40 protein-coding genes and 4 pseudogenes are annotated in these 46,838 nt (G+C 60.3%); 18 read left to right on the forward strand and 26 right to left on the reverse strand.

The window, feature by feature from the left end; translation table 11 throughout:
- Positions 1-80 precede the first annotated feature (80 nt).
- The 5 genes from ACODS0_RS26255 to ACODS0_RS26275 all read left to right on the forward strand — a co-directional run bounded on the left by ACODS0_RS26255 (position 81) and on the right by ACODS0_RS26275 (position 4,133).
- Positions 81-1,433 carry a TolC family protein gene (locus tag ACODS0_RS26255; RefSeq protein ID WP_488838146.1) on the forward strand — a complete coding sequence of 451 codons (1,353 nt, stop codon included), beginning with the start codon at positions 81-83 and terminating at the stop codon, positions 1,431-1,433.
- A gap of 18 nt (positions 1,434-1,451) precedes the next feature.
- A complete protein-coding gene (locus ACODS0_RS26260) occupies positions 1,452-2,864 on the forward strand; it encodes a multicopper oxidase family protein (RefSeq protein ID WP_063459328.1) in 1,413 nt (470 codons plus the stop codon).
- Between the two features lie 35 nt (positions 2,865-2,899).
- Entirely contained in the window at positions 2,900-3,385 is a 486-nt protein-coding gene (locus tag ACODS0_RS26265) for a cupredoxin domain-containing protein (RefSeq protein ID WP_063459327.1), read from the forward strand.
- 38 nt (positions 3,386-3,423) lie between these two features.
- Positions 3,424-3,765: a copper-binding protein gene (locus ACODS0_RS26270; RefSeq protein WP_063459326.1), complete on the forward strand. Its 342-nt coding sequence runs from the start codon at positions 3,424-3,426 to the stop codon at positions 3,763-3,765.
- Positions 3,766-3,839: 74 nt separating this feature from the next.
- Positions 3,840-4,133 (forward strand): hypothetical protein, encoded by a 294-nt coding sequence (locus tag ACODS0_RS26275; RefSeq protein WP_055396768.1) that lies wholly within the window; start codon positions 3,840-3,842, stop codon positions 4,131-4,133.
- Positions 4,134-4,728: 595 nt separating this feature from the next.
- Here the strand turns inward: ACODS0_RS26275 and arsH are convergent.
- From arsH to ACODS0_RS26315, 8 genes are all read right to left on the reverse strand, one after another.
- Complete coding sequence (arsH, locus tag ACODS0_RS26280) at positions 4,729-5,442, reverse strand: arsenical resistance protein ArsH (protein WP_055396770.1); 714 nt, start codon at positions 5,440-5,442, stop codon at positions 4,729-4,731.
- A complete protein-coding gene (gene arsB, locus ACODS0_RS26285) occupies positions 5,417-6,463 on the reverse strand; it encodes an ACR3 family arsenite efflux transporter (RefSeq protein WP_197506379.1) in 1,047 nt (348 codons plus the stop codon). The genes arsH and arsB overlap by 26 nt, the downstream gene beginning before the upstream one ends.
- Positions 6,464-6,471: 8 nt before the next feature.
- Positions 6,472-6,978 (reverse strand): arsenate reductase ArsC, encoded by a 507-nt coding sequence (locus ACODS0_RS26290; protein ID WP_063459417.1) that lies wholly within the window; start codon positions 6,976-6,978, stop codon positions 6,472-6,474.
- A gap of 89 nt (positions 6,979-7,067) precedes the next feature.
- Positions 7,068-7,391 (reverse strand): ArsR/SmtB family transcription factor, encoded by a 324-nt coding sequence (locus tag ACODS0_RS26295; protein WP_063459325.1) that lies wholly within the window; start codon positions 7,389-7,391, stop codon positions 7,068-7,070.
- Positions 7,392-7,615: 224 nt separating this feature from the next.
- A complete protein-coding gene (locus ACODS0_RS26300; protein WP_024815622.1) occupies positions 7,616-8,050 on the reverse strand; it encodes a MarR family winged helix-turn-helix transcriptional regulator in 435 nt (144 codons plus the stop codon).
- A gap of 142 nt (positions 8,051-8,192) precedes the next feature.
- The gene (locus ACODS0_RS26305; RefSeq protein WP_255424298.1) at positions 8,193-10,589 is read right to left on the reverse strand and encodes a heavy metal translocating P-type ATPase; all 2,397 of its coding nucleotides are present in this window, start codon (positions 10,587-10,589) and stop codon (positions 8,193-8,195) included.
- A 220-nt stretch (positions 10,590-10,809) separates the two neighbouring features.
- Positions 10,810-12,147 carry a heavy metal sensor histidine kinase gene (locus tag ACODS0_RS26310; protein WP_082836287.1) on the reverse strand — a complete coding sequence of 446 codons (1,338 nt, stop codon included), beginning with the start codon at positions 12,145-12,147 and terminating at the stop codon, positions 10,810-10,812.
- The gene (locus ACODS0_RS26315; protein ID WP_063459324.1) at positions 12,144-12,830 is read right to left on the reverse strand and encodes a heavy metal response regulator transcription factor; all 687 of its coding nucleotides are present in this window, start codon (positions 12,828-12,830) and stop codon (positions 12,144-12,146) included. Before ACODS0_RS26315 ends, ACODS0_RS26310 begins: the two co-directional genes overlap by 4 nt.
- 156 nt (positions 12,831-12,986) lie before the next feature.
- Here ACODS0_RS26315 and ACODS0_RS26320 point away from each other — a divergent pair, with 156 nt between their 5' ends.
- The 7 genes from ACODS0_RS26320 to ACODS0_RS26350 all read left to right on the forward strand — a co-directional run bounded on the left by ACODS0_RS26320 (position 12,987) and on the right by ACODS0_RS26350 (position 21,583).
- Entirely contained in the window at positions 12,987-13,325 is a 339-nt protein-coding gene (locus ACODS0_RS26320) for a DUF4148 domain-containing protein (protein ID WP_069103149.1), read from the forward strand.
- Between the two features lie 74 nt (positions 13,326-13,399).
- Complete coding sequence (gene czcI / locus ACODS0_RS26325) at positions 13,400-13,759, forward strand: cation efflux protein, CzcI family (RefSeq protein ID WP_082836286.1); 360 nt, start codon at positions 13,400-13,402, stop codon at positions 13,757-13,759.
- 157 nt (positions 13,760-13,916) lie between these two features.
- Positions 13,917-15,272 carry a TolC family protein gene (locus ACODS0_RS26330; protein WP_082836285.1) on the forward strand — a complete coding sequence of 452 codons (1,356 nt, stop codon included), beginning with the start codon at positions 13,917-13,919 and terminating at the stop codon, positions 15,270-15,272.
- Positions 15,273-15,274: 2 nt separating this feature from the next.
- Positions 15,275-16,891, forward strand: a complete 1,617-nt coding sequence (locus ACODS0_RS26335) for an efflux RND transporter periplasmic adaptor subunit (protein ID WP_082836284.1) — start codon at positions 15,275-15,277, stop codon at positions 16,889-16,891.
- A gap of 15 nt (positions 16,892-16,906) precedes the next feature.
- A complete protein-coding gene (locus tag ACODS0_RS26340) occupies positions 16,907-20,095 on the forward strand; it encodes a CusA/CzcA family heavy metal efflux RND transporter (protein WP_063459323.1) in 3,189 nt (1,062 codons plus the stop codon).
- A 63-nt stretch (positions 20,096-20,158) separates the two neighbouring features.
- Positions 20,159-20,539, forward strand: a complete 381-nt coding sequence (locus ACODS0_RS26345) for a hypothetical protein (RefSeq protein ID WP_063459322.1) — start codon at positions 20,159-20,161, stop codon at positions 20,537-20,539.
- 408 nt (positions 20,540-20,947) lie between these two features.
- Positions 20,948-21,583, forward strand: coding sequence for a hypothetical protein (locus ACODS0_RS26350; RefSeq protein ID WP_233559556.1), 636 nt, complete (start codon positions 20,948-20,950; stop codon positions 21,581-21,583).
- Positions 21,584-21,616: 33 nt separating this feature from the next.
- On the opposite strand, the pseudogene ACODS0_RS26355 reads toward ACODS0_RS26350, so the two are convergent.
- A pseudogene (locus ACODS0_RS26355) lies at positions 21,617-21,826 on the reverse strand (EamA/RhaT family transporter); the annotation flags it as partial.
- Between the two features lies 1 nt (position 21,827).
- Between ACODS0_RS26355 and ACODS0_RS26360 the strand changes: the two are divergent.
- From ACODS0_RS26360 to ACODS0_RS26380, 5 genes and pseudogenes are all read left to right on the forward strand, one after another.
- Positions 21,828-22,277: pseudogene (locus ACODS0_RS26360) on the forward strand (chromate transporter); the annotation flags it as partial.
- A gap of 19 nt (positions 22,278-22,296) precedes the next feature.
- A pseudogene (locus ACODS0_RS26365) lies at positions 22,297-22,665 on the forward strand (Fe-Mn family superoxide dismutase); the annotation flags it as partial.
- Between the two features lie 231 nt (positions 22,666-22,896).
- A complete protein-coding gene (locus ACODS0_RS26370; RefSeq protein ID WP_051022504.1) occupies positions 22,897-23,217 on the forward strand; it encodes a rhodanese-like domain-containing protein in 321 nt (106 codons plus the stop codon).
- Positions 23,214-23,633, forward strand: a pseudogene (locus ACODS0_RS26375) (chromate resistance protein ChrB domain-containing protein). The gene ACODS0_RS26370 and the pseudogene ACODS0_RS26375 overlap by 4 nt, the downstream one beginning before the upstream one ends.
- 101 nt (positions 23,634-23,734) lie before the next feature.
- Positions 23,735-24,067: a hypothetical protein gene (locus ACODS0_RS26380; protein ID WP_015013008.1), complete on the forward strand. Its 333-nt coding sequence runs from the start codon at positions 23,735-23,737 to the stop codon at positions 24,065-24,067.
- A 433-nt stretch (positions 24,068-24,500) separates the two neighbouring features.
- On the opposite strand, the gene ACODS0_RS26385 is transcribed toward ACODS0_RS26380, so the two are convergent.
- The 12 genes from ACODS0_RS26385 to ACODS0_RS26440 form a co-directional block, all read right to left on the reverse strand.
- Positions 24,501-25,556, reverse strand: a complete 1,056-nt coding sequence (locus ACODS0_RS26385; protein ID WP_015013010.1) for a DMT family transporter — start codon at positions 25,554-25,556, stop codon at positions 24,501-24,503.
- 5 nt (positions 25,557-25,561) lie between these two features.
- A complete protein-coding gene (locus ACODS0_RS26390) occupies positions 25,562-25,957 on the reverse strand; it encodes a hypothetical protein (protein WP_369801407.1) in 396 nt (131 codons plus the stop codon).
- Positions 25,958-26,057: 100 nt separating this feature from the next.
- A complete protein-coding gene (locus ACODS0_RS26395; protein WP_121508519.1) occupies positions 26,058-29,204 on the reverse strand; it encodes an efflux RND transporter permease subunit in 3,147 nt (1,048 codons plus the stop codon).
- Positions 29,205-29,218: 14 nt separating this feature from the next.
- A complete protein-coding gene (locus ACODS0_RS26400; RefSeq protein WP_121508963.1) occupies positions 29,219-30,349 on the reverse strand; it encodes an efflux RND transporter periplasmic adaptor subunit in 1,131 nt (376 codons plus the stop codon).
- A gap of 32 nt (positions 30,350-30,381) precedes the next feature.
- Positions 30,382-31,014, reverse strand: coding sequence for a hypothetical protein (locus tag ACODS0_RS26405; protein ID WP_063459316.1), 633 nt, complete (start codon positions 31,012-31,014; stop codon positions 30,382-30,384).
- A complete protein-coding gene (locus ACODS0_RS26410) occupies positions 31,011-32,252 on the reverse strand; it encodes a TolC family protein (RefSeq protein ID WP_487255487.1) in 1,242 nt (413 codons plus the stop codon). The genes ACODS0_RS26405 and ACODS0_RS26410 overlap by 4 nt, the downstream gene beginning before the upstream one ends.
- A gap of 173 nt (positions 32,253-32,425) precedes the next feature.
- Complete coding sequence (locus ACODS0_RS26415) at positions 32,426-32,755, reverse strand: hypothetical protein (protein ID WP_233559555.1); 330 nt, start codon at positions 32,753-32,755, stop codon at positions 32,426-32,428.
- Between the two features lie 902 nt (positions 32,756-33,657).
- The gene (locus ACODS0_RS26420; RefSeq protein WP_121508516.1) at positions 33,658-35,436 is read right to left on the reverse strand and encodes a UvrD-helicase domain-containing protein; all 1,779 of its coding nucleotides are present in this window, start codon (positions 35,434-35,436) and stop codon (positions 33,658-33,660) included.
- Positions 35,436-37,574 (reverse strand): ATP-dependent nuclease, encoded by a 2,139-nt coding sequence (locus ACODS0_RS26425; RefSeq protein WP_488838155.1) that lies wholly within the window; start codon positions 37,572-37,574, stop codon positions 35,436-35,438. Before ACODS0_RS26425 ends, ACODS0_RS26420 begins: the two co-directional genes overlap by 1 nt.
- A 624-nt stretch (positions 37,575-38,198) precedes the next feature.
- Complete coding sequence (locus ACODS0_RS26430) at positions 38,199-40,463, reverse strand: family 16 glycosylhydrolase (RefSeq protein ID WP_488838157.1); 2,265 nt, start codon at positions 40,461-40,463, stop codon at positions 38,199-38,201.
- Complete coding sequence (locus ACODS0_RS26435; RefSeq protein WP_488838159.1) at positions 40,460-41,302, reverse strand: glycosyltransferase family 32 protein; 843 nt, start codon at positions 41,300-41,302, stop codon at positions 40,460-40,462. Before ACODS0_RS26435 ends, ACODS0_RS26430 begins: the two co-directional genes overlap by 4 nt.
- 349 nt (positions 41,303-41,651) lie before the next feature.
- A complete protein-coding gene (locus ACODS0_RS26440; RefSeq protein WP_488838161.1) occupies positions 41,652-42,797 on the reverse strand; it encodes a hypothetical protein in 1,146 nt (381 codons plus the stop codon).
- Between the two features lie 129 nt (positions 42,798-42,926).
- Here ACODS0_RS26440 and ACODS0_RS26445 point away from each other — a divergent pair, with 129 nt between their 5' ends.
- On the forward strand, positions 42,927-43,163 hold the full coding sequence (locus ACODS0_RS26445) for an MbcA/ParS/Xre antitoxin family protein (protein WP_488838163.1): 237 nt from the start codon (positions 42,927-42,929) through the stop codon (positions 43,161-43,163).
- 44 nt (positions 43,164-43,207) lie between these two features.
- Here ACODS0_RS26445 and ACODS0_RS26450 read toward each other — a convergent pair whose 3' ends face one another.
- The 5 genes from ACODS0_RS26450 to ACODS0_RS26470 form a co-directional block, all read right to left on the reverse strand.
- Positions 43,208-43,669, reverse strand: coding sequence for a helix-turn-helix domain-containing protein (locus ACODS0_RS26450; RefSeq protein WP_488838165.1), 462 nt, complete (start codon positions 43,667-43,669; stop codon positions 43,208-43,210).
- Between the two features lie 150 nt (positions 43,670-43,819).
- Complete coding sequence (locus ACODS0_RS26455; RefSeq protein ID WP_056057356.1) at positions 43,820-44,131, reverse strand: HU family DNA-binding protein; 312 nt, start codon at positions 44,129-44,131, stop codon at positions 43,820-43,822.
- 70 nt (positions 44,132-44,201) lie between these two features.
- On the reverse strand, positions 44,202-44,915 hold the full coding sequence (locus tag ACODS0_RS26460; RefSeq protein WP_488838167.1) for a DNA/RNA non-specific endonuclease: 714 nt from the start codon (positions 44,913-44,915) through the stop codon (positions 44,202-44,204).
- A gap of 366 nt (positions 44,916-45,281) precedes the next feature.
- Positions 45,282-45,575, reverse strand: a complete 294-nt coding sequence (locus ACODS0_RS26465; protein WP_488838169.1) for a DUF4148 domain-containing protein — start codon at positions 45,573-45,575, stop codon at positions 45,282-45,284.
- A 238-nt stretch (positions 45,576-45,813) separates the two neighbouring features.
- Entirely contained in the window at positions 45,814-46,737 is a 924-nt protein-coding gene (locus ACODS0_RS26470) for a DUF72 domain-containing protein (protein ID WP_488838171.1), read from the reverse strand.
- Positions 46,738-46,838: the final 101 nt, after the last annotated feature.

Raw genomic sequence — 46,838 nt, forward strand, 5'->3', positions numbered from 1 at the left:
TGGTGGTGGTCTGACTTAAACCAACCGGCCTCCACGAAACCCGGGGCGGTTCAGTGGCGGTCTTGTCTGGCTGCGCCAGCGTGAATCTGGAGCAAAACCTCTCCAGCGCCAACGCGGCGACAAGCGGTTTCACGGACGGCGGACTTACTCTGGCCCGGGACCGGAATGAGCAAGATGCCTTGCGCCAACGCGCCTCGGACTTGTTGGCCAAACCGCTCAGTCAACAAGATGCCGTTCAACTCGCTCTGGTCAATAGCCCGTCCCTGCAAGCCATCGTGGCTCAAAACTGGGCGGACGCTTCCACGGCGGCCCAGTCCGGCCGCATCGCCAACCCTATTCTGAGCCTGGAGCGCGTTCGGCTAGGCAGCGAGACGGAGATCGGACGCCTCCTTTCCTTCGGTCTGCTTGACCTGCTGACCTTGCCCATGCGCAAAGGTATCGCCGAGCAGCGTGTCAAACAGACTCAGCTGCGCCTCAGCAGCGATGTAGTGGACCAGGTGACCCAAGTACGCCAAGCCTGGGTCCGCGCTGTTGCCGCGCAACAGACGTTGACTTACACCCAACAGGTTGTCGCAAGCGCCCAAGCCAGCGCCGAGTTGGCCAAGCGCATGCAGGCAGTCGGTAATTTCAACAAGCTTGACCGTGCACGCCAGCAAGCGTTCTATGCCGACACAGCGACCCAGCTGGCCACCGCCCAGCACGGGGTCACAGCGGCCCGTGAAGAGCTGGTGCGGATGCTGGGCCTTGATGACAACCAAGCCCAGCAGCTCAAGTTGCCTGAGCGCCTGCCGACGCTGCCCAAGGAGCCGCTGTCCCCAGCAGATGCTGGCCGTCAGGCATCCAAGGGGCGGCTGGATCTTCAGATCGCGAAGGCCGACTATGACGCAGCCGCACGCGCGCAAGGCTGGAACACGATCACGACCTTCACGGACATTGAACTGGGTGTACGGCGCGACTCTGTCTTCGATGCAGCCGAGAACACCCACTCGACGCGGCGCGGCTTCGAGATCAGTCTGCAGCTGCCGATCTTCGATTGGGGGGGCATGCGACGCGATTCCATGAACGCGCAAACCCTGGCCGCTGCCAACCGCCTGGAGGCCACAGCCCGCGCGGCGGGCTCGAACTTGCGCGAGAGCTATTCCGCGTACCGCACGGCATACGACATCGCGCGCCACCACCGCGACGAAGTGATCCCGCTGCGTAAGAGCATCTCTGAAGAAAACCAGCTTCGCTACAACGGGATGCTGATCAGCGTCTTTGAGTTGCTTGCCGACTCCCGCGACCAGGTGAACTCAGTGATGGCGGCTCTGAACGCCGAACAGCAGTTTTGGCTAGCGGACGCAGCCCTTCAAGCCTCCCTCATCGGCAAGCCCACCAGCGCAGGTGTCTCGGGCGGTGGCGCAGCCGCAGCCGAAGCTGGTGCAGGTCACTGATCCCTCAAGGAAACCAACATGAATTCAAGAAGAGATTTTTTCCGATTTGCTGGCATTGCTGGGGGGGCTGTGGCCGCAGCGAGTGTGAGCCGGGTGGCGATGGCCGCTCTGCCAGAGCCAGTGTTCCAGACGAGTGCGGACACCATGGCGCCGCTGGTGCCCAATTCGGGGCGCCCCTACAACCCCGTGGTCACGCTCAACGGCTGGACGCTGCCGTGGCGCATGAACCAGGGGGTCAAAGAGTTCCACTTGGTGGCAGAACCCGTGGTGCGCGAAATGGCTCCTGGCTTCAAGGCCCACCTGTGGGGATACAACGGCCAGAGTCCCGGTCCCACCATTGAAGTCGTGGAAGGCGACCGCGTCCGCATTTTTGTGACCAACAAACTGCCCGAGCACACCAGTATCCACTGGCACGGGCAGCGATTGCCTAATGGCATGGACGGCGTGGCGGGCTTGAATCAGCCAGCGATTCAGTCCGGCAAAACCTTCGTCTACGAGTTCGTTGCGCGCCGTCCGGGGACCTTCATGTACCACCCCCATGCCGACGAAATGGCTCAGATGGCCATGGGCATGATGGGTTTTTGGATCACGCATCCCAAGACCAAACATCCGCTGATCGACGAAGTGAACCGGGACTTCTGCTTCCTCCTGAGCGCCTACGACATCGAGCCCGGCGCCGCGACACCCAAGGTCGCGGAAATGCTGAACTTCAATTTGTGGACCTGGAACAGCCGCATCTTTCCTGGCATCGATTCCTTGAACGTCCGGCTCAACGACAAGGTGCGGATTCGCATCGGCAACCTCACCATGACCAATCACCCGATGCATTTGCACGGGCACGAGTTTCTGGTAACGGGCACGGACGGCGGTCCCACGCCCAAGAGCACCCGTCTCTATGAAGTGACAACCGACGTGGCAGTGGGCCAGATGCGCCAGATTGAGTTCCTCGCGGACGAAGAAGGCGACTGGGCGTTCCACTGCCACAAGAGCCACCACACCATGAATGCAATGGGTCACGACATTCCCACCATGATTGGAGTGGACCATCGCGGCGTCGCCAAGAAGATCAACAACCTGATCCCCGACTACATGGTCATGGGCGAACGGGGCATGGCAGACATGACCGAGATGGAGATGCCCATTCCGGACAACACCATTCCCATGATGACGGGGGAAGGCCCGTTCGGGTCGGTCGAAATGGGCGGGATGTTCAGCGTCGTCAAAGTACGCCGCGACCAGAAGCCGGGCGACTACAAAAACCCGGGTTGGTACAAAAACCCGGAGGGCACGGTGGCCTACGAGTACACCGGCCCGATGGTTGAGCCCGCCCGCTTCAAGGCTGAAGGTGGCCAATCCATGCCCCGCAAAGAAAAGTCAAGTTCGGACACTGTCGTCAAGGTCAAAAAGCCGTCTTCGCACAGCGGCCATTGATCGCCCCCTTTCCTCATTCACAACGTAAGGTAACTATGAAAAGCACTCTTTCCCTGATCGCTGCCTCAACCCTGGTGGCTCTGTCTTTCAATAGCCTGGCAGGTGGTACTCACAGCGGTGGTCACGGCCACGGAAGCGAGGAGTCAGCCATAGGACAGCCAGGTACAGCAAGCAAGGTAAGCCGCACGATCAATGTTGACATGGCTGACACCATGCGCTTCACGCCCGCGGCAATCTCCGTCAAGCAGGGCGAGACTATCAAGTTCGTAATTAAGAACGGTGGTCAGGTCAAACACGAATTCAGCCTGGGTACCGATGCCGAACTCAAGGAACACTACGAGACGATGAAGAAGTTCCCGGATATGGAGCATGACGAACCCAGCAAAGTGTCGCTGGCTCCAGGCAAGCAAGGGGAAATCATCTGGCAGTTCACAAAGGCTGGTGAAGTCAAGTTTGCCTGCCTTTACCCAGGTCATTACGACGCGGGCATGAAGGGCCAGGTCACGGTGGTGAAGAAGTAAGCTGAAAAGTCTTCTACGCGATTGAACAAGGAGTTCCTATGAAAAACGCAAACAGTCTTTTAATCGGCGCGATGTTGTCGCTGATCACCCTCATGCCGCTGTCGGCCACGGCACAGGCCACGGGCGACGCTGGCAAGCCAGCTGCCATGGCTGCGGCCTCTATGACTGATGGAGAGGTACGAAAGATCGACAAGGACGCGGGGAAAATCACCATCAAGCATGGCGACATCAAGCATCTAGACATGCCGGGGATGACCATGGTGTTCCCAGCCAAAGACAAGGCCCTGCTCGACAAGACGCAAGTTGGCGACAAGATCCGCTTCATGGTGATCAACGAGGGTGGAAAGATGGTCGTCACTGCCATCGAACCTGCCAAGTAGGGATAGAAGTGTTTCACGGCGCCCCCAAGAAGGGGTGCGCTTTCGCTCATACCTCAAACTACCAAGGAAAAATCATGAAAACGCTCCTTATTGCTCTGACTCTGACGGCCGCATCGTCCGCATTCGCCGCTGGCGACACCCAGGAAGCCACGCCCTATACCAACTCCAAGGCGCAAGCGCATGGCGAAGACCACAAGAAAGCCCGTCCTGCAACCGGTGTGAAGCGGACCAAGGATGGCGGTACAGCGCGGGGTGAAGGCTCTGGCCTTGCGGACACCAGCAAGGCCGAAGCCCGTGGTCAGGAAAAGGCCAATGCGCGTGAAGCCATGCCGCACAAGGAAGCCACTCCGGGCTCCACGCCTAAGTAATGCAAACAGGTGGGCCACAAGCGTGGCCCGCCCAAGTACGGGCTGGCCGCAATCGCGGTGCAAGGTGATGGCTCTGCAAGCTACCTCACGGCCTAGTTCAATGCCCGCTCTGATGCACGTGTACGCCACGCATCCATGTCATGAGATCCAAATGACTGGTTGTCGGCTTGTTGGTTACCCCAGAGTGAGCGGGGGCGGCCTTGGCACCGCGACGCTTCGGTTTGACAAAGCTAACACTGTGATTGGGGGCCGAGGGACTGTCTGCGGCGAGGTTTTCCAGAATCGCGCAATGGGCATGATCGTCACCTGCGCACACAGAAACCAACTGCTCTAACGCCGATTTCATCTCGACAATTTCCCGTAGCTTCCGCCAAATGGCGCTCGGCTATCGCTTTTAACTGCCGACGGCGTGTGTCACCCCATTGCATTGGCCGATCCACTCCTTGATCTGGGGCCTGGAGTGTTAAGGTTGTTCGATTTGCCGATACCGTCTGGGTCAGGAAAACGCTGCCCAGCAATATCAAGCAAATGACAAGGATTCTTCGCACGGAGGAGCTGTACTCCAGCTGCCTGCCGGCGCCCTGAGCACTGCCAGTCAAATGCTGCGCTGATTCACCCGCTTTGACAGCGCGTCTGCACTCTCGCGTCGCTCGCTATACCGATCCACCAGATAGTCTGCACTATCGCGGGTCAGCAGCGTGAACTTCACCAGCTCTTCCATTACATCCACCACACGCTCGTAGTAGCTTGATGGCTTCATGCGGCCACTTTCGTCGAACTCCAAAAAGGCTTTTGCGACCGACGACTGGTTGGGGATGGTGATCATGCGCATCCACCGACCCAGTACCCGCATCTGATTGACGGCATTGAACGACTGCGAGCCACCCGAGACTTCCATCACCGCCAGGGTCTTGCCCTGGGTCGGCCGCACGGCCCCCACGGACAGAGGTATCCAGTCGATCTGCATCTTCAGGATGCCGGTCATCGCGCCATGGCGCTCCGGTGAGGTCCAGACCATGCCCTCCGCCCATTGGGCCAGCTCTCGCAACTCCACCACCTTCGGATGGCTGTCGGGCTCTGCGTCCGGCAGTGGCAGCCCTCGCGGATCGTAGATGCGGGTTTCAGCACCGAGGGCGCGCAGCAGTCGCGCAGCCTCTTCGGTCAGCAATCGGCTATAGGAGCGCTCTCTCACAGAGCCGTAGAGCAGCAGGATGCGGGGTGCATGGGTAGAACGCTGTGCGGGCACCAGTCGCTCAAGATCGGCCTGCTCGAAGAGCGTGGCATCAACGTTGGGAAGATCCGGATTCATACCAGTCCTTTGAAGAGTTCACGACCTTGACCACCAGCAGCATGACCGGCACCTCGATGAGCACCCCCACCACCGTGGCCAGGGCCGCACCCGAATGAAAACCGAACAGGCTGATGGCTGTCGCCACGGCCAGCTCGAAGAAGTTGGAAGCACCGATCAATGCTGATGGGCAGGCAATGGCATGCTTTTCTCCCGCTGCGCGATTGAGCCAATACGCCAGTGCCGAGTTGAAGAACACCTGGATCAGGATGGGTACGGCCAGCAATGCGATGACCAGGGGCTGCTGCAGGATGGCCTCGCCCTGGAACGCGAACAGCAGCACCAGGGTGAGCAGTAGCGCAGCAATGGACCAGGGACCAATGCGATGCAGCGCAGCGTCGAACACGGCTTGACCTCGGGCCAGCAGTGCCCGGCGCAACCATTGGGCCAGCACAACGGGAATCAAGATGTACAGGACGACAGAGGTGAGCAACGTGTCCCACGGCACCGTGATTGCCGACAGGCCCAGCAGGAAAGCCACGAGCGGCGCGAACGCGACGATCATGATGCTGTCGTTCAGCGCGACCTGGGACAGCGTGAACAGCGGGTCGCCCCCCGTGAGACGGCTCCACACGAACACCATGGCGGTGCACGGGGCGGCGGCCAGCAGGATCAAGCCAGCGATGTAGCTGTCGATCTGGTCAGCTGGCAGGTATGGGGCAAACCACTGACGTATGAACAGCCAGCCCAGAAAAGCCATGGAGAATGGCTTGACCAGCCAGTTCACGAATAAGGTGACCCCGATGCCGCGCATGTGGTTGCGCACTTCGCCCAGGGCGGCGAAGTCCACCTTGAGCAGCATCGGAATGATCATCACCCAGATGAGCAGGCCCACCGGAATGTTCACGCGGGCGACTTCCCACGCACCAATCGCGCGTGCTGTTCCAGGAAACACCTGGCCCAACCCGATCCCCACCACGATGCACAGCACCACCCACACGGTGAGGTAGCGCTCGAACACGCTCATGCTGGATTTCTGCATCCCGTTTCTCAGTTTGTGACCAGTTGGCGAGCGGTGGTCTGAAGCACCGCCTTGGCCAGCTTGTCTTCGGGAAGGCTAACCAGCAGTTCGAGCCGACGCTTCATGGCGTGCAGCGTCTGGCGGAAGGCTTCAAGTTGCTGCTCGTCCGTGCCGTCGCCCTCGCTGGGGTCTGCATAGCCCCAGTGCGCTGTGGCGGGGTGGCCTAGCCAGATGGGGCAGACCTCGCCCGCCGCGTTGTCGCACACCGTGATGATCAGGTCCATCTGGGGCGCGTCGGGCGTGGCGAACTCATCCCAGCTCTTGCTGCGCAGGCCTTCGGTGGAAATGCCTGCTTTTTGCAGCACCTGCAGTCCGAGGGGGTTGGGCTGCTGGTTGTCGCGTGGGCTGCTCCCAGCGGAGTAGGCCTTGAACCGACCGGCACCCATGTCATTGAGCAGCGCTTCGGCCAGGATGCTGCGCGCCGAGTTGTGTGTGCAAAGAAAGAGAACTTTCAAGGGTTGTGGGGTTGCGCTCATGGTGAACTCCAGGGTCAATGGTGGTGAGATAGGTGAATCTGGGCTGAGCGCACAGGCGCTTGGGGCATGGATTGCCCTACAGGGAACCCTCAGCAGTTGCAGGAGGCGGCCTCTTCAGTGAGGCATAGCGCACCCTGGCAACAGTTTTCTGTCAGGTAGGCCAGCAGACCGTTCATGGTCTGGTACGAGGCGCGATACACCAGGTTGCGCCCGTGGCGCTCCTGGCTCACCAGGCCAGCATGGGCCAACTCTTTGAGGTGAAACGACAGGGTGTTGGAGGCTACTCCCAGCTGCTCGGAGATTGCGCCAGGGGTGAGACCATCCTTGCCTGCCACGACGAGTGCGCGGAAGACACGGAGGCGTACCTCTTGAGCAAGCGCTGCAAGCGAGCGGACAACTTCAGGCTCATTCATTTCTCAATAATACACCAATTATTGAAATATAAGCCGGCTAAATCCACTCCTATTTGCATGGCGAGTGGCGGCTCGGGAAATGCGATTCGCCCCAATGGCCGTGATGAGTGGCACGCTCCAAAATCACACACCCTGGCTCGACCATCGAGGTACGCAGTCCAAAAGGCGCCAGCATCGGTCAGGGGTGGCGGCTTGCATCCGAAATCCTTGATTGAAGGAATCAGTCAGTAGACTGATTGGTCTTCTCTCAGGGCCGTCAACAACAACAGAAGGGATTTCTCGACTGCGGCACGATCCCGCTCACTCAGGCAGGCAAGCAATTGCACTGCGTGGTCATCCAGGGCAGCATTCCAATGATTGACTGACTGAAACCCTTCGTCGGTGAGCGTGACCAACCATTTCCGGGAATCGGCGGGATTGGGCTCCTTGACGACCAGACCACGGGTCGCAAGTGCGTCAACAGAACGCGACACCCAACTTTTTTCGCGTCCAACCCGCCTGCCCAGTTCAGTCATCGCAAGCGTCCCGGAGCGCTCCAGTTCGGCGAGCAGATTGCATTGGCTGTTCATCTTGCTGTTGCGTTCCACTGACCTACTTTGCGATTGTGTGAACAAACGGGCGACCTCCCGCAACAGACTTCCCGAAATGGCCGTTGTCATTTTGGTGCGTATTTCAGTGGATAGTATGAAGTCTTGGTTTTTTTGTGTGGCCAACGCTTCCGCTCAAGAGCCAAGGCGGTCGGCTCATAGCGCCGAAACTAGCTCGTGGAAGTGAGCATGTTCAGCCAACTATGCGGTCTGGCTACCCTCGTACCCTTCGAAGAAGGCGCAGGCCATTGCCCACCACCAGCAAGCTGGCCCCCATGTCCGCGAAGACCGCCATCCACATAGTGGCCGTGCCAACGACAGCCATCACCAGGAAGACGCTTTTGATGCCCAGTGCCAGGGTGATGTTCTGCCAGAGAATGGCGTGGGTGCGCTTGGATAGACGCACTGTCTCGGCGACGCGCTGCAGGTCATCGTTCATGATGACTACATCGGCGGCTTCCATGGCCGTGTCAGTTCCCGCTGCACCCATGGCAAAACCGATGTCGGCCTGCGCCAGCGCCGGCGCATCGTTGATGCCGTCGCCGGTCATGCCGGTAGCGCCATAGCGCTTTTGCATTTCCTTGATGGCATCGAGCTTGGCTTCGGGCAGCAGATCTCCACGGGCGTCATCAATGCCGGCCTGCGCCGCGATGGCTTTTGCGGTGGCCGTGTTGTCGCCGGTCAGCATCACCGAGGTCACACCCAGTGCCTTGAGATCGACGATGGCCTGTTTCGATGTCTCACGGATGGTGTCCGCTACCGCGAACAGCGCCAGGACGCCCGAATCGTCAGCCAGGAGGGTTACCGTGCGGCCTTGCTTTTCGTGGATGACCAGCTCCGCCTCCAGCTCCGGACCACACAGTCCTTGCTCATGGATCAAACGGTGATTGCCCAGCATCAAGCGCATACCATTGACCATGCCTTCGACACCGCGCCCAGGCAAGGCCTTGAAGCTTTCTGCTTCTGGGTCCTTTACGTCCAAGCCCTGGACAATCGCCTTTGAAACCGGGTGATCGGAGCGAGCCGCCAGGCTGGCAGCCATTTGCTGGACTGCTACCTCGTTACCGGCACCCCACACCTGCCACTTCACCAGCTTGGGTTTGCCTTCGGTGATGGTGCCGGTCTTGTCCAGCGCCACCGCCTTCAGAAGCCGGGCATCTTCCAAGTAGGTTCCGCCCTTGATCAAGATCCCACGGCGCGCTCCTGCGGCCAATCCGCTGACCACCGTGACCGGCGTGGAAATGACCAGAGCGCATGGGCAGGCGATCACCAGCAGGACCAGGGCCTTGTAGAGCGCCTCCAGCCAGGTAAGGCCCATCAGGAAAGGAGTGAGGACCGCCACCGCCACGGCAATGGCGAAGACTGCGGGGGTGTAGATGGAGGCGAACCGATCCACAAAGCGCTGCGTCGGAGCGCGCGTGCCCTGCGCCTGCTCAACGGCCTGGATGATCCTGGCCAGGGTGGTGTTGCTCGACAGGGCTGTGACCTCGAACTCCAGCTCACCAGTCTCGTTGATCGTGCCGGCGAACACCTGGTCGCCAGGTGCCTTGTCCACGGGGATGCTCTCGCCAGTCACGGGGGCCTGGTTGATGGCGCCATTGCCCTTGGTCACCTTACCGTCCAGCGGCACGCGTTCGCCCGGCTTGATGCGCACGGTCGCTCCGATGGCGACCGAAGCCACCGGTGTAGCGGTCCATGCTCCGTTGGTGCCCAGTACCAAAGCCTCTTCGGGCGCCAGTTCCAGCAAGCCCTTGATAGCGTTTCGGGCCCGGTCCACTGCCTTGGCTTCGATGAGCTCCGCAATCGCGTACAAAGCCATCACCATCGCGGCTTCTGGCCACTGACCAATGAGGAATGCGCCGGTGACGGCCACCGACATCAGCGCATTGATGTTCAGCTTGCCGCGCAGCAGCGCCGCAATGCCTTTTTTGTAGGTGTCGATGCCGGCCAGCCAGATAGCCAGAGCGGCAATCGCCATGCCGGCCACTTTCCAGGCCATATGGTCGGGCGCGAAGAACGAAAGTACCTCAGCGCCTGTGGCGAACACCAGCGCGGCTACCAGCCGGGAGATGCCGCCTGCAAAACCATGTCCATGGTCGTCGCCTTCGGCTGGTTCGCCCGCCTGTCCGCCCTCGGAGCCATTGGCGCCTGGAACTGGCTGCGGATCGAAGCCCGCTTTGCGCATGGCGTCGAGTGCCAACGGGTAGGTGCCTTCGTTGGCATCGATCTTGAGCGTCCGCGCGCCGAGCTGAAAGCCCAGAGAGCGGATCCCATCCAGAGGCTCCAGCGCTCGGCGAATCTCCGCCTCCTCGGCGCTGCAGTCCATGGTCGCAATGCGAAACACCCGGCCTAGGCTACCCTGGGTGTTTGCCGCAGTGACCACGGGCTGTGGATCGAAACCCGCCTTGCGGATGGCATCGAGCGCAAGGGGCAAGGCGCGATCCTCCGCATCGATCTTCAGCGTGCGCGCGCCGAGCTGGAAACCCAACGAGCGGATTCCCTCAAGCGGTTCCAGAGCCCGCCGGATCTCCGACTCTTCGGCACTGCAGTCCATGGTGGCGATTCGGAACAGCTTGCCCTGGCCCGGGCTGCTTGTGGCTGCAGGGACCACTGCTGCGGTACTGGAACAGCCCGAGGAGCAGCAGGTGTCAACAGTGGTGGGAGGTGTGCTTGTTTCTGATTTCATAGCCCAATTGGAACCCTTCAAGTAGCTTTAAAGTCAAGCAGCAAAAAAGAATATGGCTGCTTTGTCCTGGGTAAATCGGATTTCTTAACGGTCCGTACTCAGTCGCAGGGGCACAGGATCGACCCCACCCCGTCGAAAAACAACATCAATTCGGGGGGATTTCGATTCCCACATTCGTTACCCCGTTTTCTGACGATGCAAAGGGCTTTCCCTGGTGCATGCGTGCAATAGCTCCTACTATGGCCAACCCAAGGCCATGGTTACTCTGCCCATGACTACGAGCCGGATCTGCACGGAAGAATCGGTCAAACAGCTGCGGGAGTAGCTCGGGATCGATAGTGCTGCCGTAGTTGGTGACACTGATCAACACACGGCCCTCATCGATAGTTCTGAGGTTGACTTGGACGATTGAGCCAGGGTTCGCGTATCGGGTGGCGTTGCCGAGCAAGTTCGACAGGGCCCGGCGCAACAACGGCACGTCGAAAGCGCCATGCGCATCGCCGACCACCTTAGCGGTGAGACCAGCCTCGGCCAGTGCCGCTTCGTGGTAATCCAGTACGTCAGCAGCCACTGATGCAAGAGTCGCAACGGGGGCCCGACGTGCTCCCACACCCCGATCCGCCTGGGACAGGAACAGCATGTCATTGACGATGCCCGTCAGGCGGTGCAGCTCCTCCAAATTGGACGCCAGCACCTCGCGAATATCCGCCTGCTCAGGGCGCAGCAAAGCCAGTTCATTGTTGGCAATGAGCGTGGCCAAAGGCGTGCACAACTCATGCGCCACGTCCGCATTGAAGCCTTCCATCTGGGAATAGGCCTTCTCAATGCGAGCAAGGAGCGCGTTGAACTGGTCGATCAAAGGCACGAGCTCAAGGGGCTGCTCGGCGCTGTCGAGACGTTGATGCAGATTGTCAGCCGACACTGCGCGCGTCTGACTGGCCAGTCTTCGGACGGGCGCCAGGCCCAAGTTGACCAGGGAGAATCCGCCTAGCGATACAACGACGGCCCCACCGATGGCTGCGACCAGCAAGGTAAGAGCAAGTCGGTGCAACAACTGGTTGTCGGTTTGGATATCCAGCGACAGCTGAACGCGCAAGTTCTTTGAGGGAGTCTGGTCCGTAGTCTGTGCTACTTCGAACTGCCGTTGGCGCCATACCGTCTTCGCATTCTGGTTGCGGGTGTGGGCGTAGAGAACAATCCCGTCCGCCCGCGCGACTTCGAGCGACAGATCTCCGTGCCCAACAAGGAAGTCATCGAGTTTGTGCGCAAGGTCTTCCGAATCCCCATGCTCCTTGCCATCCACTAGCAAGTGCCGAATGACGTTTTCCTTTTGCGCCAGCGTTTCCTCTTGCCGATCACGAAAGTTGAACTCGGTCACCAGATACACCGCCAGACAGACCACCCCGAGTCCGGCAAAGCTCTGCAGCGCCAGCCACCAAGACAACCGCTGGCGCAATGAGCGATGTTGGGCCAGCTCCTTCATCCGTTGCGGTCCTCCATCACGTATCCCATGCCGCGAATAGTATGGAGCAGCGTAGTGTCAAACGGCACATCGATCTTGGTACGGAGGCGCCGGATCGCGACCTCCACCACGCTGGTATCGCTGTCGAAGTTCATGTCCCACACCTGTTCAGCGATCTCAGTGCGAGAAAGCACTTCGCCTTTTCTTCTCAGAAACAGAGTCAGCAGCAGAAACTCCTTCGCAGTCAACTCCAAGCGCTGGCCACACCGGGACGCTTTGCGCCGTACCAGGTCTAATTCCAGGTCGCCCAACCGCAGTTGCGTGGGCTCTGCGGCATCCCGCGCGCCATGGGTCCGCCGCAGCAGCACCTGGATGCGGGCGCTCAGTTCGGAAAACGCAAAGGGCTTGACCAGATAGTCGTCGGCACCCGTCTTGAGTCCCAATACCCGATCCTCGACGCGGACCCTTGCTGTCAACATCAAGACCGGAGTCTGCTTGGTCTTGCGAAAGGCCGTTAAAAGGCTGAAGCCGTCGATCCCTGGGAGCATCGCGTCCAAGACCAGCAGATCGTGCACGCCTTCCAGAGCCATGTGAAGGCCATCTACCCCGTTGTGCGCAACGTCCACCACGTAGCCAGCCTCTCCCAGGCCCTTGCGCAGGTACTCGGCCAGCTTGACTTCGTCTTCGATGAGCAGAATTTTCATGCCGCCATTCTCGAAGAATGCGGCCAGTTGGTAGTTTACAAATTTGTAATCTGGCTGTTGGCGCCGTGTCGCGCGCGGATTTTTACAGTGTCTCCGTGTCGAAAGGCATAGTCCCGGCAGATCGCCGAGGGCTAACTGATATCAAGGGACAACACCATGACTGTTCGCAAACCCCTCGCCCTCACTCTGATCGCCTTCACAATTGCGGCTCCAGGATTTTCATCTGCCTCGTCGCTGTACCATCCTGCTGGTGGCGAAGTGGGCATGACCACACATCCCGACCACATGCAAAGCGCAATGTCCCGTGGCGATGTGCTTCAGGCTGTCGAAGTAGCGCGCAAGGATGGCACGCTGGCAGTCCTTTCGCGCGGGGGTGCGCTGCCAGTCAAAGCAACAGGCTCAACAAAGACGCGTGAGCAGGTCCAACAGGAATTTCTCAACATGTCGGCAGCTGAAAAGAAGGCGCTTCTGGACATGAACGGCGGCGCTCGCTGATTTCCCAACCCAGTGCCCTTCAGCGGCCATCCAAGCCTCAGTACGCCCTTCATGACGCATGCTAGACTTCAAAAATGCGCCGCTTGATCGCTGTTTTTATGCTTGCATTGCTTCCGTTCCAGTTCAGCTGGTCTGCGGTGGCTGCTTATTGCATGCATGAGAGCTCAACCGCGCAGTCGCAGCACCTTGGGCATCACGAACACAAGCATGAAGCCAAAGGCGGGACTGGTCAGGCCGAAAAGTCCAGCCAGGGAGCCGATGCATTTGATGTTGACTGCTCAGTCTGTCATGGCGCGGGTATCGGGGCCTTGAACTGGTCAGATGCAAAGCCAGTCTTCATCCATGAAAGCCGCGTGGAGCCTCCTTCAGGCAAGCGCCTGCTGGCTGTAACCCCCACGCCCCCAGACCGCCCTCAGTGGTCCGTCCTCGCCTGATCGGCGGGGGCATCTCACTTTTCTTTTTCAGTCTTGTCCGCCATCGCGGCCGAAGCAGTTGCGTGTGTTGCAGCTGGAGTGACTGACGAGTTGCCAGGCAGCTGCACGGTTGCCAGTCCGCCGATTCCCTCGTGTTTTGAAATCACTGGAGAATCGGATGTTCAAGGGTACTTACCTTCAAGAGATGCCGCACGCATGGCGCGGCGGTAGAAAGATCAAGCTCGCGGCAGGCGCCGCAGCTATATGGCTGAGCGCCTCGGGCGGTGCCTTTTCCCAGGGCCTGCCACCAGGGCCAGCCGTTGGCGAACGAGCACCTCAGTCTGCTGCAGCGGCCGCAGCTGAGCCTTTGTCGCTGGCCAAGGCCATCGAACTGGCCCTGGAGGGAAATCCGGAGGTGGCTGCGGCAAAGCGCCAATGGGAGGCAACCGAAGGACAGGTTCTTCAAGGACGCTCGCGCCCCAATCCAGAGCTCGCGTACTCGCTGGAAGACACACGCTCCAAAACACGTACGCAAAGCTGGCAACTCAATCTTCCCGTAGAACTGGGTGGAAAGCGTGCGGCACGCACTAAGGCGGCCGAAAAAACGCGCGAGCAAGCACAAGCCCAACTCGCCGAGCTGCAAGCCACCGTGCGGGCCAATGTCGCTGCCGCTTACTTTGATGTTCTGACTGCGCAGGAACGATTGGTACTGGCCAGAGACAGCGCAGCGCTGGCCAAATCCTCAACGGATACCGTCTCAAAGCGTGTAGCCGCTGGCAAAGTATCCCCTGTGGAAGAGTCCAAGGCCCGGGTTGCAGAAGCCGGCGTTCGCGTCGAACTCGCCCAGGCCGCGAGCGAACAACGCAATGCTCTGTCCCGCCTGTTCGCGCTGTTGGGACAGATCGATGCGCCTTACACCGTGCTGGAGGGCAAGGCCGAGAAACTGCCCTCGGTCCCGAGCCTCGCCGATCTCCAGCCCTTGATTTCTTCTGCGCCAGGCGTGGTACTTGCGCGAATCGAGGTGGATCGGCGCAAGGCATTGACCGCCCTGGAGCAAAGCAAGCGCGTGCCCGATGTCACCGTCAGCGTCGGCATGCAGCGCAGCAACGAAACGCAGCGCAACGTCCTTCTTTTCGGGGTCTCTGTGCCTCTTCCCGTCTTCGACCGCAACCAAGGCAACCTCCTGGAGGCGCTGAAACTTGAGGACAAGGCCCGCGATGAGCTGCAAGCAGCCACCGTGCGCCTGCACAGCGAAGTGGCGCAGGCACGAGAGCGCCTTTCCACGATCACCGCAGAGGTTCAGTCACTGCAGCAGGAAGTTCTGCCCGGTGCGAAGTCGGCCTATGACGCCGCCACCATTGGGTTCGAGAACGGTAAGTTCAATTTCCTGGAAGTGCTCGATGCCCAACGCACTTACTTCACAGCCAAATCCCAGTACCTCAAAGCCCTTGGCGAAGCACACCGTGCAGCGGCTGATATCGACCGCCTGCTCGGGGCCAGCATGGTTCCCGGCCTGATCGCAACGCAACACTGAGCATGACCATGAACACGAACTCCAGCAAATCCACCATCAGTAAAAAACACCTGATCGCCATTGCAGTAGTCCTCGCAATAGGGGGCGGCGCGGGAACCTTCATCTTGCAAGGTGGCGGCAAGCCCAAAGCCGCAGCCACCGAGGACGATGGCCACGGTCACGGCGGCCATACCGAGGCCAAGGGACACGGCGACGGCGAGCACCATGGCAAGGGTAGCGAAAAGGGCCACGACGATGACAAGGGGCATGCCGATGGTGAACACCATGAAAAGAGCGAAGCCAAGGGACCACATGGCGGTACCGTGTTCAAGGAAGGCGACTTCAGCTTGGAAGCATTGTTGTCTGAAGACGGTGGCGAGCCTCGACTGCGAATCTGGCTGTCCGACAAAGATAAACCGCTGCCCCTGAATGCTGCAACGGTCACGGCAACTGTGACCCGCCCGACAGATGAAAAGCAGAAACTGACGTTTGCCGCTGAAAAAGACAGTCTTGTCAGCCGAGAGATCGTTGCTGAACCCCATGCTTTCGACATCGAGATCATTGCGCAGACTGCCACAGAGCCTTTCATGTTCGTGATGAGCAAGGAAGAAGGAAAGATCGAACTGACCGATGCCCAGATAAAGGCTGCATCCATCAGCCTGGACGCTGCTGTGAAAGCCAACATCAAGACGGCGTTGCTCCTTCCCGGGGAGATACGCTTGAACGAAGATCGCACGTCTCACGTTGTTCCCCGGCTTGCGGGAGTCGTGGAAAGCGTCAATGCCAGCTTGGGCCAAGTGGTCAAGAAAGGGCAAGTTTTGGCGGTGATCGCGAGCCCGACTGCTTCCGAGCAACGCAGCGAGCTGCAGACGGCCCAAAAGCGCTTATCGCTGGCAAAGACCACCTACGAGCGAGAAAAAAAACTGTGGGAGCAGAAGGTGTCTGCCGAGCAGGACTACCTGCAGGCCAAGCAGGCCTTGAGCGAAGCAGAGGTCGCAGTAGCCAACGCCAATCAGAAACTGAGCGCGATGGGCCTGTCCGCCTCGTCGGTAGCAGGACTGAACCGTATCGAGTTGCGAGCGCCCTTTGATGGCATTGTCATCGAGAAGCACCTTAGTCTCGGCGAAGCCGTGAAGGAAGATGCTGCGGTTTTCACCATCTCGGACCTTTCCCAGGTGTGGGCTGAGATCAATGTTCCGGCGAAAGATCTGCCATCGGTTCGTGTGGGCGAAAAGGTCACGATCAAGGCCACCGCCTTTGACGCCTCCGCTACAGGCACTGTCGCTTTTGTAGGAGCGCTCATTGGCGAGCAAACCCGCACGGCAAAAGCCCGCGTGGTTCTTGACAACCCCAAGGGCGCTTGGCGCCCCGGCCTGTTTGTCAATGTTGAGGTGGTGTCCGAAGAAACGGCAGCGCCTGTAACCATCTCGGCCGACGCCGTCCAAAACGTCGGGGAAAAGCCGGTGGTCTTCCTCAAGGTTGATGGAGGCTTTATCGCTCAACCCGTGAAGCTGGGCCGAAGCGATGGCAAGCGGGTCGAAGTCCTCTCGGGTCTCAAAGCCGGTATGCCCTACGCCTCGACCGGCAGCTTCGTCGTGAAGTCTGAACTCGGCAAGGGATCTGCCGAACACACGCACTGATCGCGGAGCGCATACATGTTTGAAAAACTCATTCGATTCTCGATCGAGCAGCGATGGTTGGTGCTTCTAGCGGCCCTGGGCATGGCGGCGCTTGGCGTCATCAGCTACCAAAAGCTGCCTATCGATGCGGTCCCTGACATCACGAACGTCCAGGTTCAGATCAACACACAGGCCGCAGGCTACTCGCCTTTGGAGACTGAGCAGCGGGTTACATACCCCATTGAGACGGTCATGGCTGGCCTGCCAAACCTGGAGCAGACCAGGTCGCTTTCGCGGTACGGTCTGTCGCAGGTGACCGTCATTTTTAAAGACGGAACCGACATCTATTTTGCTCGGCAGCTCGTCAACGAGCGTATCCAGGAGGCGCGCGACAAGCTGCCTGCCGGCATCACGCCAGCGCTGGGGCCCATCTCGACCGGGCTGGGCGAAATCTATCTCTGGACTGTCGAAACCAAGGACGGGGCGAAGAAGCCCGATGGCTCACCCTATACCGCAACAGACCTGCGCGAGATTCAGGACTGGATCATCAAGCCACAGCTGCGAAATGTTCCTGGCGTGACCGAGATCAATTCCATTGGCGGCTTTGCCAAGGAATACCAGATCGCGCCCATCCCTGAACGCCTGGCTTCTCTGGGCGTGACACTGCAGGATGTGGTCACTGCGCTGGACCGCAACAACGGCAATGTGGGCGCGGGCTATATCGAAAAGCGTGGCGAGCAGTATCTGATTCGTGCACCTGGTCAGGTGAAGTCGCTGGAAGACATCGGTAACGTGATCCTCAGCAGCGCCAACGGTGTTCCTGTGCGCGTTCGCGACGTGGCAGAAGTTGGCATTGGCCGGGAACTGCGCACAGGTGCTGCAACAGACAACGGACGCGAAGTGGTCCTCGGCACGGTGTTCATGCTGATCGGCGAGAACAGCCGGACTGTCTCGCAGGCGGTGGACAAGAAGATGTTGGAAGTCAACAAGAGCCTCCCAGAGGGGGTGCACGCGGTGACTGTCTACGACCGTACCGTGCTTGTTGACAAAGCCATCAGTACGGTGAAGAAGAACCTGCTGGAAGGCGCGGTTCTGGTGATCGTGATCCTGTTCCTCTTTCTGGGCAACATCCGTGCCGCCATCATCACGGCAATGGTCATCCCCTTGTCGATGCTTTTTACCTTCACGGGTATGGTTCAGTACAAGGTGAGCGCCAACCTAATGAGCCTGGGAGCGTTGGACTTCGGCATCATCATCGACGGAGCGGTGGTGATCGTTGAGAACTGCGTACGGAGACTTGCCCATGCACAAGCGCACCACGGTCGGCCACTGACGCGGGCTGAGCGCTTCCATGAGGTGTTTTTGGCATCCCAGGAGTCAAGGCGTCCATTGCTGTTCGGACAGCTCATCATCATGGTGGTGTACCTGCCCATCTTCGCGCTGACAGGCGTTGAAGGGAAGATGTTCCACCCCATGGCATTCACGGTGGTCGCGGCACTGCTGGGCGCCATGGTTCTGTCGGTGACATTCATCCCCGCAGCGGTGGCCCTGTTCATCGGCAATCGGGTCAGCGAGAAGGAAAACTTCCTGCTGGGCCATGCCAAGCGCTTGTATGGTCCACTGCTCGACCGTGTCATGGCCGCCAAGGCGGTCGTACTGACCGCAGCTGCAGTTGCGGTGATCTTGTGCGGGTTGATCGCCACGCGTATGGGCAGCGAGTTTGTACCCAATCTCAATGAAGGCGACTTTGCGATCCAGGCGCTGCGCATCCCAGGCACCAGCCTTTCCCAGTCAGTCCAAATGCAGCAGCAAATTGAAAGGACCTTGAAAGAGAAATTCCCCGAGATCGAGCGCATCTTCGCCAGAACCGGTACTGCGGAGATTGCCTCGGACCCCATGCCGCCGAACATTTCGGACGGGTACATCATGCTCAAGCCAATGGCCGAATGGCCCGAACCTCGAAAAACCCGCGACGAATTACTCGCGGCGATTCAGGAAGTCATCGGGAAAATCCCGGGCAACAACTATGAGTTCTCCCAGCCCATTCAGCTGCGCTTTAACGAGCTGATCTCCGGGGTGCGCAGTGACGTAGCCGTGAAGATCTTCGGTGACGACATGGATGTCCTGAACAAGTCCGCAGAAGAAGTCTCCGCAATGCTGCAGAAGATTCAGGGCTCCTCTGAGGTGAAGGTTGAGCAGACGACGGGGCTTCCGATGCTCACCGTGAACATCGACCGCCAGAAGGCTGCTCGCTATGGTCTGAACGTTGCCGACATTCAAGACACCGTGGCCACCGCTATCGGTGGACGCGAGGCCGGCACTATGTTCGAGGGCGACCGCAGATTCGACATCCTGGTTCGTCTGCCTGAATCCCTGCGCAACGATCTCGAAGGGATGAAGCGCCTTCCTATCCCGCTGCCGCGTTCTGCCAATGGGACAGAGGCCAAAACGAACTTCATCCCGCTGGGCGAGGTAGCAACATTCGAGCTTGCTCCTGGCCCCAACCAGGTGAGCCGAGAAAACGGCAAGCGCCGCATCGTCGTGAGCACCAACGTGCGCGGGCGCGATGTGGGCTCTTTCGTCGCAGAGGCTGAGAAAGGCCTGGCCCAGATCAAGATTCCTACCGGCTATTGGACGAGCTGGGGCGGAACCTTCGAGAACTTGCAGTCGGCCACGCAGCGCCTGCAGATCGTCGTGCCGGTGTCCCTGCTGCTGGTTTTCGTGCTGCTGTTCGCTATGTTCGGCAACGTCAAGGATGGTCTGCTGGTCTTCACTGGCATCCCATTCGCTTTGACGGGGGGCATCCTGGCGCTTTGGCTTCGCGACATTCCGATGTCTATCTCTGCGGCTGTCGGCTTCATCGCGCTTTCTGGGGTGGCCGTGCTCAATGGTCTGGTGATGATTTCGTACATCCGCAGCTTGAGGGAAGGCGGCGTTGGTCTTGACGAAGCAATCCGTGACGGCGCGCTCACCCGGCTACGGCCGGTTCTGATGACTGCCCTGGTGGCCTCGCTGGGCTTCATTCCAATGGCCATTGCGACAGGCACCGGCGCTGAAGTCCAGCGTCCCCTGGCCACCGTGGTGATCGGCGGAATTCTCTCGTCCACGCTGCTCACGCTTCTCGTGCTGCCGATTCTTTACCGTCTGGCCCACCGGCCCGATGAGGAAGATGAGGACGTGTCCGCTGAGCCCTCGCATCCCCCAGACGTGTCCGCGTCCGCGTAGTTGAAACGGTCCCGCTCGCTGATCGTGGGGCCGTCCCTTTTCTCCACCCCCAAAGGAACTGTCATGAAACTTTCCCAACTCATTCTCGCCCTGTCTGTGTCGATCTCGGGCGCAGCCTTCGCTGCGGACAATCACGGCCACGACCTAAAGCCGATGCACGGTGGTGCTGTCGCAGAAGCCAAGGAGGTCGAGTACGAATTCGTTGCCAGCGCCGACAAGCTGCAGCTCTATATGCGCGACCATGGAAAGCCCGTTGCCGTTGCGGGAATGACCGCCAAGGTCACGCTGCTGGCAGGCAGCGAGAAACAGGATGTCCAGCTCCAAGCCGGTGACGGCAAGCTGGAAGCCACGGGCAGCTTCAAAGTCCCCGCCGGTACCAAAGTCGTCGTCGCCGTCTCGAAGGCTGGCAAGTCGATTGCCTCCGTCCGCTTCACGCTGAAGTAGTACACGAAGGCCGGCTGGGGGGATTGCCTTCGCAACGCTTCCAGAAGTGATCCCACTTTCCGCAGTCCGTTCACGTCAAAGCAGCTGACTACATATCGGCGAGTTCGGACCGCCCATCGGCAACATGCCTGTGCTGGAGGCCAAAAAAGGAGCGATCCATGTCAATGCAGGCTGCACAGGTCGCGCTCTTTGCCAAGCTGTTCTGGATTTGGATCGGCTTGTTGACCTCCGTGTTTGTGTTTTGGAGGCTGCGGCGTATCTGGCTCAAACGCCACCCGCCAATGGCGGTGAGAGTCAAGTACAGCCGACGCTTGGCCAAGAGACTGAGGGATCGACAGGCAATGCGTTTCAAACACCGAAAAACACCGAAATCGCGGCACCGCCATATGCAATCCAAGGAGGCAGACCGTGGGTGACGGTACCGGGGTCGCTGATGAAGCTTCAGGCAATACGCAACAACCTCCACAGCAAAAAAACAGATCCATGACAAAAATACCTGCATATTCAGGCACCCGCCGCCTCTCCGTGATCCTCAGCTCTGTGCTGGCAGCTAGCCTGCTGGCGGGTTGTGCTACCTCTACTGGGGCCGATCCCTCCGCCGAAGCGCCATACTGCTACAAGACCAGTAAGGGCAGAGTAGTCGCGTGCACTCGGGTACCCGCCCCCAGCCTGAATGCCGACGCTCAGGCGAAGCGCTTTACTCCCGATCCGAATGCGCTCACCGTCTACGTCGTACGGCGCAACTGGGGAGATGGCGGGCGGTTTGTGAAGATCAGCGCGGATAACGCAATGGCCGCCGAGACTCTCCCCAACACGATGGTGCGCTTCAAGTTGAAGCCAGGAACGCATACGTTCACCTTGGATTTCGAAGGAGAGCGTCAAGTCGCAACCGTGGATGGTAAAGCTGGTGACCTACGATTTCTTCGGATCGATGGAACGGTTTGGGCATGGAAGAGCACGTTTGTATGGGCGACTGACGGCGAGGATGCAATTCGGGAAAGGGCTTACAAGGCTCGCCTGGTCGCCGACCTGACGGTCAAGTGACCTCGGGGGAGCAGACAAAAAAATACCGGGGGTTCAGTGAACGTGTTGATGGTGCACGTCAGGAGCATGGGGATGGGCGTGGGTCATAGGTTCATGGGTGTGCTTGTGACTGTGGCTGCCCTTTGGCATCACATCGTGCACATGTGAATGGTGCCCATCGTCGTGCCGGTGGGCATGCTCATGCTCAAGCACTTCGTGTGTGTGCTCGTGACCATGGCCTTCCGCCAAGTGCAGTACCACTCCCGTGGTTAAGGAGTACGCATGGCTCACGGATCGCCAGTTCGTGGACGCCGTGGCCGTGGCCATGATCACCCCCGGCCCGGTGGTTATCACGACAGGATTTATCGGCTTCCTCATCAGCGGCTTCTGGGGCGCGGTCGTCGCGGCGTTGGCAACCTTTATGCCCTGCTACTTGCTCACCGTGATTCCCGCGCCGTACTTCGAGAAGCATGGCAAACATCCTGGTGTGCTGGCGTTCGTTGACGAAGTGACTGCTGCTGCCGTGGGCGCCATTGCCGGTGCGGTGGTGGTGTTGGGCCAGCGATCCGTTGTGGATTTACCCACAGCTGCGCTGTTTCTTGCCACCGCTGCCGTCCTGTGGCGGTTCAAGAAGCTGCCCGCGCCTGTGGTGTTGCTTGCCGCTGCCTTGATGGGTCTGGCCGTGTATCCGCTTGTGGCCCACGTCCAACCCTGACCATTTGACGGAGAACCCCATGAACTACCAAATCCGTCCGCTGACGCTGAACCCCGATCAACTCTCTGGCTTTTCGAACCGTCTAATCACCAGCCACCACGAAAACAACTACTCGGGTGCGGTCAAGCGCCTGAATGCCATACGCAACGAACTCGCAGCGTTGGACTGGAGCAATGCTGCAACTTTCACCATCAATGGCCTCAAGCGCGGGGAGTTGATCGCCGCAAATTCAGCATTCCTGCACGAGCAGTATTTCGACAATCTGGGGGGCAACGGTGTATTGCCTTCCTGCGGGTTGTCCATTGCGCTCACGCGTGACTTTGGCTCCGTGGACGCTTGGCGCAGCCAGTTCACTGGGCTGGCCAAGGCCATGGGGGGCGGATCGGGATGGGCCTTGCTGTCCTGGTCCTCCCGCGAGAGCCGCCTCATCAACCACTGGGCGGCCGACCCACACGCACCTCCTGGCCGGCGCAACGCCCGTACTGGCGCTGGACATGTACGAGCATGCGTACCAACTGGACTTCGGGGCCAAGGCGGGCGCCTATGTGGATGCCTACATGGCGAAATCCAGTGGGACAAGGTCTACAAGCGCTAAGGCGCTGCTGTCGAGGCGGATGCGTTGGCATTTGGCATCGACACAGGCTCTGCGCTGGCCGGTGCGGCAGGTGCGTTTGACTTGCGACTTGAGGAGGACTATCTGCAGAGCCCGCAGGTCATTGCCGGAGTGTCCTCGCGCGATCCGTCGCGCGTGTTGGAGTGGAGCCAGGAACTGGACGCCACGAAACCTGTGCGGCTGTATTGCTTGCGCGGCAAGGACATTGGCCGCTCTACGTTCCTGGCGCTGCGGGCACGCGGCATGAACGCGCGCTACCACGTGGGCGGCATCGAGGCCTGGCAAGCCGCTGCCCTGCCTCTGGAAACGCAAGGAGGTGCCGCATGAAATGGGTCACCCGCGAGCGGCCCAAGATCGACCGCATTGCCTGCCCCTGGCTGATTGCCCGGTTCATCGACAAAGAGCCGGAATTCCTCTATAAGCCTACAGCCTCGGTGCTTCAGGTGGCCCAGGACACGGGAGCGATCCCCTACGACGTGCGCGGCGTCGAATTGACCCACGACGGTGACCTGTGCAGCTTTGACGCCTTTCTCAAGAAGTACGAACTCACCGATCCCGCCCTACAGCAACTGACCGTGATCGTGCGGGGCGCAGACACATCCAGGCTGGACCTGGCGCCGCAGTCTGCGGGCCTCTAGGCGCTGTCGCTTGGCCTGTGCAAGACCTTCAGCGATGACCTTGAGATGCTAGGGCATGGCATGGTGATGTACAACGCGCTCCATGCTTGGTGTAAGTCCTGCTAGGCAGAAACCCACAATTGGCCCCCGAGTATGGCCGCATGACGGCGGGTGCTAGGCGGTGGCTCAGCCGCTTTACCAAGGCGTTGTGAGCGCATTTCCTGTGCATGACGCTTGCTCCGTTGGCCTGCGCGGCGCCCCCGGAAACGAAACTGACCACCGCGCAGATCCGCGCCACGCTGGGCGGGCACCATGTCACCGACGGACGCCATTGGGGGCATGACTATTTCCTGGACGGCCGCCTAGAGCGTTCAGAAAACGGCCGCACACGCGCCGGACGCTGGAGCACGCAGAACAACCAACTCTGCCTGCTGCTGCCCGAGGTCAGCAAGGTCTCGCCCGTCTGCTTTGACGTGGTGCGCGTGGGGGAGGAATTGCAGTATCGCGATGCGGGCAGTGTGGTGTACGCAGGCACGGTCAGAAAGAGTCCGTCTCGTTGAGGCTCCTCGTCAGTCTCTACGGCGTTTGCCCCGCCTTGGCCCCACGCGGGGCCTTCGGCACTATTGGAGGTTGGTCACACTTCCACGCGTTGAAGTAAACCTCATCGCCCACGGCCATGCCGGAGCCCGCGTCAACTCTGGCGAAGTGCCCACGGGTTCGGGTGACTTCCCGCCATCGGATGACTGCAATCTGGTCGGTGGGGCCGAGCTCCATTTGCCGGCAGCGAGAGCCGCTCACCTTCAAGAATTCGTCCGCTTGGATTAATTTGGTAACTTTGCCGACCCTCCAGCCTTCGGACCAAGCGTACCGGTCCTCGTAGACAGGTGTGCTGCAGCCGGAGATCGCAAGGAATGTCAGCGCAGCAGCTGACAAGAGCATTGATTTTTTCATCATGAAATTTCCTTAGCCGCTGTCTCGGTACCGCTCAATGAGTCAATGCCTGTGCTGATGGTGCACATCGGGCGCGTGGGGATGGGCATGAGTCACCGGCTCGTGAAAGTGCACATGGCTATGGCTCCCAGTGGGCATCACGTCATGGGAGTGCGTATGGTGTCCATCGTCGTGACGGTGGGCATGCTCATGCTCCAGCGGGTCATGCGCATGTTCATGCCCGTGACTTTCAGCCAAATGCAGCAGCACCCCCGCAAGCATCAGAAGACCACCGAGCAGCATCAGCCACCCCGCAGACCGTTCACCGAAGCCGAACGCTACAGCCGCACCGATGAAAGGTGCAAAGGCGAACACGGAGCCAGTCCGCGCCGCCCCAAAAGCCCGCTGCGCTAGAAGGTAGAACCGAAGACTCAAGCCATACCCCGTGGCCCCCACGGCAAAGAGCCCTAGAGCTGCCGTCAGGGTGGGCAAAGGCTCGCCCCACGCCATGGCAAGACATGCTGTCGCAGCGGCTCCCAGCGAGGCCTTTGCCATTACGACCTGGCTGGGATCGCGCTCGGCCAGTCCCCGGGACAGGGTGTTGTCCACGCCCCAGGCCACCGTCGCCAGTAGCACGGCAAGCAGACCGAGCAGCTGCGTGCCGCCCTGCAGGCCCTGGTCCATGACCAAAGCCATGCCACCGGCCAGCAAAAGAAGCATGGCTGCCCACACACGGCGGTCCATGGTCTCGCTATACAACCACCACGCCAGAGTGGCTGTGAACAGCGCTTCCAGCGTGAGCATGAGCGACGCGCTGGCGCCACTCGTGTGTTGCAGACCCCAGGACAGGGCGACAGGACCTAGGGCAGCGCCAAACCCCGCCATGCCGATGAGGCGCCAGGCGTCGGATCTTTGCAACCTTGCCTCGTGGGCAGCGGTCCGCAGGGACAAGGCACCAACGACAGCCGCCCCTGCATACAGCAGCGCAGCCGTCGTGAACGCCCCCAGCCCAGCACCCAGCCGTTGAACCAGCGGGGTGCTGATGCCAAACAAGGCTGCGGCCAGCAAGGCCAGCAGACCGCCTCGCAGTGCAGGCAAGGACAGAGAGCCGCGCGCCATGGGCCTTACTTCACCGTGAATCGTACAGTGACGGTCTTTTTGCTGTTGGTCGTGATCAGCGCAACCACCTTTGTGCCCTTGACCAACTTCACGCCCTTGGCCTCCAGCTTGTTGCCGCCTGCAGATTTCAGGGGCGCCTCTGCCTTTTCAGTGCCGTTCAGCACGGTGACCTTGCCGCCAAACTTGGATGCGTCCGCATCCTCGTCGTGGTCCACGATGTAGATTGCCGCGCCGTCAGCGGTGGCGACCAACTCGAACGACAGGTCGGAGGCGGTTTGCACCACGCCGCCGTGAGCAGGCTCGGCTGCACCATGGGCCATTGCAGCAGGCGCACTTGTCAGGGATGCCATCACGATTGCGGTGGCTGCCAGCAGTTGGGAGAAGTTCTTTTTCATGGTCATTTGGGTTTCCTTCCGTTGAGTTTGTTTCACTGGCGCGCTTCAAAAGGCAGCGCACCAAGGCCTATCAAAAAGTGGGTGAGAATTAAGCTGGAGCCTGGGATCAGAAGGCCTCCTGGCCTATGGGTTCGCTTTCGGCTTGCGCGCTGCTGCCCTCAATCAAGCGCCGGGTGGCACTTTCGCCGAAAAGCCAGAACATCACGGGCGTCAGCAGCGTGTCCAGCAAGGTCGAGCTGACGAGTCCACCAAAAATCACGACCGCCACCGGATGCAGGATTTCTTTACCAGGTGCATCGGCCGCCAGCAGCAGCGGGGTCAGCGCAAAGGCAGCCACCAGCGCCGTCATCAACACCGGGGTCAACCGCTCCAGCGAGCCGCGCACGACCATGGGTTGGCCGAAGACCTCACCCTCGAACTTGCACAGGTTGATGTAGTGGCTGACCTTCAAAATCCCGTTGCGTGTGGCAATGCCCGCCAGCGTGATGAAGCCCACCATGGAGGCCACGGACAGGCTCACCCCCGCCAGCCACATCGCGGCCACGCTGCCGATGAGCGCCAGCGGAATGTTGGCCATGATGATCCCGGCCAACACCGCCGACTTGTAGCGTACATACAAAACGAGAAAGATCATTGCCAAAGACACCAGCGACAAGCCGACGATCAGTTGCATCGCTTGCTCCTGGGCCTGGAACTGGCCTTCCAGACTCAGAAAGGTCCCCGGTGGCAATGGCGTCTTTGCCATCACCGCACGAATGTCTGCAATGACTCGGCCCATGTCGGAGCCGTCCGTGTTGGCATAAACGACGATGCGCCGACGACCGTTTTCTCGGCCAATCTGGTTGGGGCCATCGGTTTCCTGGACCGTGGCGATGGCAGACACCGGTATCTGCCCCGCAGGCGTGTCGATCAGCGTGCGAGCCAGATCCTGAGGACTGCGTTTGTCATCGGGCAGGCGCAGCACCAGTTCATAGCGGCGCAGGCCGTCCACAATCTGCGCACCATGGGCACCATCCGTCAGGGCCTGCAGCACCCGCACCGCCTCGCCAGGAGACAGCCCAACCTGCGCGGCCTTGCGGTGGTCCAGCCGTACCGTGATCTGGGGGATCAGCACCTGCTTTTCCACGGTCAGATCCACCAGCCCTGGAACGCCCGAGAGTCCCTGGCGCATCTGTTCGGCCAGGCCCCGCAAGGTGTCCGTATCGTCGCCGAAGATCTTGAGCGCGATCTGCGCCCGCACCCCTGACAAGAGGTGATCCAGGCGGTGGGAGATAGGCTGGCCAATGGCCACCTGGGCTGGAAGGACGGCCAAACGGGCACGGATGTCTGCCATCACGGCCTCGCGGTCCCGGGCGGACCGCTTCAGGTCCACATCAATCTCGGCCGAATGCACGCCTTCGGCATGTTCATCCAGCTCGGCCCGCCCCGTCCGGCGCCCCACCTGGGTGACCTCGGGGACCTCAGCAATCAGCGTCTCCGCCAACGCGCCCATGCGATTGGCTTCCGCCAGCGCAGTGCCTGGGTTGAACACCATGCCCAGCACCAGCGAACCCTCATTGAAGGCAGGCAGAAAGGCGCGTGGAAAAAACGGGACGCTTGCAGCTGCTGCAGCTACCGCCAGTGCAGCGACAGCCATCAGCACCTTGGCGCGAGAAAACGACCAGCTGAGCACTTGCGCATCCCGCCGCTTGAGCCAGGCTACCAACGTGCTGTCACCGTGGTCCAGCCGTTTCATCCCCGGCAACAGGTAAAGGCACAGCACGGGCGTTACTGTCATCGAGACCAGCATCGAGGCCAGCACTGACACGATGTAGGCGATGCCCAGGGGCGTGAACAGGCGCCCTTCGATGCCCGGCAGCGCAAACAGCGGCACAAACACCAGCACCACGATGGCGGTGGCGTAGACGATGCCCGAGCGGACCTCCACGCTCGCCCGGCGCACGACCTCCAGCATGGACAGAGGATTGCCCTGGGCACGGTTTTGCTTCAGCCTGCGCAGGATGTTCTCCACGTCCACCACCGCATCGTCTACCAGTTCGCCAATGGCAATGGCCAGGCCGCCCAGGGTCATCACGTTGATGGACTGATCCATCAACCGGAACACCATGGCTGTCACGGCCAGCGACAAGGGTATCGCCACGAGCGAGATCAAAGTGGTTCGCGCGGACAACAGGAAGGCGAACAACACGATGGCCACCATGATGGCGCCATCGCGCAGAGCCTCGGTCACGTTGCCGATAGACGCCTCGATGAAGTCCGCCTGGCGAAACAACACCTTCGGAGCAGCCAAACCCACGGGCAGCCCTTGTTTGAGGTCCCCCAACGCCGCTTCGATGGCGTGGGTGAGCTTGACGGTATCGGCCGCAGGCTGCTTTTGCACACTGACGATGACGGCAGGCACGCCGCTGTATCCGGCGTCACCGCGCTTCATGGCGGCAGCGAACCGGACATTGGCCACCTGTTCCAGCAAGATGGCTCGGCCGTCCTTCCAGGCTACGGCCACGCCCTGCAGGTCTTCGACACGGCTGGTGCGGCCAATGTGGCGGATGAGGAATTCACGGCTGTTGAGGTCGATGAAGCCACCTCCCGCATTCCCCGCAAAGCCTCGAAGGGCCTGCTCGATCTGCGTCAATGTCACCCTGAACTGCGCCATGCGCGCGGTATCAGGCTCCACCCGCAACTGACGTACTTCACCGCCGATAGGGATGACCTGAGACACCCCTGGAATCGACAGAAGTCTTGGGCGCAGCACGAAGTCCGCGTACTCACGGGCCTGCATGGGTGTCGCTGCGGCGGCCTTACCATCGCCTGCTGCCAACGGCAGTGCGATGAGCATGACTTCGCCCATGATGGAAGACACCGGTCCCATGACGGGCGTAATGCCTCCGGGGAGTTGCTCCCGCACCAGTGCCAGGCGCTCCGCCACGAGCTGGCGGTTGCGGTAGATGTCCGTCCCCCAATCGAACTCGGCATAGAGGATGGACAGGCCCACGCCGGACGTGGAGCGCACGCGCGTGACCCCCGGCATGCCGTTGAGCGCGGTCTCCAGAGGGAAGGTCACCAGTTGCTCGACTTCTTCGGGTGCCATACCTCCTGCTTCCGTCAAGACGGTGACCAGGGGTTTGTTGAGGTCGGGAAACACATCGACCGGCGTGCGCCATGCGGTGATGGCCCCGTAGACCATCAGCAGCGCCGCGACCGCCAGGACGAACAGGCGGTTGTGAAGGCTGTTCCTTACGATCCAATTGAACATTGCGTGGGCTCCGTTCAGCGGATCTGTGCGATCAGCGGCGCACCTTGCACCACCACGCGGTTGTCAGCGCCCAGGCCCTGCGTGACGACCACCGTGGCGGCGTCCAGGGACCGGTACTGCACCGGCTGGGGAATGTAGCGCTCTGCACCGGACTTGATCCAGACCACCGGCTCGTTGGCACTGTTGCGCACGACGGCCTGCGCAGGCAGGACGAAGCCCTTCACCTGCTCGTTCAGCGAGGCCACGACGGTGACGGGCTGTCCGACCGCCAGCGGCAAGGCTGTGCCCGATTGCTCCGGGACGGCCCTGAAAGTCATCGGGAGGACGCCATCACGCAGGCTGCGCGCTGCGCCGATCAGCTGCAGCTTGACGCCAAGCACCCCCTGCAAGTGGGCTGTACCCGTGCGTGCGGGCAAGCCAGGATCTGCCGTAGTGGCCTCCACCAACACTCGTGCAGGGTCAATCACCTCGAACAACACTTCGCGGGCCTCAACCACCTGGCCTTTGGTTGCGTCGGCTCTGGCAATCACGCCGGAGACGGGAGCCAGCAAGGCCTCTCTGGCAGCCAGGCTCGCTCCAATGCTTTTCTCGCGCGCGGTGAGGCTCTGTAGCTCAGCACGTGCGGCCTCGATCTCCTTGCGCGGCACCGTGCCTTCAAGGGACTGCAGCCGCTGCACCCGCTGTGCGGCCAGTTCCCGGCCACTGCGCAACTCGGCCAGCTGGGCCTGCTGGTTGGCCTGGGCATAAGGCTCGGCGTGATGGGCCACATAGGCCAGCACCTCTCCTTGCCGCACGGTCTGGCCGGCGACCGGCAGACCGCGTGGTCCCGCTTCGATCCGTCCCCCATGGATCGCCTGGACACGACCACTCGCATTGGGGTCCACGACCACACGGCCTGACAGCTCGATGGTGGCGGCGGCCTGGGTTTCAGGGGTCAACTGTGTGCGGATACCCAGGCGCCGTTGGGCGAGCATCGGAACGTTGACACTGCCGTCTGGCAACCGCATCAAACCGGATGCGCTGACCGCCGTGGGGGCATCTAGATGCTCACCGTTCGGCCCATGGGCACCTGGCGCTGCGACGGCAACAGGTGGGAACATCGCCGCGATGCACGCGATGGCAGTCAGGCCGAGAACGTGAAGCATGCGGGTCGCCTTGGCTTTTTGGATCAATGAGTTCACAGCGCATCTCCTTTGGAAGATGTGCCTGCAGCCTTGGGCCTGCGACCAAAGAACCAACCGACCGCTGCCAAGACGGCCAGGGCCAGAGCCAGCCACACCGTGCGGGAGGGCCCATGGGCGTGACCGTCGTCGTGGGAGTGACCATGGTCATCGAGCACGGCACCGGCGACTGTGAGGGTGCCGTCAAGCAGGTCAGAGTCATTGCCCGCCAGTACGGTGACCACCATGGGGTGGTCACCGGGCGCCGCCAGGGCCTTGAGCATGTTGGCATCGTCGATGGCGTAGTCCCCCATGTCCGCATGGAACTTGGCAGGCGCCTTGAGATTGCCCGTCTCCACCTCGACCGTGGCGTTGAGCACGGGCTCGTTGGTGGCAAAGCGGTTGATCAGGATGGACAACTCTCCGCCCTGCAGCCGGCCCACCAGCTCGAAGGCTTCCGAGCGGGCCTCAAAACTGGGAACGGAGCCGCTGTTGGCCCCTGCTTGAGCGGGGGCGTCCAGGTGCTCACCATTGGGGCCGTGCGCGCCTGGCGCGGCATAGCTGGGTGTACCTGAAAGCACCAGCACGGCAAAGCCTGCCCCCAGCAATATGCTGCGGTAGCCGATGAGGAATAGATTCAAGAGATTCATGGAAGGATTCCGAGAGATTGCTGGAGGCGCGCGAGGGCCAGGCCCAGTGCCACTTGCTGGCGCGCGAAACTGGTGTCTGCCTGGGTAGCTGCGGCGAGCGCGCGCAACAACTCGGGCAACGGGGTTTCTCCAGCCTTGAAAGATCGGTCAATGAGGGAGGCGCGCTCCCTCAGCAGTGCCGAGCGCTGGCGCTCCGCCTCCAGTTGCTGCTCGGCCGTGTGCACCGCAGCCTGCGCCATCGCTGCATCAGCAGCCAGCCGCTCCTCGGTTCGCTGTTTCGTGGTCAGCGCCACATCCAGCTCACTCAGTGCTGCAGCTTGCAGTGGTTGGTTGCGGCTCGCTGTGCCCAGGGGAATCCGCAGGCCGACCCCGATGCTGTTTTGCGCCGACTCGCCCCTACCAGGAATGTCTTGCCGGATACGCAGTAGCAGTTCAGGCGGGTCGCGCCGTGTGGCGGCCACCACGTCAAGCCGCTTGCGTGCGCGTTCAACCGTTAATGCAGCGACACGCGCATCCGGGTGCGTTTCAACGGCGAAGTGCGCCCCGCCTGGTGAAACTGCGGCACCATCAGAAACCGGGACAGACGTGAGATCAGGCGCCAGGGCTATGCCCGTCAGGGTCATCCATTGCGACTGGCTGGCGCTCAGGCGCTGGCGTGCAGCCAACTGTGCAGATTGCGCAGCCAGAGCCTCGGATTGAGCGGCAAGCGCATCCGCGTGGGCCAGATCACCCGATTTGACACGGCGCCGTACGTCGTCGGAGATCTCGTGCAAAGATCGCACTTGGGCGTCCGCCAGGTCGGACCCGGCCTTTTGCGCGGCAATGCCCCAGGCGGCTTCCCGCACCAGTCCCGCGAAATGCAGGCGCCCCGCTTGAACGGCAGCTTGGGACAGCTCTGCGTCGGCGGCCACAGCAGCGCCGCGTGCATTGCGCTGCCCAGGCAACCACAGCGGCCACGCCAGGCCGGCCTCGGCTTCCCTGCGTCCTGCCGACGTTTGCCAGCGGTCGTCTCGGTAGGAAAACTCCAGTGCGGGGGGCGCAGCCCACAGACTGGAGATAGCCGCCCGTTCGGCAGCAGCCCGCTGTGTCTGACCTTCGGCTTCTCTCGCCTGGGTGGCACGCTGCCATGCGGCCTCCGTAGCTTGTGCCAGTGTTGGAGCCGCGGGCGATGCCGTGGCTGAAAGCGATGGGGCGGTATTGGACTGCGCAACCGCAGCGCCAACGAGGACGCAGCTCAAAGCACAGCCTGCGGCACAACGCACCGCAAGCCCGGAAATAACAAAACGCACGTGATTCCTGACCGATCAAAGGCGGCAAACCAGGATCGTTGACGCATCAGCGCCTGATCAAAGTAGTACCGCACCGATGAACAACCCCGCTTTCGTGTGGAAAGCGCGGCGCTAAGGGTGGATCAGGAAATCAGTCGGGGAGGTCGTCGTAAACCGTCCAGATGAGGGGACGGGCTGACGGATTCGGCGGTCACGGCCGGTGCGGGTGAGCGGTCGAGAGGAAGCGACAGTTGCGGGAAGTGGAGAAGTGCTGCAGTCCCAGGGCCTGCGTCCGCCAGCATGTGCTGGATGGACTCCTGGGAATCGTCTTGGTGCGCCACACCGTGTTCATCATGGTGGTGGGCGGAGCCTTCCAGATGCATTTCAGCATGCACCGCCTGGAACTCGCCCTCGTGGTCGAACGCAGCCGTCTGGCGGGCCGTTGCGAAGGCCTGGCAGAAGAAGGAGCTCAACAGGATGACTGCGAGCAGTCGGCGCATGAAATTGGAAGCAGGCAATTGAAAATTCGTCGCAATGATAGCCGCAGACTGCTGCCTGTCTCGCAGAAACCCACATCTAACACCTGGTATCAGGGGTCTTGCAGCCATGTACAGAGGCACCGAGGAATCCGTACGGTGTAGATCCCCCTTGGACCCGCGTCACGATCTCGTGCGTATGGCCGCACCCAGCGCAAAAACTGAGTTTGGCGCATTCTCACGCGGAAGTTGCCGTTTAGGCGGAGCAAGCCGTTTTGGTGTTGGCGCCGCCCCAGGTGGTTCCTCCACGGCACATCCAGTAGCGAGATGACGCTCCACCAAGTCAGCCAGAGTAACGGACCGCAAATAGTCTTCCACCGTTTGATGGAATGCTCTCCACAACTCATGTGTCATGGCCCCTGTTGGGCGCTCATGGCGTCGTGGCCACGAGGGAAGCGTTCCGATTTTCCCTGCTCAGTGGCCCGAGATAAGTCCGCGACGGGAATTCCTGGGCCAGTATTCGGACTGTGCTCGGTCAGCGTCTGCTCTTGAGACAGCGTGAATGTCTGATTCAGGCTGAAGAGAGCCGCTCGATAGATGTGACCTAAGCGGCGACGGCGCTCTTCACCGGTCATTCGGCGGTTAGAAGGCTGTATGACCGGTGTACTCCCGAGACCTGCCACTTGATGCTCGATACAGGTGGGCAGAACACGATCGACGGTTCTTATAAGGACGGTGCAGCAGCTCCCGACCCGATGCGGCGCTCGTACCGCCAAGGCGCCTCCCCGATAGCAGCCGTTAGCTTACTTGTGGGCCCACCATCTCGCTTGCGCGAAGCTAGGTTTTACAGGTAATGGACACAGGACTAACCCGCTCTTGCGGTAGATGCGCCGCCCTCACTATCCGTTGTAAACGAATTCACAGCGGGCCAAAACCTCGGTGGGCTGGTAGCTCCCATATCTTCCGCGTGAGCGACCGGCCTCCGAGATGAGGTGCAAGTGCTTTCGAGCGCGCGAGGCCAGGACATACAGCAGCTTGCTGGCGGCGACATCGCCGTCGGAATCACTGAAATGGGGCACCATGCCCTGAAGAAGACCGAACGCGATGACCACGTCAAACTCGGCGCCCTTGACCCCATGAATGGTCGACACGGTGATCCCGGTCCGTTCGCGGAACACCTTCTTGAAGAACGACAGATCGGTGATGTAGCTGGCACCAGAGTTCTGCAGCCTCTCCAGCCGCGCCTGGGAACTCGCAAAGAATGCCTCGCGATGCTCCACCAGCGCGGGGAAAGCATTCAGCTCGATCAGCAGGCGATCCAGTAACGCTGCGAACGCCTGGTCCAGATACGCCAAGCCGTCTGTCTCGGCAATGGCGAGAGAGTTGGACTCCCGCAGCAGCGAACGCTGCGTGATCCTGGACGTGTCGACGCCGAAATCGCGGAGGTCGGCAATGACGTCCCTGGCCCATCGCATGCGTCGCACGAGCATTTGGGGCGACGACTCCGTCAGCAAGATCTTAGAGAGCTTGAACCAAAAGTTGTCGGGATCATTGCTGAACGGCACCAATCCCGGACCGTCGAACTGCTGGTCGGGGAGCTGTGCCACAAGTTTTCGGGTGGTAGACGCCAGCAAGATCCACCACGGCGCCAGCACGCATATCTCTTCGGGTGCATGTCCGTCGGCCAAGCTCTTTTGGATGAGCCTGACGAGCTCATCGTGAAGATCTTCGTGCGCAACGAGGCGGTTGTAGGAGACTTGGCTCGGAAAGCCAACCATCTTGCCAGCTCCCTCAATGTCGGTAGCGTGCACATTAAAGTTGGAGAAGTGCCCGATGATCCTCGCACTTGAGCGGTAGTTCAAACGCAGCGTCATCTCCCGAATTGGAATGTCCGTGAGCGCGCGAAAGTCCGCCGCTGAAATGGCATACCCGCCAAGTGATCCGTAAATCGCTTGATTGGGATCTCCTACGATGAACGTCTTGGTGCTACCGGCACCCGCCCGCAGGATGGCCCCCACCAAGTTGTATTGGATCCGCTTCGTATCCTGGTACTCATCGACGAGGACATATGAGAACACTTGGGAGAGCAGCGCCACGATATGCGGCTGACTTCGGATCAGTACCTGGGAGTACCAGAGGATCAACTCGAAATCGATTCGTCTCGTTTCCATTAGCTCTCGAAAGTACCCCGCCAGCACTTGGTGGATCGTGTCATGCTTCCAGGTGTCGGCGCACCCGAGCCGGTAATCGTCTTCTTCGAAGTAATAGTCGCAGTCATAAAAAGTCACGCCGGGGTACTGTGAGCACAGTCGCTCAAGCATCTTCTCGCGGTCGTGTCGGTCCAAGACCGTGTACCCACGAGCCAGCTCCGGGACATAGATCCCGTAAGGCTTGATGATCCATTCGAGACAGAACGAATGAATGGTTCCGATCCACAGGGCGGTGGTATCGACTCCGAGGGCTTCGATTCGCTCCTGAATCTCGTCAGCGGCACGGTGTGTATAGGTGATGGCCACGACGATGCGCTTATCCGTGCGCCGGGACAGCTCATACGCGATCTTGTACGTCAGGGTACGCGTTTTTCCGCTGCCTGGACAGGCGACCAGGAAGACGCTCGACGGCTCTTCTACTGCAGCCGCTTGCTCAGGATTGAGCTCCGTGGCATCCCAGACAAACATCAAGCCATCTCCGCCAGGAACGCATGGACTACGTCGCCAGGTAACGCCGTTGCAGCTGCGGCACGAAGGGTCGGCAGATCTATCTCCGAGCGCCCGAAACGCTCCACCTCAGCATTGAATGCCGTCAAGCGCGGACGCGCAGCTCGGTCGATAGCCAACATGCGATTCATTCGATGACGGAGGATTCGCATGATCAGCGGTCGCGAGAACGGGCCATGCGCAAACAGCACCGCGTCTCGGATGTAGCCGGGCACCACGGCTTGATGATCCAGCGTTTGCGCGAGCAAGATGGCAAACCACCCCTTGCCTTCTTGCTCGGCCATCGTCAAGGTCCGACCGCCACCTTGGTCGATGAGGCCCGAGCGAAGATCGGTGGTTGCCTGCGTGATCGTCGCTGGCGCCTTGTAGACCTTGTCTACTGTGCGCACAATGGCTTCATGATTGCCCGAGCCGAGCAGATCCACCTCAAAGGTATGTGTGGCGTAGAAGCTCTGAACCCAGGCGTTGCCCACGGCAAATGCATCCAAATCAATTTTTCGCAGCGCCCCAGCCGCTTGCGAACCAATCGCCTTGCGCTTCCTGGCGGCCAAGGCGTCGCCATCCGCCGCATTCGGCGTTGTGTCGAAGAAGATCGTGTCCAAGTCAGTGACGATCGCGCACCGCTTGCGGATCCGGATGTCGTGGAACAGGACCGCGACGTTTTTGAAGCCGGTACTGCGGATGTTGATGACACTGATCCCCAACTCGTCCACGCTCAAGCCCAGGACCTTCTTCACGAGCACAGGGATCAGGATCTCTTCCGCGTCACCCTCCACCAAAATTACGCTCTTGGCGAACAGTAGGTTGCTTCGCACTGCGTCCAGGTACCGCTGGATGCTTGTCACCTGAGCAGGATCCAGTCCGGTCGCCGGCTGGTATGCCTCACAGAATGCGCCGCGTCGACCTAGGATGTTGACGTTGCTCACGTTGCTCACTTCGGAGATGTGTGTGGAGTGAGTCGTGTAGATGACCTGAGCATCCTCGTAGGCGATGCGATCAAACAGCGTCTTCTGGATATGGGTATGTATATGCGCTTCGGGCTCTTCGATGAGCAAGAAGTTCGCGATCGCCATCTTCTCTCGCTGGTACTTGAACTCCAGCAGTTTGAGGGTTAGGTAGATCAGATTGGCGCCGCCGAGGCTGAGTTCGTTGATCGTCCCTTCATATCCGTCCTCCGATTCCCCGATGAACAGACGCAGTGACTGAAACAACTGCTCCGCTTCCTCGGGTAGATCCGACCTGATCGACAGCGAGGTCGGGGAGTAGGTTTCGCCGGCAGTGTCCTTGATCGTCTCTCGGATGTGCTTGCGCACCGACTGCACGTCCTCGAGTCCTTCGATGGCGCCATTGAGATCACGCACCTTGTCCACGATCGGCACCAGGGCCGCTGCGTCGATTTCACCGCTCTTGCTCCTGAGCAGGGTGAGCAGTGGATTGGTGCGGTTGTTGTGAAACTCAGCTACGACGTCCCGAAGCGCCTGGATGAAAGTAAGTGAAACCTCCTTGGTGACGGACAGGAATCCTGGCACCTTGGCCCCAATCTCAGGGAACTCGGTTTCTTCAGAGAAAGAACAAACGTCGAAGTTTCCGACGATCCGTTGATACGTGGCCGGATCACCAAAATCAGCGCTGCTTCGGCCAGTGAAGATGGTCTCGTAGTCGTCGATGGTGATGCCATCCCGAATTGCCTTCAACTCCGCATCGTCAAAGTCGTCGAGGGCTGCCAGCTTCAGCCGGATCTCCTTCTTGGGACGGAAGATCAGGTTGTAGGTGGCCTTAGAAATCGGTCCTGCGTGGACTTCAGCAGTGCCGTGCAAGAAAAGCGCCTGAACCGCCTCATCGGGGCTGAGGTCTTCGAACTCCATGCTGATGATGATCCAGTGGCCCTGCCATTGATCCAGCGCACGGCTGAAATCGGACTCTTCCAGCCGATAAGCTGCGCGAACCATGTTGTCGTCCAGGAGCAGCCGGATGGCGCGGAGGATATTGGACTTACCCGCGCCGTTCTCTCCAATGATGGTGTTGACGCCGCGCTGAAACGTCAGACTGGTGTTCTTGAAGTTCCGGTAGTTGATCAGCTTGAGTTTGGATATGTGCATGGCTTTGACTTCCTGCTCCCTGGGATGCCAGTGTCTATTTGTAAGCCATGGTAGCGTGGCAGCGACGGTGAGGGCGCCATACTGGCGGCCGAATGCCTCAATCCAGTATGGAAAGAGGAGCCCCCACAACAATGTCCGGTCAGGATGGGCGTTGATCGTCCCAACTGACGTCTGTGCAGAACTACGACGCTGCTAGACCATCGGCACATGAATTGGCGACATGTGGGTGCGCCGCGTGCTTGACAGGCACTTAACGCGTTGCGCCCGCAGCTGGCTTAGATCGCTGCCGCGACAACAGCGATGGATTACCGTAGGTGTCCCGCGCGACGAAGTGTCTCTAAGCAGACGCCCACGAAGGCCGCTACTGGCTGACAGCGTGAGTACGAGGAGCCGCAGCGAAGCTGGCCTTCTACGCATCGCACTTCTGGCTCATTTCCCGCTTGTGGGGTAGCTTGGCAACGCCCGTTCTCGGCCATGACAAGCCATACCGTTGACCTGACCGTATATCCGCCGCGGAAAGCGCCCCCGCTGGGAAGTCAGAGTGCGCAGAGAGGCCTCCCCCAGGCCGTGATGCCTCCACAGGGAGCAAACTATCAGTGCGTTAGCGTCCCCGACCATGCTTGATCAATAGGTTTCATCTCTCACATGGGCGTCCCAATGAGCAGATCCATCTCCCTTAGACGGCGGCTTACCTTCTTGCGCCGAATCTACCATCCGCACCAAGTCTTTCCTGACCGAGATGGCATCGCCCTGCGCTTCCGCGCTGTTCGCATCCACCACGATTCGCCGAATCGCAGCGACTGCCGGCAAAGACTCGCGCACAAGTCGTCCTGCAAGCTCCTCGGAACGTGTCGGCCACGTATTGACATGCAGCGTCATGGGCAGATCTGGAATCGGCGTAGGGTCCCAGATCACTCTCCGATGCACAAGGCGATCGTCGACGAACCATCGGATCTGGTCAGGTGCCCACTCAATTGCGTAGGTGTGGAACGCCTCAGAGGCGTCGAACCCGAGCTGGATGACAAACGGCGTCCCCCGGTAACCGTAGTCAAACTTTGCACCATCGCAGCCTGGGTTGAAGAAGACATTGGTCAGCATCTGGTCTGGACGGTTACCCGTGATCTCCACATCGATCTCCTGGCGCGGAAGATCTCGGTGGAGGAAGAAGCCCGAGACCAAACCAGGAGCGTTGGTCGCTCGCAGAGTTGCCTCAAAACGTCCATACAGGAACCGGCCTCGGCTGGAAACAGCGCCCGCGCTTAGATCACGAACACCAAGCGACGCATTTGCGACCACCAGCTCTAAACCGCCATGAGGCCGAATGCGCACGCTGCCAGGTCTGAAGAGTGCGAGGTTCCCGGGGAACGTATCGTCGCGCGGCAGCCAACGAGACACGTCAAGTTCGCTCAAGTGGTCGTCAAACCGGACTCGTGATGCCACCGACCTCGGCCCCGGCTCGCGTAGCTCCACGTCGATACCATGCCAATGGCGCGATGGCGGGGCAACCCATGGCGAAGCATCGTGTTCCAGCCGCTTGCCTCTTGCCAGTCTTTCACTTGCGGCCGCAGGAGGGCTAAGACGACGAACCCCTCGCTCCGCAGCGCGCGGATAGCTAGCGCTTGGTGGCGGCATGCGCAGGTACTCACACAGCACCGTCCAGCCCTCTGGAGCGGCACACTGGTGCAAGATGCCCTCAGGGGGCAGTGGCAAGTTCTCGGGGATCTCGCCGACGATGATGAACTTCGCTCCAGGATACCTCTCCTTGAGTTGCGCGATGTGGGGCTCAAGTGCTGCGATATTGACGTAGGCATCAAAAACGCGTCCACGCTGACCTCGAAGCAAGCGGCCTCGCTCCACAGGCGGGAGGTCGTCCAAGTCACTGCAGCAGCGATAGCCCAACATCGACAAGGCTATAGCCAGCGAGGATAGGCCCGCGTTCCGAGAGCCGAAGGCGAACACCGGTGTTTCCGTCGGACGCTGATGAAACGTACCAGGCGTTGCATCGGAAAGAATCCCGATCTGGCTAAGGACGGGGAGAATCGAGTAGGAGTTCGTGGACAGCAAATCGACTCGCTGAGGGATGACAGAGCGGCGCAGCGCACGCACGTCTATCACTGGGAACTGCTGATTGATCCAAAGGTCGACCGGTCCGCGGCATGGCATACGTGCAAGGAGCCGCTGGGCGCCGCGCTTGGACAGCACATACCCCGAGAGATACCAAAGCCCGCGCTCCGGTCGAAAGACGCTGCGCGAGAGCGCAATCTTAGGAGCACCGTGCTTTACCTCTTTGAAGGACAGGTAGAGCACGTCAAAGTCAGGATCGGTCCCATCACGATCCCGCATCTCCTCCCACGCTGTGTCGACAAGGCTGCCAAAGCCTTGTTCGAACCAAACGTCATCCTCCAGCACCAGCGCGTATTGCGCCTCAGAACTGGCAATCCTCTTCCAGATATCAATGTGCGATTGGGCCACCGCAATTTCTGCATTGCTCATTCGGATCGGGCGAGTCAGATCGAACGTGTTCGGTAGCAATTGCGGGTACGGGTCGACGGACAGTTGATCCGCAAGCGTGTAGTAGGGCTCGACATCGACACCAGCAAGCGTCGCGGCCGGGAGGGCCCGCGCATCGCAGGCTGCGTGCCGGATGAGTCGCTTTGACAATGGTTGCCCCGTGCAATCCACGATCCGATCCAGTTCCCGGGCAACAGCCACCAGCCGCTGTGGCTGCCGATCAAGATTGATCGCATAAATGTCGCTGATCCTGCTCGGGTGGCCACCGCCTACGGGGCCGAATGCGACGGCCTTCTGTTTGGGCAACAGTACGCGCAAGCGAAAAAACATGGTGTGCAACAGGTGGCGGATGCCTCTCAGTGGCTCGAATAGGTTCATGGCGCCCCCTCCCCATCAAAGGCGAAGCGCTTCCCATTGGATATTCGCCAGTTTCTCCCGTCGGCACGATAGCCCAGCGGCCACTTGGCAATGCCGATAGAGTCCCAGTTTCGCAGTATGGTCACCCGGTGCTCATCAGGGCATCGCGCGCCCAGCTCAAAGATGATGCGCGACAGGTTGCCCGGGCCGGTCGTCGATTGGATCTCCGGCAGCTCACCCTCAGCTGCAAAGTTCAAGCGCAGGGTTGCACGCTCAAGTGCTCGGCTGACGATTGGGTCTCCCTCGAAAGCGATCAAAGGGTTGTTGTTGACGTAGAAAATCCAACCTTCCCGGTTGGCTCCCGCTTGCAGGAAGACCTCGCTCTGAACCATCGAGTCCGATGCGATGTCATAGCAAAGTGGCTGAACCTTAACGCCGCTTCCCACGAACAGCTCCGAGATGTCCTTGGAAATGCACACGTCGTCAGCATCAACATACATTCCGCCATTGATGCCGAGATAGCACAACCGGAAGTAGTCGGCCTGCATCGCGGGGTGGTAGCAGCGCATGAACGCCCGCAGATAGTCTTTTCCCAGCGATTGTTCGATGAAGCGAGCCGCGCTGCGCGCATCGAAGACACGGTACTCGAATCCGCTTGATCCCCACCTCGACCAAGAATCCATACACTCCTGCACGTCAGCCGGCAGCGCCTGCAGGTCATGCCAGTACTGCACGATTCGCCGGGGCATGGATGGTCCCTGATTCTCCGGGGCCATGGATGGTGGTGATGCTTGAACAAGCCGTCGAATGAAGTCTGATCGTTGCAGGTGATGGCCGGGGCTGTCATCTTCTTGGTGCATGGGTGCGCTTGTCAGTGGATCGTCTGACAAGGGTTGTAACAGCAGGCGGGGCTCGTTCGAACGAAAAATTCCGCGCGATCAGATGCAGTGGTGTCGTTGAGACATGCGCGCCATGGTGCTGCAACGGAGTGGTTTCAAAGCAGTCGTTCGTCTGGCACAAGACGGGGCTCTTTAGGTTCGATGACGGCAGTACCTCACACACCAGTCACTCTAGCGGCTGCCCATTTCGTGAGACAACTTCTGCTTTGTGACCATCAGCGTGAAGACGGACGCCTCTGGCGATGGGCAGCAACCGCTGCAAAGTGATCGTCGGTTCATCCTGTTTTTCGCGATGTGCACGACAGTCGCTTCAAACCAAAGGCCGTAGCACCTTCCTAAAAATGTGCTCCGCCTGCTCCTGCCCCCGGGTCGGGTGATGCAACACATCCAGCCAGACCTGGATCACATCGGCCACCATCACCCCATCCCGCCGTACCGCCCCACGAAACGTAGATTCCGGAAACTTCGCCACCCGCAGCAACACGTGCGGCGCCTCCTTCGGAAACGGCAGGAGTGCACTCCATGGATTGCTTCCCGGAGTCGCCAGGTTGAACCGAGGCATGTGACGAACGCAGATGTACCTGGGAACGCCGCTCACATGCCCCACGCGGAGCCCATCCGCTGCCGCAAAAAGCCCCAGGCAGGCATCGCCTTCGACTTTGTTCAAGAGCTCTCGAACACGATCTTCAATTTGAATGTTGGCCAAGAACCGTGCAGGCATATCTGCCGTGCCGTACGGTGCCACTGAACTCCAGCGCTCGAGTAGCTCCTCTTTCTGCACCAGCGTGAGGAACTCCTCGGACTCCAGCAGGAATCTCTCGCGCCGCAGTTGCTGCAAGAACCTGGAGGCGGTCATCGCAGAAACCTGCGCAGCCCGCGCAAGCTCCACCCCATTGCGGTACTGGCCCCGGGGAGCGTTCAGCATCCCCTCTGGCAACTCCGGCGCCAACAAGACCTTCAACATCCACTGGTTCAGATCAGAAAACAAGTTGTCCGTGCGAATCTGAGTGCCCCTGACCTGTCGTGGTCTGTAGGGTGCGGAGACGTTGAGACCCTCCAATCCCTCCCCCAGAAACGCGCTCGCCCCCTCCGCTGACACGAAGCCCACGGCAACCTCCGCAGCAAACTCCTGCGCAAAAGCCATCACATTGGCAACGAGCGCTCTCGGCGCATGGTCCACATGCACCACGGCCAGGGGCATGAATCCACGCGACTGAAGGGCATATGCCCGGGCCTCAAGCACGGCTTGGGACAACAGCGGAATCACCCGGTCCGCCCGCCCCTCGGATGTGGCTTTGAGTACCACCCCGTAGCGCTTACCCCGCCGCCGAACGACGAGGTCTGGCCCCGTGCTGCCGGGTTCACTGGCCTGGATCTTCCAACCCTTGGATTCGAACAAGCCAGCCACGCGCTGCACTGCTTGTGCGGTTCTTTGGGATGTCTTGGAGGAGGGCATGGCGGCGATGAAAGTAACACGGCCATGTTATCTAACACGCGCGTGGTAGGCAAACACGCGGGCCGAAGTCTTCACACTGAGGCCCAGCCCCAGGGTTGCGAGTGCCGGGGCACGAGACCAGAATGCGGCATGGCCCACCCCAACGACGTACGTCCCCCACCAGTTCTGACGGACCTGGTCCAGCAGATCGTGGTGGAGTCTGGCAATCCTGAAGGCTTCAACGCCGAGGCTTGGCTGCAGGAGTGGCTGGTGGCGCCACTCCCCGCCTTCGGAAACCGCCGCCCGTGGGATGTACTGCAAGAACCCGAAGGGCTGGCGTTGATCCAAGCAGCGCTTCTGCAGATCCAGAAAGGCAGCTTCGCATAGATCTGGCAGGGGCGCGCGTTCCCGAAAGCGGTGCTGCTTAGGCCTCAGGCCTTTGCAGCCTGGCGCATCTTCTTCTCGGCCTTGGCTGGACCCATGTTCACCAGTTCCTCAATCTTCGCCAGCTGTTTGGTTCGGGGGTGAGCCTGCCCCTTCTCCCACCGCGAGTACGAGAGTGGAGAGACGGCCAGCAGGGCCGCCATTTGAAGCTGGGTGGCGCCCAATGCATTGCGCATCTGCGCCAGCATCTCCGGCGCGAACACGAAATCCTCGCGAGCGGCGCGTTTCGAAACTTTGGGCTGATCAGATGGCGCAGCCACGCCCCCAACCTGGGTCTGTCGTCGAGCTGTCTTGAGCTGCGAAGTGAGGTTCTTCACTTCCCGCTTCAGTGCCGCAATCTCCGAACGATGGCCGGTGATCGCCTTGCGCATGCCCTGCAGTTCAGGCTTGAGCTCCTTGCGCGCCATTCGAACCACTTCAGCGCGAAAGGCATTTGAAAACGTATTCATAGGCCCAATGGTAACTTTGACGCCTTATCGCGCGCTTAGGGGCTGGTGCGCAGCTAGTGTCGCAATCCTTCTTCGCCTCCGCAAAAAACTAAACCGCCAGAGGCCCGAGCCCATGGCGGTTTGTTCCGGTGGAGGCCGAACGAGCTGTATTTACTTCCCAGCCTTGTCCGCCTTGCGCTTGGCAGCCTTGGGATCCACCACCGCCTTGAACTTGGCACCCGCCACAAACTTCGGCACCGTGCTCGCAGGGATCTTCAGCGCAGCACCGGTCGATGGGTTCTTGCCCGTGCGAGCAGCACGCTTGGCGGACTTGAAAGTCCCAAAACCCACCAGCTGCACGGCATCACCCTTCTTCACTGCTGTTTGGATGGTATCGATCAGCGTTTCCAGCACCGCATTGGCTGCGGTCTTGGACAGGTCATTCTTGGAAGCCAGGATTTCAACGAGTTCTGCGCGGTTCATGGATGCTCACGTGTAGAGGTTGGAAAGGACCGATTTATAACCCCACCGCTGACACGGCCCTTGCGGCGACTCAATGCTGCAGTGCACTTCTTGGCAAAAACTCCACTCCCGTGCGTTTCACCAGCTCTTGGTAGCTGATTGGCCGCCCCACCGTCTCCCCCTCACGGTTCTCCTGCCAGTGCGCCCAGGCCCGCTGGGTGGTCGCGTCGTACACGAGCTTGTACAGATAGGTCGGCACCTTCACCCCATTGGCTCCGATGCGTGGCCCCACATCCGTGAACACCGGCCCCGTGATCACAAACACATCGCCCTTAGCCCGCTTCACATAGTGCCGCGTGTCCTGCTCGATCTTGTTCCAGGCACCACCATTGTGCTGGGCATTCTGAGGAACCATGTTCGCCAGGCTGAAGCTCTGGGCCATCGCCGTTGGCGTCGGCATATCTCCCGCAGGTGCCATGTGCCCTCGGGAGTAGCCTGAGTTCTTGTAGTCCTCCAACTCCGCCCGCTCGCCACTGGGCAAACGTGCATCCGCAAAGAACCGCTTCGCCCGTTTCTCGTCAGCGTCCTCGATGAGCCTGCGGTTCAAGCGTTGGGCCACGAACACCGGTGTCTTGGTGGTCCCGGAATGCAGCACCGCAAACGCTTCATAGCAAAGCTCGCGCAATTGCGGCCGGGGCGTGATGGCCGGTGGCGTGCCATTCGCAAAGAACTGCGGGCACTGGGCAAAGGAGGTGGGCTCCGGTGTGAGCAGAGCCGACTGTCGAACTGAGGGGAACGCGCCCAAGAAAGATTCGGGAGAGCAACGCCAGCGAGAGAAAGGGCCAGCACAGCTGCCAGGTGCACACGGCCTGGCCAAGAGAAGAAACGATTCACAGAAGAAGACATCGAGTCGAATTTGACGGAGCCCGATTGGAGCACCGTTCACCTATCGCTTCTGGCCCGAATGCTCAGATCCCGCAGGGTTTTACAGCTGCTTGCAGAGATGGGGTCCACAAACAGAAAGGGCCCCCAAAGGGAGCCCTTTCTGCCTGCCCGCCCCTGCGGTTCAGTTAACACTCCCCACGGCAGCAGCACCCGCAAATGCAAAGTGCCACCACCATGGGAAGTCCCGCAACTGCTTCAACCAAACTCAAGCAGTTGGTCTGCCAAATTACATGGCGCTGAATTCGCCGTGGGGGATCTGGCCGGTGCGCACGGCTTCGGCAGCCTGTGCGCGCACGGCAGCGCGGTCAGCGTTGGACTTGTAGGTCGCCACACGCGAGCCTGCGGGTTCCATGCTGTGGGTCTTGGCTTCCACGACGGCTTCGGCTTGCACTTCAGCGCGGGTGCGGTTCGTGTCGAACTTCAGGGCAAATTGCGAGCCATCGGCTTCGTCAGCATGGGCGCCAAAAGAGGCGAAAGCAGCAACAGCGGCGATGGAGAGGAAACGGGCAGTCTTGTTCATGATGAAAATCCTTAAAAGCTAAAAAAGCGTCTCAAAAAAGCCGGGTCAAAAACCATTCCTGAACCGGGTTCGGTGAGTCGCCTTGCGGGTTCGGCTCATCGATGGGATGAACTGTACGCCGATGGTGTTCAGGGAAAAACTACCCAGTCGCAAACTAACTGTTCCAGTATTCAAAACAATCTTTCGGAACCTTTTAACGCCGTACCTCCGCGCCTTCGCGTCTTAATTCACCAGGCCTTCAGCACGCCTTCAACTCCGCCAAAAACTCCCGCGCATTGAGCTGGCTCTTGTCCTCCATGCAGTTGTTGAACACCGCATGCGGATACCGCACCGACCTTGCAATCGGGCTGTACCGATGAGCGAGTGCCTGCAACTCAGCGGAGGTGTACGCATAGTCAAACCGCTCGGCTGCTGACTTGGCTGGCATCCCGTACGCCACTTCATTGCGCCCATGGAGCCTGAGCAGTGCATGGTCGGGATGGGTGGTCTCCCAGATCGCCGGAACACTGTGCGGTGATCCTTGCGGCCCATCCACAATGGTGTGGACCAGGCCCAGGCTCCTGAGTAGGCCCAAGGTGTCTGCCGTCACTGCATCGTTCTCCCACCAACTCGGATGCCGGAACTCGATGCTCAGGGTGTGACCGGGCAGATGCTCCACGCAGTGCTCGATGTGGGCCACAGCAGCTGGGTGGCGCACCACCTTGGGCGAGAACTGGAAGTGCACCAGCCCCAACCTGTTGTTGACCTGCAAAGGCACCAGGCAGGCCACAAAGCGCTTCCACAGCTCCTCCCGAAACTCCGCCGCCATGTCCTTGTAGACCAGGCGCCGCCCAGGCCCCAGAGCCTCCTTGATGTCTTTGGGCAAGACATCGGTACTGGTCCACTGTCCTGTGAACAGGCTGAAAGCCTTCACGTTGAACACAAACCCAAGAGGCGTGCGTTCTGCCCAGTGCTGGGCGGTGGTGACCGCAGGGATGGCGTAGTAGCTGGTGTCCACCTCCACCAGGTTGAACTGCGAGGCGTAAAAGCGCAGCCGCGCTTCAGGTGTCTTGGCCGTGGGTGGATAGAACTTGCCGCAGTCGAGCAAGGTCTTGTCCGACCAGGAGGCAGTCCCGACCAGGGGGTTGAAGCCCGAAATATGGGGGGCGAAAGAGTGCTCCATGGGGAGGCCTCCTTGGGTTCATCCTACATGCGCTTTTGTGGCAAAAGCTGTATATTTATAAGGGGTATCCACTTAGCTCCAGTGGCACCCTGGATGCTGTG

Source organism: Acidovorax sp. FG60 (genome assembly GCF_057808995.1).

What these genes read in the sequence shown, in the direction of transcription:
- ACODS0_RS26405 (WP_063459316.1), bottom strand. Translation starts at nt 31,014, where the DNA reads ATGAATCTCTTGAATCTATTCCTCATCGGCTACCGCAGCATATTGCTG.
- ACODS0_RS26270 (WP_063459326.1), top strand. Translation starts at nt 3,424, where the DNA reads ATGAAAAACGCAAACAGTCTTTTAATCGGCGCGATGTTGTCGCTGATC.
- ACODS0_RS26385 (WP_015013010.1), bottom strand. Translation starts at nt 25,556, where the DNA reads ATGGCGCGCGGCTCTCTGTCCTTGCCTGCACTGCGAGGCGGTCTGCTG.
- ACODS0_RS26440 (WP_488838161.1), bottom strand. Translation starts at nt 42,797, where the DNA reads ATGCCCTCCTCCAAGACATCCCAAAGAACCGCACAAGCAGTGCAGCGC.
- czcI (WP_082836286.1), top strand. Translation starts at nt 13,400, where the DNA reads ATGCGCCGCTTGATCGCTGTTTTTATGCTTGCATTGCTTCCGTTCCAG.
- ACODS0_RS26290 (WP_063459417.1), bottom strand. Translation starts at nt 6,978, where the DNA reads ATGAGCGCAACCCCACAACCCTTGAAAGTTCTCTTTCTTTGCACACAC.
- ACODS0_RS26265 (WP_063459327.1), top strand. Translation starts at nt 2,900, where the DNA reads ATGAAAAGCACTCTTTCCCTGATCGCTGCCTCAACCCTGGTGGCTCTG.
- ACODS0_RS26400 (WP_121508963.1), bottom strand. Translation starts at nt 30,349, where the DNA reads ATGCTTCACGTTCTCGGCCTGACTGCCATCGCGTGCATCGCGGCGATG.
- ACODS0_RS26470 (WP_488838171.1), bottom strand. Translation starts at nt 46,737, where the DNA reads ATGGAGCACTCTTTCGCCCCCCATATTTCGGGCTTCAACCCCCTGGTC.
- arsB (WP_197506379.1), bottom strand. Translation starts at nt 6,463, where the DNA reads ATGCAGAAATCCAGCATGAGCGTGTTCGAGCGCTACCTCACCGTGTGG.
- ACODS0_RS26260 (WP_063459328.1), top strand. Translation starts at nt 1,452, where the DNA reads ATGAATTCAAGAAGAGATTTTTTCCGATTTGCTGGCATTGCTGGGGGG.
- ACODS0_RS26315 (WP_063459324.1), bottom strand. Translation starts at nt 12,830, where the DNA reads ATGAAAATTCTGCTCATCGAAGACGAAGTCAAGCTGGCCGAGTACCTG.
- ACODS0_RS26330 (WP_082836285.1), top strand. Translation starts at nt 13,917, where the DNA reads ATGTTCAAGGGTACTTACCTTCAAGAGATGCCGCACGCATGGCGCGGC.
- ACODS0_RS26275 (WP_055396768.1), top strand. Translation starts at nt 3,840, where the DNA reads ATGAAAACGCTCCTTATTGCTCTGACTCTGACGGCCGCATCGTCCGCA.
- ACODS0_RS26380 (WP_015013008.1), top strand. Translation starts at nt 23,735, where the DNA reads ATGACGCTTGCTCCGTTGGCCTGCGCGGCGCCCCCGGAAACGAAACTG.
- arsH (WP_055396770.1), bottom strand. Translation starts at nt 5,442, where the DNA reads ATGAATCCGGATCTTCCCAACGTTGATGCCACGCTCTTCGAGCAGGCC.
- ACODS0_RS26320 (WP_069103149.1), top strand. Translation starts at nt 12,987, where the DNA reads ATGACTGTTCGCAAACCCCTCGCCCTCACTCTGATCGCCTTCACAATT.
- ACODS0_RS26425 (WP_488838155.1), bottom strand. Translation starts at nt 37,574, where the DNA reads ATGCACATATCCAAACTCAAGCTGATCAACTACCGGAACTTCAAGAAC.
- ACODS0_RS26345 (WP_063459322.1), top strand. Translation starts at nt 20,159, where the DNA reads ATGAAACTTTCCCAACTCATTCTCGCCCTGTCTGTGTCGATCTCGGGC.
- ACODS0_RS26420 (WP_121508516.1), bottom strand. Translation starts at nt 35,436, where the DNA reads ATGTTTGTCTGGGATGCCACGGAGCTCAATCCTGAGCAAGCGGCTGCA.
- ACODS0_RS26395 (WP_121508519.1), bottom strand. Translation starts at nt 29,204, where the DNA reads ATGTTCAATTGGATCGTAAGGAACAGCCTTCACAACCGCCTGTTCGTC.
- ACODS0_RS26465 (WP_488838169.1), bottom strand. Translation starts at nt 45,575, where the DNA reads ATGAACAAGACTGCCCGTTTCCTCTCCATCGCCGCTGTTGCTGCTTTC.
- ACODS0_RS26430 (WP_488838157.1), bottom strand. Translation starts at nt 40,463, where the DNA reads ATGAACCTATTCGAGCCACTGAGAGGCATCCGCCACCTGTTGCACACC.
- ACODS0_RS26455 (WP_056057356.1), bottom strand. Translation starts at nt 44,131, where the DNA reads ATGAACCGCGCAGAACTCGTTGAAATCCTGGCTTCCAAGAATGACCTG.
- ACODS0_RS26445 (WP_488838163.1), top strand. Translation starts at nt 42,927, where the DNA reads ATGGCCCACCCCAACGACGTACGTCCCCCACCAGTTCTGACGGACCTG.
- ACODS0_RS26340 (WP_063459323.1), top strand. Translation starts at nt 16,907, where the DNA reads ATGTTTGAAAAACTCATTCGATTCTCGATCGAGCAGCGATGGTTGGTG.
- ACODS0_RS26300 (WP_024815622.1), bottom strand. Translation starts at nt 8,050, where the DNA reads ATGACAACGGCCATTTCGGGAAGTCTGTTGCGGGAGGTCGCCCGTTTG.
- ACODS0_RS26295 (WP_063459325.1), bottom strand. Translation starts at nt 7,391, where the DNA reads ATGAATGAGCCTGAAGTTGTCCGCTCGCTTGCAGCGCTTGCTCAAGAG.
- ACODS0_RS26310 (WP_082836287.1), bottom strand. Translation starts at nt 12,147, where the DNA reads ATGAAGGAGCTGGCCCAACATCGCTCATTGCGCCAGCGGTTGTCTTGG.
- ACODS0_RS26390 (WP_369801407.1), bottom strand. Translation starts at nt 25,957, where the DNA reads ATGACCATGAAAAAGAACTTCTCCCAACTGCTGGCAGCCACCGCAATC.
- ACODS0_RS26450 (WP_488838165.1), bottom strand. Translation starts at nt 43,669, where the DNA reads ATGAATACGTTTTCAAATGCCTTTCGCGCTGAAGTGGTTCGAATGGCG.
- ACODS0_RS26435 (WP_488838159.1), bottom strand. Translation starts at nt 41,302, where the DNA reads ATGCACCAAGAAGATGACAGCCCCGGCCATCACCTGCAACGATCAGAC.
- ACODS0_RS26335 (WP_082836284.1), top strand. Translation starts at nt 15,275, where the DNA reads ATGACCATGAACACGAACTCCAGCAAATCCACCATCAGTAAAAAACAC.